Raw genomic sequence first — 56,048 nt, 5'->3', positions numbered from 1 at the left:
CCGCCGAGCACCAGGCGACCCTGGCCCAGGCCCGCCACGCCGTGCAGCCCCTGCGCGAGGCGGCGGCGCGGCAGAGCGGGGGCGTGCCGCACGCCCTCGATTCCGGCCGGCCGCGCCAGGAGCCCCGCAAAGACCTGTCGGCCTGAGCCGATTTGACCCGCTGGCCCGCCGGGACCGGCATGCTAGCCTGCCCTCTTCGCCCGTCCCCGGACGGGACCAGCGGGAGCAGGGCATGAGCAAGGCCGAGCCGGACACCGCGCAGCGCGAAGCCGCCCCGGAAGGCCGGGTCGATCCGGTGCGCGCCGGGCTCGACCGGCTGGTGGTCCGCGCCGGGCGGGTGACGCTGTGGGAGCAGGCCTGGCCGATCCTGTGGCGCGGCCTCGCGGTGGTGCTGATCTTCCTCGCCGCGTCGTGGCTCGGGCTGTGGCTCGATGCCGGGCCTGCCCTCCGCATGGCGGGGGTGGCGGTCTTCGGCCTCGCCCTGGTCGGGGTGCTGCTGCCGCTCCTGCGCCTGCGCCGGATCGCCCGCATCCAGGCGCTGGCGCGGATCGACCGCGATGCCGGCCTGTCCCACCGCCCGGCCCGGACGCTCGAGGACACGCTCGCGCTCGGAGGGGACGATCCCGGCACGCAGGCCCTCTGGGCGCTGCACCGCAGGCGCGCCGCCGCGACCCTCGCCCGCCTGAAGGTCTCCGGCCCGCGGCCGGGAATGACCCGCCGCGATCCCTACGCGTTGCGTGCCGGCGCCATCCTCGCCGCGGTGGCCGGCGCCTTCGTGGCGGGGCCGGAGGCCGGCGACCGCCTGCGCGCCGCCTTCGACTGGCGCGGGCCGGCCGCGGCCGCACCGTCGTTCCGGGTCGACGGCTGGATCGACCCGCCGCTCTACACGCGCACGCCGCCCCTCATCGTCACCCTGGCGGAGGCGGGCCAGCGCCTGCGGGCGCCGGTGAACTCGACGCTCGTCGTGCGCATCGCCGGCACCTCCGACGCGACCGTGACGCCGGGCGCGGGGCTGAAACCCCTGCCCGCCGCCGCGCCGGCGCGGCCCGACCTGCGCGAGGAGCGCTTCACGCTCACCGGCGGCACAGCCGAGGTCGCGGTGCACACCGGATTCGCCAGCACCCACCGGCTCACGATCGAAACCATCCCCGACCGGCCGCCGGAGATCGCCTTCGCGGGCCAGCCGGAGACGAACGGGCGGGGCACCTTCACCCTCGCCTACCGGGCCAAGGACGATTACGGCCTCGCCTCCGCGGAGGGCGTCGTCGAGCCGCAGACGAAGGGGCGCAGCCTGGTGCCCCCGCCGCGCCTGACCTTGAGCCTGCCGGCGGATGCGCAAGGGGCCAGCGACACCCGCACCCTGATCGACCTCACCGACAACCCCTGGGCCGGCGCCAAGGTGCTGCTGACCCTGGTGGCGAAGGACGAGGCGGGCCAGGAGGGGCGGTCCGCCCCCCTCGCCTTCACCCTGCCCGGCCGGTTCTTCACCAAGCCGCTGGCCCGCTCGCTCGCCGAGGAGCGCCGCCGCCTCGTCCTCGATCCGGACGGCAGCCGCGCCCGGGTCGAGACCTCCCTCGACGCGCTGCTGATCGCGCCGGAGCGGTTCACGCCGCAATGGGGCGTCTTCCTCGGCCTCAAGGAGGCGGTGCGGCGCCTGCGGGCGGCGAAGACCGACGAGGCCCTGACCGAGGTCGCCGACCTCCTCTGGACCATGGCTTTGCAGATCGAGGAGGGCGACCTCTCGGATGCCGAGAAGGCGCTCCGGGCCGCCCAGGACCGGCTCAAGGACGCGATGGACCGCGGCGCGTCCGATCAGGAGATCGCCAAGCTCACCGAGGAGCTGCGCCAGGCGATGGACCGCTTCCTGAAGGAATTCGCCCAGCGCCAGCAGCAGAACCCGCAGAATCCCGGGCAGCAGAACCAGCAGGCCGACCGCACGGTGACGCCGGACGACCTCTCGAAGATGCTCGACCAGATGCAGGAGGCGATGAAGCGCGGCGACGTGGCCGAGGCCCAGCGCCTGCTCGACCAGCTCCGCGGCATCCTGGAGAACCTTCAGACGGCGCAGCCCAACTCGCGCATGTCGGATCCCACCGCCCGCGAGATGAACCGCCAGATGCAGGACCTGGAGGCGATGGCGCGCGAGCAGCAGGGCCTGCGCGACGAGACCTTTCGCCAGGGCCAGGAGCGCCGCTTCGGCAACCGCGGCCAGCCGCAGCCGCCGGGCCAGCAGGGACAGCGCCAGCAGGGACAGCGTGGCCAGCAGGGGCAGCGCGGCGGTGAACCCCAGCAGGGCCAGGACGGCCAGCAGCAGGGGCAGCGCGGCCAGCAGCCCGGAGGCGACAAGCAGGGCGGCGTCGGCGAACGCCAGCAGGCCCTTCGCCAGCGCCTGGAGGACCTGCAGCGGCGGATGAAGGAACTCGGGATGCAGGGCGAGCAGGGCCTGTCCGACGCCGAGCAGGCGATGCGCGAGGCCGAGAACGCGCTCGGCCAGGGCCAGGACGGCTCCGCCGTCGACGCGCAAGGCCGCGCCCTCGAAGGCCTGCAGCGCGGCGCGCAGGGCATGGCCCAGCAGATGCAGCAGATGGGCCAGGACGGCGACGGCCAGCAGGCGGCCGACGGGCAGCAGGGCCAGGGCAACCCCAATCAGCCCGGGCGGCAGGGTGCGCGCGACAACGACCCTCTCGGCCGCCCGACCCGCAGCCGCGACTTCTCGGACGGCCGCGTGCGGGTGCCCACCGCCGAGGAATCCGGCGTCGAGCGGGCCCGGCGCATCCTGGAGGAGTTGCGGCGCAAGCTCGGCGATCCGAGCCGCCCGGCGGAGGAACTCGACTACTTCGAGCGTCTGCTGCGGCGGAACTGAGACGCGTCGCGCGCGAAGAAAGACGGCGCGGTCCCGGTCGGGACCGCGCCGTCTCCATTTCTCGCTTTGGGACGCCCGATCGCCGGGCGCCTCCGTCGCTCAGTTGAACAGGTTGAAGTGGTAGTTGATGCCGACCTTGAGCTGATGGGTGTCGAGGCCGGTGCGGACGCCGAACTGCGTGCCCAGGGCACGGAAGCGGACGTCGCGCTCGAAATCGGAGTACAGATACTCGCCCTTCACCGAGAGGTTCGGCATGATCATGTATTCGAGGCCGGCGCCGACGGTGTAGCCGTCGACCGGGATCGAGGCGTTGAACGCGGTCGCGGCGACGAGGCCCGGCGCGGCGATGCTGCCGCGGGCACCGATCTCCGTGAAGGCCCAGCCGCCGGTGACGTAGGCGAGGAGCGGGCCCCAGGCGTAGCCGACGCGACCACGGACGGTGACGAAGTAGGTGTCGGTCTTCAGGCCGCCGCTGGCATTGCCGGTGGCGCCGGCCGCGACGCGGAACTCGTTGTGGATATCCGAGTAGCCGGCATCGGCCTCGACGCCGACGACGAAGCCGTTGTTCGGCGTGAACTGGTAGTTGTAGCCGACGGTACCGCCCGCCACGAAGCCGGCAGCCGAGACCTCGGCCCGGGACGGCGGCAGGGCCGCCGGGCGCGGGGCGGTCGTCGCGGCGCGGAAATCACCGCCGACGGCGCCGCCCGCGTTCACGCCGGCATAGAAGCCCGTCCAGGTGAAAGCCGGCGGCGCGGCGAAGACCGGCGGCGGGGCGGCGCGACGGGGCAGGTCGGCGGCGTGCGCGCCGCCCGCCAGCGCGAGCAGGCTGGCGGCTGCGAGCAGGTAGGACTTCACGAGAGGGACCCCCAACACTGGTTTGCGTGACGTGTTCGTTGGCCCGGCTACATCGCGACCGCGCCCGTCACAAAGGATTCAGTCCGGACTGACCCAGGACCGACGCAGGTGCGCCGGCTCCCGCCACGAGCCGCCCGGCGGCCGCTTACAAGCATGTTGGCCTGCCAGCGTCTATCGCATTTCCGCAACACCGAACCGGCGAGCGGAGACTGACCATGACCTTAATCTTGCCTTGATCCAATCGCGATCGACTTGGAACGACTGGCGCTGGAGGGTGCGCGGCGCTGACGCTGCGGGCAGGGCGCGGGCGAGCGCGCCGCCCGGACGCCCTCCTGCGGCGTGGGGGCCTCTCCCGCCGGGACCGGATCCGCCCTATCAGGCCGTTCCACCTCGCGAGCCCATGGAATGTCCGGCAACACCATCGTCCTCATCGCCTGCCTCGCGGTCGCCGTGGTGCTGCTGTTCGGCCTCGCCAACATGCTGCGCGGCGGCAGCGCCAACGTCTCGCAGCGCCTGATGCGCCTGCGAGTGGTGCTCCAGTTCGTCGCCATCCTGGTCATCATGGGCGTGCTGTGGTGGCGCGGCGGCTGACCCTGCGAGACTGTGGCGGGGTGGACGCACGGGGTGGAAAACCGCGGCGAGACGGATTGTACGGCGAGACGGGACGCCCGCCCTACGGCTAGGGTGACCCTTGCCCCAGCAACGGGGCGGCGGACCTCGTTCGACAGATGCGCGTAACCCTTCCGAGCCTCGCCGCGGCGATCACCACCGCGGTCGTTCTCGCCGCTCCGGCCACACAGGCCGCCGATCCCTCGGCCCTGGTGCCCGACTACCGGCCGCCGGTTCAGCCCCTCAGCATCGTCTCGGAGTTCCGCATCGGCGGCTCCGCCCAGGATCCGGGCAGCAACGAGAAGAACACCAGCAACATTAACGGCGAGTTGCTGTTCGCCAAGCCGGTCACCGGGCTGGACCGGTTCTGGGCCGCCTTCGTGCCGCGCCCGACCGTCGGCGGCAGCTACAACGTCGACGGCCGCACGAGCTACGCCTATCTCGGCGCGACCTGGACCTTCGACATCACCGACCGGATCTTCGTCGAGGGCTTCTTCGGCGCGGGCTTCCACGACGGCTGGACGGGGCCGAAGAACAACGTGCCCAAGACCTTCAATTCGCTCGGCTGCAACCCGCTGTTCCGCGAGGCGGCCGGCGTCGGCTACCGCATCAACGAGCACTGGAGCATCATGGCGACGATCGAGCACATGTCGAACGCCGGCCTGTGCGTCAACAACCGCGGCCTGACCAATTTCGGCGGCAAGATCGCGTACACGTTCTGAGGACCGCCGGCGGCGGAGGGTCTGGCGATCCGGCGACGGACCGCTAGAACATCGGAGCCGGGCACGGCAGGGCCGATCGGCCCGCCTCACGCGAGCCCGGCCCCAGGGAGCGCGTCGTGGTCGTCCTCAACCGCATCTACACCCGCACCGGCGATTCCGGCACCACGGCTCTCGCCAGCGGCGAGCGCCGCTCGAAGGCGGATCTCCGCGTCGAGACCTACGGCACCGTCGACGAGACCAACGCCTGCTTAGGCCTGGCCCGCCTGCACACTACGGGCGACCTCGACGCGATGCTGGGCCGGATGCAGAACGACCTGTTCGATCTCGGCGCCGACCTCGCGACGCCGGAAACGCCCGAGCCCCTGCCCTACGAGCCGCTGCGGATCGTCGCCGCCCAGGTCGAGCGGGTCGAGCGCGAGATCGACGCGCTGAATGCCGGGCTCACCCCCTTGCGCTCGTTCGTGCTGCCCGGCGGCTCGCCGGCGGCGGCTTCGCTCCACCTCGCCCGCACGGTCTGCCGCCGGGCCGAGCGCCTGGCGGTGGCGCTCGCCGGAACCCCGGGCGAGGCCGTCTCGCCGGTGGCGATCCAGTACCTGAACCGCCTCTCGGATTTCCTGTTCGTCGCCGCGCGGGTCGCCAACGAGGGCGGAACCGCCGACGTGCTATGGGTGCCGGGAAAAACGAGGACCTGAAAACGAGGACCTGAAAACGCGAAGCTGAAAACCCGGACCTGAAAACCCGCGCCCGAGACCCGCTTCGGACGGCGGGGCGGCGGGTCTCCGGGGCGCGTTGACAATTCGGAAAATCGGCCGCTACGGTCCGCGCCACCTTGCTCAATCGGGGACGATCGCGGGCCGGCCGTGGGAGGGCCCGACCGCGATCGCCCCCTTCATCCTGAAGGATGCGACGATCATGAAGGTCCTGGTGCCCGTCAAGCGGGTGGTCGACTACAACGTGAAGATCCGGGTCAAGCCGGACGGCTCGGGCGTCGAGCTCGCCAACGTGAAGATGTCGATGAATCCCTTCGACGAGATCGCCGTCGAGGAGGCGATCCGCCTCAAGGAGAAGGGCAAGGCCACGGAGATCGTCGCCGTGTCGATCGGCCCGCAGCAGGCCCAGGAGACGATCCGCACCGCACTCGCCATGGGTGCCGACCGCGGCATCCTGGTCAAGACCGATGCCGCCGTCGAGCCGCTCGCCGTCGCCAAGCTCCTCAAGGCGCTGGTGGAGAAGGAGAGCCCGGACCTCGTCATCCTCGGCAAGCAGGCGATCGACGACGATTCCAACCAGACCGGCCAGATGCTCGCCGCTCTGCTCGGCTGGCCGCAGGGCACCTTCGCGTTCAAGCTCGAGGTGGCCGAGGGCAACCTCGACGTGGTGCGCGAGATCGACGGCGGCCTGCAGACCCTGAACCTGACGCTGCCGGCGATCGTCACCACGGACCTGCGCCTCAACGAGCCGCGCTACGCGTCGCTCCCGAACATCATGAAGGCGAAGAAGAAGCCGCTCGACACCGTGGAGCCGGAGGCGCTCGGCGTCGACGTGAGCCCGCGGCTGAAGGTGCTCAAGACCGTCGAGCCGGGCGGCCGCAAGGCCGGCGTCAAGGTCGCCAGCGCCGCCGAGCTCGTCAACAAGCTGAAGGTCGAGGCCGGCGTCCTCTGACGAGGACGCACAGGCATCCCTCGAAAGGAAGGACACTCACGCCATGACCACCCTCCTGCTGGTCGAGCATGCCGGCGGCGCCGTGAAGGACGCCAGCACCAAGGCCCTGACGGCGGCCAAGCAGCTCGGCGCCCCGGTCCACGCCCTCGTGGTCGGCGCCGACGCGAAAGGAGCGGCCGAGGCCGCCGCCAAGCTCGACGGGGTCGAGAAGGTGCTGGTAGCGGCCGACGCCGCCTTCGACCACCTGCTCGCCGAGCCGACCGCGGCCCTCGTCGCCGAGCTCGCCGCCTCGTACGACACCGTGATCGCCGCCGCCTCGACCGAGGGCAAGAACGTGCTGCCGCGCGTCGCCGCCCTCCTCGACGTCGCCCAGGTCTCCGACATCATCAAGGTGGTCGGCCCCGACACCTTCGAGCGGCCGATCTACGCCGGCAACGCGATCCAGACCGTGCAGGCGACCGACGCCAAGCGGGTGATCACGGTTCGCACCGCCGCCTTCCAGGCGACCCCCGAGGGCGGCTCCGCCGCTCCCGTCGAGGCGGCCGCCGCCGCGGCGGCGCCGGAGGCCAAGTCGTCGTTCAAGGGCGAGGAGATCGCCAAGTCCGACCGTCCGGAGCTCGCCGGTGCCCGCATCATCGTGTCGGGCGGCCGCTCCCTCGGCTCGGCCGACAAGTTCAAGGAGCTGATCGAGCCGCTCGCCGACTCGCTCGGCGCCGCGGTCGGCGCCTCGCGCGCGGCGGTCGATGCCGGCTACGCCCCGAACGACTGGCAGGTCGGCCAGACCGGCAAGGTGGTGGCGCCCGACCTCTACGTCGCGGTCGGCATCTCGGGGGCGATCCAGCACCTCGCCGGCATGAAGGACTCGAAGGTCATCGTCGCCATCAACAAGGACGAGGAGGCGCCGATCTTCCAGGTCGCCGATTACGGCCTGGTCGGCGACCTGTTCCAGGTCGTGCCGGACCTGCAGCAGGAAATCGCCAAGGCCAAAGGCTGAGGATGAATCGCCCCTCGCGCGGGACCGCGCGGGGGGCGGCCGATAAGACCCGTCCGGGCCCCGCTGGAACCCTTCGCATCTGCGAAGGCGCGGTGGTATGAACGCCCGGGACGGCGTGGCGGGAAGGCAGGGGTGTGATGGGCATCGAGATCAAGACGGTCGGGATCATCGGGGCCGGTCAGATGGGCAGCGGCATCGCCCATGTCTGCTCCCTGGCCGGGCTCGACGTGCGGATGAACGACCGCGATCCCGAGCGCCTGAAGAGCGGGTTGGCCAACGTCAACGGCAACCTGCAGCGGCAGGTCTCGAAGGGCGCGATCACCGAGGATCAGCGCCGCTCCGCCATCGAGCGGGTCCTGCCGGTCGATTCCTTCGACGGTTTCGGTCCCTGCGACCTCGTGATCGAGGCCGCGACCGAGGACGAGTCGATCAAGCGCAGCATCTTCAGCGCGCTGTGCCCGTCCCTGCGGCCCGAGACGATGGTGGCGACCAACACCTCGTCGATCTCGATCACGCGGCTCGCCGCCTCGACTGACCGGCCCGAGCGCTTCATCGGCATCCATTTCATGAACCCGGTGCCGGTGATGCAGCTCGTCGAGCTGATCCGCGGCATCGCCACCGAGGACCCGACCTACGAATCGGCCAAGGCCTTCGTGCGGCGGCTCGGCAAGATCGTGTCGGTGTCGGAGGATTTCCCGGCCTTCATCGTCAACCGCATCCTGCTGCCGATGATCAACGAGGCGATCTACACCCTCTACGAAGGCGTCGGCTCGGTCGATTCGATCGACACGGCGATGCGGCTCGGCGCCAACCACCCGATGGGCCCGCTCCAGCTCGCCGATTTCATCGGCCTCGATACCTGCCTGTCGATCATGCAGGTGCTCTACGAGGGCCTGGCCGATTCGAAGTACCGCCCCTGCCCGCTCCTGGTGAAGTACGTCGAGGCCGGCTGGCTCGGCCGCAAGAGCAAGCGCGGCTTCTACGATTACCGCGGCGCGGAGCCGGTGCCGACGCGCTGAAGGCCCCCCGCGGCGGCCGCGGTCAGCGGATCCGGATCAGGATCCGCGGACGCCAGATTCCCAGCACGACGTTCGCGGTCGAGATCGCGAGCAGCACCCACAGGGTGCCCCACTCGGCGCCGAGCGACTCGGCCAGGGTCGCCGGGTCGACGCGACCGACGAGGGCCTGCGCGCTGCGCTCCGCCTCCCGCTGCATCGGCCCCTGGACGCCGACGAAGCCGTACTCGAACATCAGGATCCCGGTCGCGAGCTTCACCCAGGCCCAGCCGGCCTGCTGGAAGGCCCGGTTGAGCGCGACGGCCAGCAAACCAGCCACCAGCATCAGTGCCAGGGAAGGCAGGAAGATCCAGGTCGAGACCGCCGCCATGGCGCCGCGCATCAGCGCGTAACCGGAGAGAGCGGAGGGCGGGGGCGCGAGGCCGAGCAGCACGATCAGGGACGCCATCGCGCCCATCAGGCCGATCGCCCCCATCGTGTGCAGGAACTTCATCAGGCGTCGCATCGCCACGACACGCTTCCCCCGGGCGGCCACGAGCAGCCTACGGGACGGTGCCGGGGCGGCGGGAATCACATTCCCGTGCCGATCGGGGTCTGAACGGCCGAAGGGCCGCCCCCGGTCGGGGCGGCCCTTCGTCGGTACGGCGTCGTGGCCTACTTGGCGTTGGTCGAGCCCGTCGACTTCGGCTCGGCGGGAGCCGGATAGGCGGGGTTGCCGGCCGGTACGCCGGCGCTGTTCGTCGACGACACGCCACCGCTGCCGTTGGGCGAGCCGGTGATCTGCTGGCGCGAGGCGTCCTGGCTCTGGCTCGCGTAGTCCTTCGGGGCGTTCGAGCCGTTCCAGCCGAGCAGTGCCACCATGGCGACCGCCAGGAGAGCGAGGCTGCCGAGCAGCACGTAGAGGACTGGGCGGCCCTTCGCGCCCTGGCGGGCCGAGGTCGGGGTCTCGACGGTGCGGTTGTTGTCCATGGGGGAACCTCGGGGGTGTGGCTCGGCGAGCGACGCTCCGAGCCATGATCGGTGTGAGCAGCCAACGTCACCGATCGGCCGAGGTTCCTGGTGCACCGGGATTCTGCCCGGTGCCGGTGTCGCGCGTTCTACTTGCCCGTGAGCAGCATGATCTTCCCGAGATGCGCGCTCGACTCCATCAGCTCATGCGCCGCCCGCGCCTCTTCCAGCGGGAAGGTGGCGTGGATCACCGGCTTGACGGTGCCGGATTCCAGCAGCGGCCAGACCTCCCGGCGCAGGCCGTCGGCGATGGCGGCCTTCTGGGCGACGGTGCGCGGACGCAGGGTCGAGCCGGTCACGGTGAGGCGGCGGATCATCACCGGAGTGAGATTGACGTTTTCCGCCAGGAAGCCCTGCAGGAAGGCGATGATGACGAGCCGGCCTTCCAGCGCCAGGGACTTCAGGTTGCGCTCCAGATAGGCGGCACCGACCATGTCGAGGATCACGTCGACCCCCTGGCCGTCGGTCAGGCGCTTCACCTCCGCCGCGAAATCGGCGTCGCGGTAGTTGATGGCGTGGTCGGCGCCGAGGGATTCGCAGAAGGTGCATTTCTCGGCCGAGCCCGCGGTGGCGTAGACCGTGGCGCCGAACTGCTTGGCGAGCTGGATCGCCGTCGAGCCGATGCCGCTCGACCCGCCATGGACCAGGAAGCGCTCGCCTTGTCGGAGGCGGCCGCGCTCGAACACGTTGGTCCAGACCGTCCAGTAATTCTCCGGCAGCCCCGCCGCCTCGATGAGCGAGAGCGGACCGGGCTTGGCTAAGCAGAGCGCCGCCTCGGCGACAGAGTACTCGGCGTAGCCACCGCTGATCGTCAGCGCGCAGACCTCCTGGCCCTCGGCGAGACCGGTGACGCCCTCACCGAGGGCGACGATGCGGCCGGCGATCTCCAGGCCCGGAACCTCGGTGGCGCCGGGCGGCGGCGGGTACTTGCCGGCGCGCTGCTGGCAATCGGGGCGGTTCACGCCCGCTGCCACGACCTCGACCAGGACCTGGTTCGGGCCGGGGCGCGGCACCGGCACGGTCTCGATCCCGATCACCTCCGGCCCGCCGGCCCCGTTGAAGCGGACCTGGCGCATGGTGGCGGGGATCGACGGCATGGGGCGGCTCCGATGGTGTGACCCGCCCTTACCTGCCGCGCGAGGGGGCCACCGGCAAGGGCTTACCGCGTGCCGTACATCCGGTCGCCGGCGTCGCCGAGACCCGGCAGGATGTAGCCGTGCTCGTTCAGGTGGCTGTCGATCGAGGCGGTCCAGACCGGCACGTCCGGGTGGGAGCCCTGGAACTTGGCCAGCCCCTCCGGCGCGGCGAGCAGGCAGACGAAGCGCAGGTCGCGGGCGCCGCGCTCCTTCAACCGGTCGACCGCGGCGACGGCCGAGTTCGCCGTCGCCAGCATCGGGTCGAGGACCAGCACGGTGCGGTCGGCGAGGTCGGACGGGGCCTTGAAGTAGTACTCGACGGCCTCAAGCGAGTCGGGATCGCGGTAGAGCCCGATATGGGCGACGCGGGCCGAGGGCAGCAGCGACAGCATGCCGTCGAGGAAGCCGACGCCGGCGCGCAGGATCGGCGCCAGGACGAGCTTCTTGCCGGCGATCTGCGCGCCCTGCATCGTCACCAGCGGAGTCTCGATCTCGACCGGCTCCAGCGGCAGGTCGCGGGTGACCTCGTAGGCGAGCAGCGTCCCGATCTCGTTCAGGAGCTGGCGGAAGCCCTTGGTCGAGCGCGCCTTGTCCCGCAGCAGGGTCAGCTTGTGCTGCACCAGCGGGTGATCGACCACCGTGACCGGCGCCACACCCGTCTCCCCGCGCGCACCCGCACCCTGCATCGCCGTCTCTCCGTTCACGAACATGCTCGCCTTCAAAATACGGTGCCGTCGCTCGCGATGGAAAGCGGCGGCGCGCCCTCCGGCCGCAAGGACTTCGCCAGGCGCCGGCCGGTGGCCCAGGTGCCGCCTTCCAGCACCTTGGCGAGCGGCAGATCGGCGGGATCCTCGATGTCGAGCCGCTCGCGCACCAGCGGCGCCAACCGGTCGAGGAGCGCCACGGTCAGCGCCCGCCACTCGACGACCAGGCGGGAGCCGACCTCGTGCGGCAGCTTGGCCTCCTCGGGCCGGCGCAGGGCCAGCACCCCGGTATCGAGGAAGAGGCCGCCGTTGCGGTACTCGGGCAGCCCGGTCAGGGCGTCGAGGCCGGTGACGGTCAGACCCGCCTCCTCCAGCGGCTCGAGCAGCGAGTAGGCGAGCCACTGCGACAGCTTGTGGAACGGCACCAGCCCCTCCGTCGGCCCGGTGCCGCCGGCGAGCGGATGGCGCCAAGTGTCGCCGAGATCGACCCCGTCGAGCACGATGCGACCGGGCCAGATCGGCCCGAGATGGGTCAGCAGCACCTCCAGCACCGCCTCCGCCGGCACCTCGCCGTCGCGGGCCTTCGCCTTGATGCGGTCGAACAGGAAGCCGGGGCGGGCCTGCGGCCCGAAGCCTTCCGGATCCGCCGCCGCGACCTGGCCGAGGCGATTGAGGAGCGCGGTGCGGCCGGAGAGGCCGACGAGGGGGTTGGTCGGCGAGGCCTGGAAGCCGTCCGCCAGCTCAGCCTCGGTCAGGCTCGCCAACGCGCGGGCGTCGGCGCGGAACGGATCCTCGGGCTCGGAGGAGAACAGCCCGGAGACGAACATGTCGAAGCTCGCCACCGCCAGCCCCTCCGAGCGGGCGTAGGTCTCGCCGGTGCGGCCCTCCTCGTAGCGCCAGGTCGGGCCGGCGCCGGCATCGAGAAGCACGCTCACCACCACGAGGTCGAACGCGGCGCGGGCCTGCTCGGCCGGATCCTCGAAGGGCGCGGCGTGGACGAGCGAGCCCCAGCGCTCGAAGCCGCCGACCGAGAAGTGGCGCCAGCGGGCATGATAGGGGATCGCGAGGTCCGGATAGGCGTCACGGATGGTCTCGACCACGGCGTCGGCGCAAGGCCCGAGGCGGTCGAGATCGACCACGAAATGGTCGAGCCGCCCCTCGAGTCCGGCCTTGAGCAGGGTCTCGGCGCGGGCGCGCACCGCCCGGGCCGAGAGCAGGCTGCGGGCGGTCGAAAACTCAGGCACGGGCATCTCCAGGGACAAGTCGGACGGGCGCCATCGAGGGGATCGGAAGCGCTCGGTTCTCCTAGAACCGCTCGAGGTCGCGGCCCTTCACGGCGTCGAGGGATTCGGTGACGCCGTCGGGCGCGTAGTAGCCCGCCGCCTTCTTGGCTTCCATCTCCACCGAGGCGTCCGGCGGGATCAGCTCCGGCGGGATCGGCACCCGCTCGCCGACCTCGATGCCCGATCCGGTGATCGCGTCGTACTTCATGTTCGACATCGACATCAGCCGGTCGATGCGGCGGATGCCGAGCCAGTGCAGCACGTCCGGCATCAGTTGCTGGAAGCGGGCATCCTGCACGCCGGCGACGCACTCGGTGCGCTCGAAGTAGGTGGCGGCGGAATCGCCCCCCTCCTGGCGCTTGCGGGCGTTGTAGACCAGGAACTTCGTCACCTCGCCGAGCGCCCGCCCCTCCTTGCGGTTGTAGACGATGACCCCGGTGCCGCCGGCCTGCGCCTCGCGCACGCATTCCTCGATGCCGTGGGTGAGGTAGGGCCGGCAGGTGCAGATGTCGGAGCCGAACACGTCCGAGCCGTTGCACTCGTCGTGGACCCGGCAGGCGATGCGCCGGCGCGGGTCGGTCAGGCCCGACACCTCGCCCATCACGTAGACGGTGCAGCCGCCGATCGGCGGCAGGAAGACCTGGAGGTCGGGCCGGGTGACGAGCTCGGGGAACATGCCGCCGGTCTGCTCGAACAGGGTGCGGCGTAAGCTCGTCTCGCTGGTGCCGAAGCGGGCGGCGACGCCCGGCAGGTACCAGACCGGGTCGACCGCGATCTTGGTGACCGAGATGTCGCCGGTGGCGTGCAGCACCGTGCCGTCGGCGGCCAGCCGATGGGCACCCATCGCCGCCAGGATCTCCGGCAGGCTCAAGCGCGCCTTGGTCACCGCGATGGTCGGCCGGATATCGGTGCCGGAGGTGATCGCCTCGCGAAACACCTCGCCGGGCATGTGCCCCCACGGATCGAGCGACACGATTTTCGCCGGGTCCGCCCATTGCGGATGCGGGCCGATCGCGACCACCGGGTGGGTGTTGGTGAGGTCCGGCCGCGCGAGCGGGTTCATCGCCCGGCCCGCGATCGCGAGGGCGCGGTAGAGCGAGTAGGCGCCGCCATTGGCCCCGATCACGTTGCGGTCGGCCGGGTTGGTCACGGTGCCGATGATGGGGCCGCGCTCGCGCGGGTCGGCGGCACCCCAGCGGATCGGCCAGCGGGCGGTGCCGGGCTCCGGGTGCGAGGTGAGCCGGATATGCGTCGAGCGGTTGGAACTGGTCATGCGGCCGCGCCGTCCTTCAACGGAGAAGGCTCCCCGCGGGGGCCGCGAGGAGCCTGTCGTGTGCTTGACCTGATGGAGGGTGGCCCAGCCGATTCGGCGCGTCAAGCTCAAGCCTGAGGCGCCGACCGCCCATTGTCGGGGCAACGGGCCCCCGCTCCGCTCAGTAGTTCGAGCCGGCGCGGCGGCGGGCCATGAAGGCGTCGAACTGCTCGCGGTCGCGGGCGCGCTTCAGCTCGTCCACGAACTCGGTGAAGGCGCGGCTCTCCTCCTCGAGGCGGCGGCGCTCCTCTTCGAGGCGCTCGATCTCCTTGCGGCGATACTCCTCGAAGGCCCAGTTGCCGCTGTCGTGGCGGGCCGCGCCGAAGCCGGAGAACCCCGAGAACCCGTTCCGGAAGGAGCGCTCGGCGAAGGACTTCATCTCGTTCAGAGCCGGGTAACCCATGAGCTTCCACACCACGTAGGCCGCGGCCAACGGCCACGCATAGATGAAACCGATGACGATCGCGCCGATCTCGAGAGAGCGGCGCGGGAACGGGCCGTTGCGGCAGGCGCGGCCGCTCGACCAGGGGGCAGAGGAAAACGACACGTCACGATCTCCCGCAGGATGTGAATGTGAACGACATTTACATGCGGGGTCGCCCGGGCGGTTTCAAGGAGGGTGGGCTCGGGAAAATTCTTGGGGGGGTTGGAAGCGCGACAGCGCCCTCGCGGTGGCGTCGACCAGGACGATCGAACGCTGAGAACATGAAGACGCCGCGTGCTGAACAAGGATTTATTTTATAGTATTGATAATATAATAATTTACAAATATTTTCGAAAGGAAAATGGATTTCTCCCATCCTCAACCGCATCCCGAGGTCTGACCAACGAGAGCCTCGTAATGAGGCCTTCCATTTCCTCTGTGGTCTCTCGAGGCCAGCTTCGAGGTCAGTCGATCTTCAATCGAATGACACCTCAGATGAGGGTGTGAGGAGGATAGATCCCGTCAATCAGCCAAACAGCTCTCATAAAAATCGACGCGAAAAATCCTGATGCACCGACTCATCACATGGATGGAAGTATGTCCGAGCGAAATGACTAACGGCTTGTCGTAGGCAACGCCGCAAAATCGAGGACCGGGAGCGAGGTCCGGTTGCGACGCGATCCGGCAGTGCTCTCGCCCCCGGCCGGCGAGGGTCGGCCGTGACGACCGGCCCTCGTCGATCACCTCCGCGTCAGTAGCGGTAGTACGAGCGCCGCTCCTCGCGGTAGCGCGTGGCGCGGTAGGGCCGGTCGTCGCCCCACCGGTCCATGCGGCGCTCGACGTTGCGGCGCCAGCCATGCGCCGGCGCCCAGGCCGGCGGGCCGCCGCGAACCTCGCCGTAGCCGCCGCGGGCCCAGGGCGGATCGGCCCGCGCCGCGGTCGTGGCGCCGAACAGCCCGGTGGCCGCGACCATGGCAGTGAAGGCGAGGGGAAGGACGGTCCTGCGCATCGGCGCATCTCCATTCGGTTCGATCGGCACCAGCAACGGCGATGTCCCGAAAACCGTTCCACGCTTTCCCGACTGGTGAAGAAGGGAAAATCTTCTTTGCCTCGTCAGCAAAGCAGCGCCGACCCGGCGGGGAACCACTTCTCGGGAGATACCGTTTCTCCGCACTCTCAGACAGGAGACAGCGATGAAGCGGATCACGATCGCCCTGCTGGCCGTCACGACCCTCGCAGGCAGCGCCATGGCGACGGAGCGGCCCGGCGCCTCGGCGCGCACCCCGGGGCACGAGATGCAGGAGAGCGGCAGCCGCAAGGGCAGCCCGGGTGCCTCCGGCTACGCCCCGGGTCACGAGATGAAGTCGGACACGACCGGCACCACCTCGCGCGGCTCGACCTCGCAGACCAACGACGCCAAGGCCGGCACGGCCCCCCGGCGCTGACGCGCCCGGATCCGTCGGGGAGGACCACGCCGCCCCGCGCGGCGGCGTGGTCCTCCACAAGCCGTCACCGCCTCTTCTCATCACTGTCATGGGCCGCTGCTGTAAGGCGGCATCGTCGAGACGGGGATGAGGGACGAGGGCCCATGAGCGAGTTCGAGGCGCCGCAGCAGGCGGCCACGATCGAGGCGTTGCGGCGCGAGATCGCGGAGGCCTACGACGAGGAACTGGAGCTCGAGATCGAGGAGGAGCGCCTCGCCGGGCTGGTGCCGCCGCCCGAGGGCGCCGCCCCGGACCTCGACCGTCGGTTCTACTTCCGCGAACTCCTGCGCCTGCAGCACGAGCTGGTCCGGCTCCAGGACTGGGTCCAGACCGAGAAGCTCAAGGTCGTGGTGCTGTTCGAGGGTCGCGATTCCGCCGGCAAGGGCGGCGTCATCAAGCGCATCACCCAGCGTCTCAACCCGCGGGTCTGCCGTGTCGCCGCCCTCCCCGCTCCGAGCGAGCGCGAGCGCGGCCAGTGGTACTTCCAGCGCTACGTCAGCCACCTGCCGACCGGCGGCGAGATGGTGCTGTTCGACCGCTCCTGGTACAACCGTGCCGGCGTCGAGCGCGTCATGGGCTTCTGCTCGGAGGCCGATGTGGAGGAATTCTTCCGCTCGGTGCCCGAGTTCGAGCGCATGCTGGTCCGGTCGGGCATCGTCCTGGTGAAGTACTGGTTCTCGATCACCGATGCCGAGCAGGCCCACCGCTTCGAGATGCGCATCCGCGATCCGCTCAAGCAGTGGAAGCTCAGCCCGATGGACGTCGAGTCGCGCCGGCGGTGGGAGAGCTATACCCGGGCCAAGGAAGACATGCTGGCCCGCACCCATATCGACGAGGCTCCGTGGTGGGTGGTCGACGCGGTCGACAAGCGGCGCGCCCGCCTCAACTGCATCAGCCACCTCTTGGAGCAGGTGCCCTACGGCACCGTCGAGAGGCCGCCCGTCCACCTGCCCGAGCGGGTGCGCAACCCCGATTACGTCCGCGGCCCGATCCCGGCCGACATGTACGTGCCGGCGCGGTACTGAGCGGGGCATGAGCGGGCTCGCGCGCGGGGCGGCGCTCGCCGTCCTCGTCCTGGCCGCCGCCGGCGCGCGCGCGCAGCCCGCCCCCCGCCTGACCGTGGCCCCGCCGGCCTGGCCCCTCACCGGCGCCGGCGGCGACCCGCAGACCGCCATCGCCCAGTCCCGGACCTCCGACCAGGTCTCGGTGACGATCGGCGGCTCGATCCAGTCGTCGCTCGGCCCCTACGGCGACCCGTTCGGGTTCCGCGCTTTCCTGGCCGAGCGCGGCATCACCTACACCGTCACCTATATCGGCGAGGGGCTGGCCAACCTGCGCGGGGGCTTGCGCCGCGGCGTCACCTATGGCGGGCGGCTCGACACCTCCCTCGACGTCGATCTCGACCGGCTTGCCGGCTGGCGAGGCGCGAAGTTTCACACCGACTTCTTCCAGATCCACGGCCACGGGATGTCGCGCTCCTACGTCAACAACCTGACGACGGTGAGCGGCATCGAGGCCCTGCCGGCGACGCGATTGTTCGAGCTGTGGCTGGAGCAGAGCCTCCTCGACGACACGCTCTCGATCAAGGTGGGCCAGGTCTCGGCCGATACCGAGTTCGCCATCGCCCAGTCGGCGGTGGTGTTCTTCAATGCCGGCTTCGGCTGGCCCAATATCGGCGCCGTCGTGCTGCCGAGCGGAGGGCCGATCTATCCCCTCGCCACGCCGGCCGTCCGGGTGAAGGTCGTCCCCGATCCGCGCCTGTCGTTCCAGGCCGCGGTCTTCAACGGCGATCCGGCCGGGACGCGGCGGGGCGACGACGCCGATCCGCAGCGGATCAACCGCACCGGCACCAGCTTCCGGGTCAGCGACCCGCCCCTCTTCATCGGCGAGGTCGCCTATGCCTACACGCTCGACCTGTGGGGCGAGAACCTGCACGGCACCGCAACGTTGGGCGGCTGGCAGCATCTCGGCGGCTTCGACAGCCCGCGCCTCGACAGCGTCGCCGGCCGGTTCCTCGCCGATCCGGAGGCGAGCGGCATCGCGCGGCGCTTCCGCGGCGACCACGGCGTCTACGGCATCGTCGACCAGACGCTCTACCGCGAGCCCGGTACCGAGGACGAGGGCGCCAGCGCCTTCCTGCGGCTGTCGACGGTGCCGGGCGACCGCAACCTGATCGACCTCTACCTCGACGGCGGCATCGCCTACAAAGGCCTGCTGCCCGGCCGGCCGAACGACACCGCGGCGCTCGGGGTGATCTACTCGCGCATCAGCCCGGCCGCCCGCGCCTTCGACCGCGACAGCATCCGGTTCGGCCGGAGCGCCGGCCCGATCCGCAGCAGCGAGGTGGTGATCGAGGCGACCTACCAGGCCGAGGTGCTGCCCGGCTTCACCCTGCAGCCGGACCTGCAAGTCGTCATGCGCCCCGGCGGCGGGCTCGCCGGCGAGGACGGCCGCCGGCTGAAGACCGCGACCGTGATGGGCTTGCGGGCGACGATCAACTACTAGGCTGCAGGGCCCGGACGGGGCGGTGGCTCCGCGCCCGTTCGAACAGGCCGACGAAGTCCACACGCGCTACGTCATCCCGGGGTCGCCAAAGCGGAACCCGGGATGACGTCGAGGGATGTCATCCAGCCCGTGCGCCCCGTCGATGCCACCCGACTGGACCACCACTCACTGGACGAGGCCGTTCCCGTTCCCGTTGGTGGAGAACCCGTTCCCGAGCCCATTCCCGACATTGCCGTTGCCGTTGTTGTTGCCGGTGTTGTTGTTCCCGTTGCCATTGCCCATGTTGCCGTTGCCATTGCCGTTGCCCGAACCGTTCGCGAGGCCGGGAGGCACGGCGCCCGTCAGGCCGGGGGGCTCCGGCGCTGCGGCATCTCCGGTGGACCCGGTATTGAGATCCATGGAGCGGTATCTCCACCGGTGCGGACGGCCTTGCCAGCCTCCTCCCTGCCAACCGCCACCTTGCCAACCGCCGCCCTGACCGTGCCAGTGCTGGAAGAAGCCGCGGAACTCGGCACGGCTGACGCCGTCGGGCGGCGTCCAGCGATGCGTTTGGGCGACGGCGGGACCGGCGAGGCCGAGTCCGGTCAACGCGAGGGCGATCAGGGTCAAGCGCATTGTCATCTCCTTCCGGTGCCGTCTCACCCAGTCCTGGTAGTGGGGAAACGGCAGTTCCTGCCAAGTGGAGAGGAAGATCTCGTCCGGTCGCCGGCGGGTTCATGCCGAGATGTCGTGTCGACTGGCAAACCGTCTGCCGCGGACCGTCATCTGGACGACACAATCGATCCCCGCAGGTCCAAGCCCGTCCCGAAGCATCCGGCCGGCAGGGAGTTGGGCCCGCAGCCGCTCAGGGCCGGTTGCCGTTTCCGTTCAGGTTCCCGTTGACGGCGCCAGTATTGCCGTTCCCATTGTAAGCGCCGCCGTTCAAGTTGCCGTTGAACGCGCCGGTGTTATTGTTTCCGTTATAGGCCCCGGTGTTGAAATTGCCGTTGAACGCGCCGACGTTGTAATTTCCGCTCGTCGGACTGCTGTTGTTGTTGCCGTTGAACGCGCCGACGTTGCCGGTGCCCGAGTTGAAGGCGCCGACATTTCCGGTCCCGGTGTTGAAGGCACCGATATTGCCGCCGGTCTGCGGCGCGCCGTTGCCGTTTCCATTCCCGTTACCGTTGCCGGATCCGGTATTGTAGTTCCCGTTCGAATTACCGTTGCCGATCCCGACATTGCCGTTGCCGTTGCCGTTGCCGTTGCCGATCGACACCGACATGGTCATCGCGAGACCTCGCGCGGCAGCGGGGTATGCGGTGCCGAGCAGCGCCGCGGCGAGCAGGTAGGGCACTAATTTCATCGGAGCCTCCCTTGCGGCGCGAGGGCCACGTGCGGTCGGGAACCTCGCATCGAGGAACCTTGCATCGAGAGAGCGGAGCGGCCGGGACCGCTCCGCCGATCGTAGTCTGCGGCCGAGGCTGCATTCAGCGGTTGTTGTTGCCGTTGTTGTTGCCGTTGTACTTGCCCCAGTTGAGATTGCCGTTGCCGTTGCCGTTCAGCAGGCCGTAGTTGTAGTTGCCGTTGTTGTTGCCGTTGCCGACGCCCCAGTTGAAATTGCCGTTCAGGTTGCCGTTGCCGACGCCGGTATTGGCGTTGCCGTTGTTGTTGCCGTTACCGTAGCCGATATTGCCGTTGCCGTTCAGGTTGCCGTTGAAGGCGCCGGTATTGCCGTTGCCGTTGCCGTTGCCGTTGCCGACGCCGATGTTGCCGTTGCCGTTGCCGTTGCCGCTGCCGATCGAGAGGGCGTGACCGGTCGAGGGGAGCCCGGCGAGCGAGAGCACGGTCACGGCCGAGAGCAGGATCTTTTTCATCGGGTGCCTCCTTGAGTGAACCAGGCGACGGATGTGCCGCACGAGATGGTGCTTCGGTGTCGGAGCGTTGCTCGTTCCCCAGCGCCGTCGCAATCGTTTCCCAAAAACGGCGCCCGAATAAGCCTGATATATGTTTTAGTCTCTTGGGACTATTGACACTGCGTCAATCAAGTGGCGCTTATGCTGCCGGTAAATACATGCATGGCTTGTTAAACAGTAAATCAGCTCCTACCCCCAAAGGGGTACGCATCTTCAGGCCTACGGGTGATAACACACCGCTTTCCGGATCTCGAAATGCCGCTACCTTCGCGGCCAAGAAACGGTTGCTGCCGACAACAGTTGACGGAGGAAAGCGCCCGGGCGGTGGACGGCCGTCCCGACGCAAGCGTGCTTTCGGGGGGTGACCTCATGGAAACGGGACAGCTCGTGCATCTCGTCGACGACAGCGCCGCGATGCGCTCGCTCGCGGCGGATATTCTCAGCGGCGCCGGCTTCACTGTCCGAGAGCATCCTGCGGCCGACAGCCTGCTCGGCGATCCCGCACTGGCGGAGGCGGGCTGCGTCGTCACCGACTTCCGCATGCCGCGGATCGACGGCCTGGATCTCCTGTCGCGGCTGCGCGCCGGCGGGTCGCTGGTGCCGGTGATCCTGCTCACCGCCCATGCCGACGTCTCGACCGCGGTCCGGGCGATGAAGCTCGGAGCCTTCGACTTCATCGAGAAGCCGTTCGCCCCCAGGGCCTTGGTCCAGGCGGTGCGCTCCGCCGTGCGCGGGTCCCGTTCCGCCTCGCCCGACGTCCGGCACGCGCTGGCGAGCGAGCGCCTGTCCCGGCTGACCGAGCGCGAGCGGCAGGTCCTCGCCCGCATCCTGCTGGGGTTGACCCACCGGGAGATCGGCGACGACCTCGCGATCAGCCACCGGACGGTCGAGGTGTTCCGGGCGCGGATCATGGCGAAGACGGAATGCGCCAGCGTGCAGGACCTCGTCCGCATCGCCCTGGAGGCCGGATTCGACTGACGGGGACGATCGCACGGGCCTGTCCGTACGGGCTCGACCGTACGGAGTCGTGCGGATTTCGGTCAGGGTTGCGATCTGTCAGAACATTACTGCGCTGGACGATGAACTAACAAATACATCGACAGTTCGCGCCCTGTCGGGTTCTGTCGACCGCAGGTGAGGGAGGCTGGTGGTGGGACGCTGGATTGTCAGCACCCTGTGCGCATCCGTGGCCGCGGGCGGCTTCGCCGCCGCGGCGGTGGTCCAGGCCCATCCCCTGGCCCTGCGCCCGATCCTGGACGACCTGGCCGCCCGGCAGGAGCGGGCCTACGCGCGGATCACCCGCCTCGTCTCGGCGCCCGCGCCGGAGCCGGCCCCGTTCATCACGACCGCGATCCAGCGCGGGCCGCTGGAGCAGATCGTCACCGCCACCGGCGCGCTGCAGCCGGTCGACACGGTGGAGGTCGGCTCGCAGCTGGCGGGCCAGATCGCCGACCTCTTCGTCGACTTCAACGACCGCGTCCACAAGGGCGATCCCCTGGCGCGGATCGACCAGCGCAGCTTCATCTCCCGCGTCGAGCAGGCCCGCGCCTCGCTCGAAATGGCCGCCGCCAGCGTCCGGGTCCAGCAGGCGCGACTGGAGCGCGCCCGCATCGACCTCGACAACGCCAAGGGCAACCGTGCGGTGCTGGCCGCGCGACTGGAGAACGCGCAAGTCATGCTCGAGGCGGCCAAGCGGAACGTCGACCGCAAGACCATGCTGCGCTCGCGCGAGGCGACCTCGGTGGCGACGCTGGAGGAGGCGCAGACCGACCTCGCCTCGCGCAAAGCGCAGCTGCGTGAGACCGTCTCGCTCCTCGAGCTCAACGCCTTCGCGGTCGATGCCGCGGCGGCCGACCTGCGCCGGCTCGAAGCCGAGCTGATCCAGGCCAAGGCTGCCGTGCCGCTGCAGGAGGCGAGCCTCAGGGCGGCGCAGATCGAGCTCGACCGCACCACCATCCGCTCGCCCATCGACGGCGTGATCGTCGGCCGCTTCGTCAGCGCCGGCCAGACCCTCGCCGCCGGGCTCGAGGCGCGCACCGCCTTCAACGTCGCCCGCAACCTCGGCGAGATGGAGATCCACGCCCGGGTCGACGAGACCGACATCGGCCGGGTCGCCCCGAGGCAGCGCGCCAGCTTCACGGTCGACGCCTATCCGGGGCGACGCTTCGAGGCCTCGGTGCGCCAGGTGCGCAAGGCGCCCCAGAGCAACCAGGGCGTCGTGACCTACACGGTGGTGCTGACGACCGACAACCGCGAGGGCCTGCTCCTGCCCGGCATGACCGCGCTCGCCCGCCTGACGGTGCACCGGGAGGACGACGTGCTGAAGCTGCCGCTGGCCGCCCTGCGCTTCCGGCCGGCCCGGGCGGTGCCCGAGGGGCGGACCGAGCCGGGCACGCGCGAGCAGGCGGTCTGGGTGCAGGACCCGGCCGGGGCGCTCCGCCCGGTGGCCGTGACGACGGGCGCATCGAGCGCCGACCAGGTCGTGCTGCGCGGCGGCGCGCTCCAGGAGGGCGACCGGGTCGTCGTCGGGCAGGCCGACGCGAGCGAACCGGCGCGCTTCCTCGGGATCAGGCTCGGCCTATGAGCGACGGCATCGTCAGGCTGGCGGGCGTCAGCCGCACCTTCCGGATGGGCGACGTCGCCGTCCCCGTCCTCCACGACGTCACCTTCGCGGTCGGCGAGGGCGAGTCGGTCGCGGTCGTCGGCCCGTCCGGCTCGGGCAAGAGCAGCCTGATGAACCTCGTCGGCCTGCTCGACCGGCCGAGCTCCGGACGGATCTTCCTCGAAGGCGTCGAGACCGGGCGGCTCTCGGCCGATCGCTGCGCGCGCTTGCGCAACCACCGCATCGGCTTCGTCTTCCAGGCCTACAACCTGCTCCCCCGCCACTCCGCCCTCGACAACGTGCAGCTGCCGCTGATCTATGCCGGGGTGGGTCGGGCGGAGCGGCGGCGGCGGGCCGAGCGCGCCCTCGACTCCGTCGGCCTCGCCCACCGGGCCGAGCACCTGCCCACCCGCCTCTCCGGCGGCGAGCAGCAGCGCGTCGCCATCGCCCGCGCCCTCGTCACCGATCCGGGCATCCTGCTCGCCGACGAGCCCACCGGCGCCCTCGACAGCCGCACCGGCAGCGACATCCTGGGGCTGTTCCAGGCCCTGAACGCCACGGGACGGACGATCCTGATCATCACCCACGACATGAATGTGGCGGCGGGCTGCGGCCGCATCGTCCGCCTGCAGGACGGGCGCGTCGTGTCCGAGGACGGAACCGACCCGAGGGCGATGGCGGAGGCCTCCGCGTGATGCTCGGGCAAGCCCTCCTGATGGCCCTGCGGGCCTTACGCCTCAACCTGCTGCGCAGCCTGCTCACTATGCTGGGCATCGTGATCGGCGTCGCCTCGGTGGTCACGGTGCTGGCGATCGGCAGCGGCGCGCAGAGCCAGGTCACCCGGCAGATCCGGGCGATCGGCGCCAACGTCCTGATGATCAATCCCGGCGCGGCCCGCCAGGGGGGGCTACGCCTCAAGGCCGGGACGCGGGCCACGCTCACGGAGGGCGACGTCGACGCCATCCTGGAGCAGGTGCCGCAGGTGCGCGCAGCCGCCGGCTCGATCGCCGGCAGCGCGCAAGCCGTGCGCGAGAACCGCAACTGGAACACCACCGTCAACGGCACCACCACGAACCACTTCGTGGTCCGGGACTGGACGCTGTCCTCCGGCCGCACCTTCAACGCCACCGAGGAGGCGATGGCCGGCAAGGTCGCGGTGCTCGGCAGCGTCGTCGCCCGCGAGCTGTTCGGCACGGACGATCCGGTCGGCGCCGAGATCCGCGTCATGAACGTGCCGTTCGAGGTCGTCGGCGTGCTGAGCCCGAAGGGACCGGACCAGGACGACGTCGCCTTCGTGCCGCTCTCGACCGCCAAGCTCCGCTTCCTCGGCAGCGCCGGCGGCACCGCGCGGGACGCGGTCGCCTACATCCTCGCCAAGGCCGTCTCCGACGAGGCGATGGCGCGGGCCAAGGCCAGCATCGAGGACCTGCTGCGCCAGCGCCACCGGATCCAGGACGACCAAGAGGACGACTTCAAGGTGCAGGACCCCTCGGCCGCCGCCGAGGCGCAGCGCGGCGCCACCCGCACCGTCGCGATCCTGCTTACCTCGATCGCCGGCGTCTCGCTGCTCGTCGGCGGCATCAGCATCATGAACATCATGATCGTCTCGGTGACGGAGCGCACCCGGGAGATCGGCATCCGCCGGGCACTCGGCGCCCGCGGCCGCGACATCCGACTTCAATTCCTGTGCGAATCGCTCGTGCTGTGCCTCGCGGGAGGCCTCGTCGGGGTCGTGCTCGGGGCGACGATCTCGCTCACGGTCGCCCGCTCGGCCGGCTGGACGACCGTCATCGACCCGAGCGCCGTCGCGGTCGCCGTCGGTTTCTCGGCGATCACGGGACTGTTCTTCGGGCTCTATCCGGCCCACCGCGCGGCCAGGCTCGATCCGGTGGAGGCGCTGAAGGCCGAGTGATCATCGAAAGGCGGCCCGCCCGGGCCGATGGGGGAGGCACACATGGTCGTACTGAAAGGGTCCCATCCGCTGTCGCGAACCAAGGCTCCGATCCGGTTCCGGCCGGCGAAGCCGGCGGCGCCGGAGGACGAGGCCGCAGCCCCGACCGCGCGCGAGTGCGAGCTGATCGCGCTCATCGCCCGGGGCCTGCCGAACAAGCTGATCGCCCACGAGATGGGGATCTCGCCCAACACCGTCCGGGCGCATATCGGCAACATCATGCGCAAGTACCAGCTCAGCAACCGGACGCAGATCGCCATGCTGCTGACGCCGCTCCTGCCCGAGGCGGTCGCGCAGCCGCTGCGGCGGCGATAGCGGTACCCCAGCCGGCGCGGAGCGGACTCCGTGCCTGCTGGGTCCTCGGCATCATTCCAACGGCCTGAACCGTCGGCTGCTGACGTATCCGACGAGCAAAGGTCCCAGTTCTTGCCCCGCCCCTTTTCCCGGATCTCCTTCCACTTCGTTTCAGTTGTCCGGGAAAGGGGTGGACAGGGAGCCGGAACACGGGTCCTTATCCTGTTGTGATGGCACACGAGCGGTCTCTGCGACCCGACACCCTCACTGCCGTGAGGCGGCCGTGCCGCCGCGCTCGAACGCGCTCAGCCGAACACCCGGCCCAGCGCCCCGTCGATCGCCTCGACGATCCGGTCGATGTCGGCCGGGGTGGCGATGAGCGCCGGGCTGAGGCAGAGCGTGTTGTTGAGCCCCGCGAGCGAGCGGTTGGTGGCGCCGATGATGACGCCGTTCGCCATGCAATCGGCCACCACGGCCTGGACGCGCTTCTCCTCCGCCGGCTCCCTCGTGGCGCGGTCGGCGACGAGCTCGGCCCCGCAGAACAGGCCCTTGCCGCGCACCTCGCCGATGACCGCGTGGCGCTCGGAGAGGGCGTGCAGGCCGGCCATGAGCCGCTCGCCCATGGCGATCGTGTTGTCGATCAGGCCCTCGTCCTCGATGATCCGCATGTTCTCGAGCGCCGCCGCCGGACCGGCGGTGCAGCCGCCGAAGGTCGAGATATCGCGAAAGTACGACATCGGGTCGGAGGCGTCGTCCTTGAACAGCGAGAACACCGCCTCGGTCGTCGTGGTGCAGGCGATCGCCGCGTAGCCCGAGGCGACGCCCTTGGCCATGGTGACGAAATCCGGCTGCACGCCGTAATGCTGGTAGCCGAACCACGCGCCGGTGCGGCCCATGCCGCAGACCACCTCGTCGATGTGGATCAGGATCTCGTGCCGGCGGCAGATGTCCTGCACCTTCTCCCAGTAGCCCTTCGGCGGGGTGATCACGCCGCCGCCGGCGGTGACCGGCTCGAGGCAGATCGCCCCGATCGTGTCGGGCCCCTCGCGCAGGATCACCGCCTCGATCGCGTCGGCGGCCATCTCGCCGTAATTCTCGACCTCACCCCACTGGCTGCGGTATTCCAGGCAGTGCGGCACCATCACGAAGCCGTCCGGAAACGGCCCGTACTGGTCGCGGCGCTGATCCTGGCCACCGGCGGCGAGCGCGCCGATCGTGGTGCCGTGATAGTCGCGCTCGCGGTAGAGGATCTTGGACTTGCGCCCGCCATGGTGCCGGTGCGCGATCTGACGCACCATCTTGAACACCTTCTCGTTCGCCTCCGACCCGGAATTCGAGTAGTAGACCCGGGTCATGCCGGGCATCTTGGCGATCAGCCGCTCGGAGAACAGGGCCGCCGGCACCGAGCCGGCCGCGCCGGCGAAGTAGTTGAGCTTCACCAGCTGGTCGCGTACGGCGTCGGCGATGCTGGTGCGGCCGTAGCCGACATTGACCGTCCAGACCCCGCCCGAGACCGCGTCGAGGTATTCGCGGCCGGTCGCGTCCCAGATCCGCATCCCCTTGCCCTCGACCATCACCCGCGGGTCGGTGGTCTCGTAGGCCTTGTGCTGCGAGAGGTGGTGCCAGACATGGGCGCGGTCGGCCTCGATGACGTGGCGCAGGTCGTTGGTGCGGAGCATGTCGTTCATCGGGCGTCTCGCGAATCGATGGGCGTCGGGCCGGCTGTCACGCCCTACCCTTCCACGGAGTGAGGCGACGTTCCAGCCGGCGCATGCCGAACTCGAACATCGCCGCCAGGGCGCCGATCACCAGGATGCCCATCACCACGATGTCGGTGCGCAGGAAGTTCGAGGCGTTGAGCACCATCTGGCCGATGCCGGTGGAGGCCGCCACCATCTCGGCGGCCACCAGCGTCGTCCAGCCGACGCCCATGCCGATGCGCAACCCCACCAGGATGTCCGGCAGGGCCGCCGGCAGGACGACGTAGCGCACCACCTGGGCGCGGCTGGCGCCGAGCGCCCGGGCGGCGTTGACCTGATCGACGCTCGCCGCCGAGACGCCGGCCCGGGCGGCGAGCGCGACGGGGGCGAAACAGGCGAGGAAGATCAGCAGGATCTTCGAGGTCTCGCCGATGCCGAACCAGATGATCACGAGCGGCAGGTAGGCGAGCGGCGGCAGCGGCCGGTAGAACTCGATGACCGGGTCGAGCGCCGCTCGCAAGGTGGGGTTGAGGCCGGTGGCGAGGCCGACCGGGATCCCGACGAGCGCCGCCAGCACGAAGGCGCTCACCACCCGCATCAGGCTCGCGGCGACGTGCTCCAGGAGCGGCGCGCCGTCGATGCGCCCGTCGAGCGCCTCGGAGAAGGCCCCGAGCACGCTGCCGGGCCGGGGCAGGAACAGCGGCCTGACGAGGCCTGCTTGCGTTGCGGCGATCCAGGCGAGGAGGGCGAGCGCGACGGTCGCAAGGCTGATCAGCCAGGCGGGCGGGACGCGCCGGCGCATCCCCGCGCGGCGGGGAACCGGTGGCGGGACGGTCATCACCGCGTCGGGCATGTCGGTGGCGGCCTCGCTCATGCGGCGGCTCCTCGCTCGGGATCGATGCTGGCCCCGCCATGGTCGTGCGCGGCGGGGCCAGCCCCGCCATGGTCATGGACCACGCGCAGCACCCGCTCGCGCATGGCGATGAAATCGGGACTGGACTTCACCGCCCGCGCGGTCTCCCCGGCAATGAGGCGCCGGGAGAAATCGAGCGGCATGATCTCGGCGATGTGGCCCGGACGGGGCGTCATGATGACGAGCTTGGTCGCGAGAAAGATCGCCTCCTCGACCTCATGGGTGATGAAGAACGCCATCTTCCGCGTCCGCGCCCAGAGGGTCAGGATCAGCTCCTGGACCTGCTCGCGGGTGAAGGCGTCGAGCGCGCCCAGGGGCTCGTCCATCAGCAGCATGCGCGGATCGGCGGTGAGCGCCCGGGCGATGCCGACGCGCTGCTGCATGCCGCCGGAGAGCTCGTAGATCTTCTTGTCCGCGGCATCGCCGAGGCCCACGAGGTCGAGCATGGCGCGGGCCCGCGCGTCGCGTTCCGCCCGCGGAACGCCCTGCATCTTCAGGCCGAAGGCGACGTTGTCGCGCACGTCGAGCCAGGGCATCAGGGCGTGGCGCTGGAACACCACGCCGCGATCGGCCCCCGGCCCGGTGACCGGGCGACCGTCGAGGACGATCTGCCCCTCGCTCGCCGGCAGGAAGCCGGCGATGCAGTTGAGGAGCGTCGTCTTCCCGCAGCCCGAGGCGCCGAGCGCGACCACGAACTCCCCCGGCTCGATCGTCAGGTCGACCCGGGACAGGGCGAGGGTCGCCGCCTCGCCCTCGCCGTAGCGGACGGTGAGCTTGCGGATCTCCAGCATCGCACGATTCCCGACGGTCAGGGCTTGAGGGCGGCGTCGACGAGCTCGGTGGTGACGAAGGCGCCGTAATCCGGCGCGAGATCGGGCACGCGGCCCTGCGCCTTCAGGAACTCCGCCGTCGATTTGAGCGCGTCCGCCGCGCCGCCGCCGAGCCAGCGCGGCGAGGCCTGCTCGGCCAGCGTCGGGAAGCGGTAGGCGCCGAGCGACGCCGGCACCTCGGCGGGGGCGGCTCCGGTCCATTTCGCGATCGCCGCGACCTGCGGCGACGACGCGGTCCAGGCGGCGCCGTCCTTGGCGTAGTCGGCGTCGGCAGCGGCGAGCAGCCGCACGAAGGTCGTCAGGAACTCGCGATGGGCCGAGAGCGCCGCGTTCGTCGCCACGATGCCGTCGAAGGTCGCCTTGCCCTTGCGGGCGAAGTCGCCGGCCGAGGCGATGACGGTGCCGCTCTTCTTCGCCACGGTCAGCACCGGCGCCCAGATGAAGGCGGCGTCGATGTCCCCCCGCTCCCAGGCCGCCGCGATCTCCGGCGGGCGCATGTTGAGGACCTTCACGTCCTTCGGCCCTAAGCCCGCCTCCTGGAGGGCGAACATCAGCTGGTAATGGGCGGTGGAGACGAACGGCACACCGACCGTCTTCCCCTTCAGGTCCTTGACGGAGGCAATCCCGGTCCCGGTGCGGGCGACGAGCTGTTCGGCGTCGCCGATATCGTCGAGGATCCAGAACAGCTTGAGCGGCAGCCCCTGCGAGGCCGCCGCGGCGATCGGCGACGAGCCGGCCTCGCCGATGTCGACGTTGCCCGACGCCATGGCACGGATCACGTCGCCGCCGCCGCCGAACTTCACCCACTTCACCGCGTAGCCGGTGCGCTTCTCCAGCTCGCCGCTCTCCATCAGCACGCGGATCGGCGTCGTCATGTCCTGGTAGGCGAAGGTGACGCTCTTCCCGGCCGCCCGGGCGGGGTCGGGGCCGGTCCCCGCTGCGAGCGCCGCGGCGACGAGCGCGGAGAGGAAGGTCTTCCTGGTGATCATGCGCGGTCCTCGTGCGAGCCCGGCTTCGCGAGCGCCTGCCGTCCGGCGAACCGAGAAGCAGATCTCGGGCCGGATCGCGGGAGGCCGGCGCGATCCGGCCGGCTATCGGGACGATCGGCGCGGCGGCAGGCGCTCGCTGCGGGTCTCCGGTGCCGGTTTCCGGTTCGGGTGATGAATGGTCAAGTTCTGGATCGGACCGGTTGTGATCGCGTCAAGAATACGTTTCCTCAATCTATGACAAGGAAAGCGGAAACCTTCTACCTTTCGCTGGAACTCTATCTTGAACGATCTCTGCGAAATCTCAGGCGCGAAAGAAAAATTTTTACTACCGTGATAGCTCCGACGTGATCAGGGCGGTCCGGGAAAGGAAGAGGCGGGGGCTTTCTTTCGCAGGACGCCCCCGCGCCCCCGAGATCACCCCGCCACCTCCCGCCGCGCCCCGCGTCGCGTGACCTTGCGCAGGATGCGCGAGACCTGCTCGGCCGAGTAGGGCTTGTGCAGCAGGTCGAAGCCGTGGGCGCCATCCTGGGCCAGGACGTGGCTGTAGCCGGAGGCGAGCACGACCGGAAGGCGCGGCAGGCGCCGGGCGAGGAGGCGGGCGAGCTCGATGCCGCCCATCCCCGGCATGACCACGTCGGAAAAAACGACGTCGAAGCCGGCGCCGTCGGGCCCGAGCTTCTCCAGGGCGTCCTCGGCATTCACCGCCCAGGTCGTGGCGTAGCCGAGATCCTCCAGGATCTGGGTCGCGAAGCGCCCGACTTCGAGGTTGTCCTCGACCACCAGCACCCGCTGGCCGATGCCGCCGGGATCGACCGGGGCGGTCTCGCCCGCCTCCTCCCCCGCCGCGAACTCGGCCTCGACCTCGGGCAGGTAGAGCGTGAAGACGGTGCCCCGTCCCGGCTCGCTCTCGACCGAGACGTCGCCGCCCGACTGCTTGGCGAAGCCGAAGACCTGGCTGAGCCCCAAGCCGGTGCCCCGCCCGACCTCCTTGGTGGTGAAGAACGGCTCGAACACCCGCGGCAGCAGCTCGGGCGCGATGCCGGAGCCGGTATCGCGCAGCGAGACCGCGGCGAACGGCCCCTGCGCGCCGGCATGGCCGCGGATCGGCGGCAGGTCGACGCCGCAGGCGAGCGTCAGGGTCAGGGTGCCGGCGCCCTCCATGGCGTCGCGGGCGTTGACCGCCATGTTGACGAGCGCCGTCTCGAACTGGCTCGCATCCACCCTCACGAAGCAGGGATGGTCCGGCACCTGCGTGACCACCGTGATCCGGGCGCCCGTCACGGTGTCGATGAGATCCGCCACGAGGCGCAGCCGGGCGCCGACATTGAGGGTCTCGGGCTTCAGCGCCTGGCGGCGGGCGAAGGCGAGGAGCTGCGAGGTCAGCTTGGCGGCGCGGTCCACCGTTTCCGAGACCGCCGTGAGGTAGCGGCTGCGCCGCGCCTCGGGCAGGTCCGGCCGGCGCAGGAAATCGACCGACGAGCGGATGATGGTGAGCAGGTTGTTGAAGTCGTGCGCGACGCCGCCGGTGAGCTGGCCGACGGCCTCCAGCTTCTGCGACTGGCGCAGGGCCTCCTCGGCCTGGGCCAGGGCCGAGGCCTGGGCCTTCTCGGCGGTGACGTCGCGGCCGCTGGCGAAGACGAGGCCGCCCTCGACCGAGGTGTGCCAGGACAGCCAGCGCGGGGTGCCGTCCCGGTGCCGGAAGCGGTTCTCGAAATTGGTGAGGTGGCGGGCCGCGACCGCCGATTCGAGCGCCGCACTCGTCGCCGCGGCATCCTCCGGCACGAGGAAGTCGAGGAAGCTGCGCCCCACCACCTCGGCGGGCTTGTGGCCGAGGATCGCCTCCCAGGCCGGGTTGACCGAGCGGAAGATGCCGTCGGCCCCAATCACCACCAGGAGATCGCGGGAGTTGCGCCAGACGCGGTCGTGCTCGGCGGTGCGCTCCGCGACCCGCTGCTCCAGGGTCTCGTTGAACCGCACCAGCTCGGCCATCATCCGCTTCTGGTCGTCGATGTCCGTGCTGGTGCCGACCCAGCGGGCGACCGCGCCGTCGGCCGACAGGACCGGCTGCGCCCGGGCCAGGAACCAGCGATAGGTCCCGTCGCCGCGGCGCAGGCGGTACTCGCACTGGTAGGCACCGCTTCCCTCGACCGCCGCGCGCCAGTCCGCCGCGACGCGGGCGAGATCGTCGGGGTGGATGATCGCCTGCCAGCCGGCGGCATCGAGGGTGCCCGGGGCGAGACCCGCATAGGCGTAGACCCGCTCGTTGAACCAGGTGGCGCGGCCTTGCGCGTCGGTGGACCAGACGAAGTTCGGCAGCACCTGCGAGAGGACGCGGAACTGCTCCTCGCTGTCGCGGAGCGCCGCCTCGGCCTGCTTGCGGGCGGTGATGTCCATGGCCGTTCCGACGACGCGGATGCAGGCCCCGTCGGCGAACAGGCCGCGGCCCTTGGCGGCGACCCAGCGGACGAGCCCGTCCTCCTTGCCGACCGTGCGGTACTCCACGTCGTAGACGGCGCGCCGGGCGGGATCCGCCGCGGCGGCGTAGGCCGCGAGCGTGGCGTCGCGGTCGTCCGGGTGGACGCCGGCGTAGTAATCGTCCATCGTGACCGGCACCTTGGGCGAGATGCCGAACATCGCCTTCACCCGGGCCGGCCAGTACAGCGTGTCGCCGACGACGTCGACGTCCCACAGCCCGATCTCGGCGGCCTCGGTGGCGAGCCGCAGCCGGGCCTCGCTCTCGCGCAAGCGCTCCTCGGCCCGCCTTCGCGCGGTGTCGTCGAGGTGCAGCCCGTCCCAGATCACCTGGTCGTCGAGGAGCCGCGGCGCCGAGATGATGCGGGTATGGACGAGGCGGCCGTCGGGGCGGCGCATCGGCGCCTCGACGTCGAAATGGGTCAGGTCGCGGACGGCCTCCGCCTCGGCCTCGGCGATCCGCACCCGGTGCTCGGGCAGGATCAGGTCGTAGGCAGCTTTGGGATCGGCCAGCACGGCGTCGGCCGGCACCCCGGTCATCCGCTCGAAGCCCTGCGAGACCGTGACGAAGCGCCGTCCGGCCCCGTCGCGGGGCGTGGCGATCTGGAACACGTAGCCGCCCGGCAGGTGATCGGTGAGCGCCCGCAGGCGCGCCTCCGCCTCGCGCAGGCCCGTCTCGGCGACGACGCGCCCGGTCGTCTCGGTGCAAGCGCAGAACATGCCGACGACCCGGGCCGCCTCGTCCCGGAGCGGCGAGTAGGAGAAGGTGAACCAGGTCCGCTCGTCGTAGCCGTGCCGGTTCATCACCAGCGGCAGGTCCTCCGAGAAGGTCGGCTCCCCGGACAGGGCCCGGTCGATCAGCGGCGCGATGTCGGACCAGATCTCCGACCAGATGTCGTGGAAGCGCCGGCCGAGCGCCGCCGGATGCTTGTCGCCGAGGATCTCCGCATAGGCGTCGTTGTAGAGGAAGCCGAGCGCGGGCCCGAACGCCACGAACATCGGGAAGCGCGAGCCGAGCATCAGGCTGAGCGTCGCGCCGAGGCAGGGCGGCCAGGTCTCCGGCCGCCCCAGCGGCGAATCCGACCAGTCGTGGGCGCGCATCATCGCGCCCATGCGACCGCCGCCGGAGAGGAAGGGGGGATGCCCGGGGGCGGCGCGCTCAGGCATGCCGTGAGGACAGGTTCGGTCGCAGGGTCATCGGGCCGGCCAGGATGAGGTTCGTCCGGGTGAGGCCCGTGCAGGTAAGGCTCGCGCGACCACCGTCGAGACCCTACCGCCGATGGCGGAGCCGGCGGAAGGGCGGTCGGGTCCGGAGCACACAGTTCACATGTGAACTCGGTGACCCGCGCGGGTCGACGGCAGCAGGCCTCCCCCTTCGCCCGCGCCCCCGGCGAGCCCATATGGGGCTCTCGCGACCAAGGACGATCGGAGACCGCCCGCATGCCGACCTACCAGAAGGACGAAGCCGCCATCGCCCGGCTCACCCCCGAGCAGTACCGCGTCACGCAGCAGAACGGCACCGAGCGGCCAGGCACCGGCGAGTACCTCGACAACAAGGCACCGGGGATCTACGTCGACATCGTGTCCGGCGAGCCGCTCTTCGCTTCCTCCGACAAGTACGAGTCGGGCTGCGGCTGGCCGAGCTTCACCAAGCCGATCGAGCCCGCCCACGTCGCGGAGCTGCGCGACACCACGCACGGCATGGTCCGCACCGAGGTCCGCTCGACGCACGGCGACAGCCATCTCGGCCACGTCTTCCCGGACGGGCCGCGGGACCGGGGCGGCCTGCGCTACTGCATCAATTCCGCCTCGCTGCGCTTCGTCCCCCGCGACCGGATGGCGGCCGAGGGATACGGCGAGTATCTCGACCAGGTCGAGGGGTGAAGGTCGAGGGCTGAAGTAAGAACAATCTGATCTGTGCTCGAAAAATAAGGCGCTGGATCCCCTCTCCAGGCGATGCCGGGCTTGCCAGAGATCCTTGCCCGGCATCGCCTGGAGAGGGGAGATGTGCTTTACGTTTATTCGAGAGGCGAAGCTGAATCGTATGCACCGCGCCCAGAGAGGCCAGCAGCCCCTATAACCGCGCCCGCACCTCCTCCACCACCCGCTCCGGCGTGAAGCCGAAATGCCGGGCGAGGTCCGCCTCCGCTCCGGAAGCCCCGTAGCCGCTCATGCCGACGAAGCCGCCCTCCTCGCCGACATAGCGGTCCCAGCCGAGGCGCACCGCCGCCTCGATCCCGACCCGGACCGTGCCCGGCCCGAGCGTCTCGCGGCGGTAGGCGGCGCCCTGGCGCTCGAACAGCTCCCAGGACGGCATCGAGACGACGGCGGCCGGGACGCCCTCCGCCTCCAGGCAGCGGCGGGCCTCGACGGCGAGCGCCACTTCCGAGCCGGTGGCGAGCAGGGTGACGCGGCGGGGGCCCGAGGCCTCCTCCAGCACGTAGGCGCCGCGGGCGGACCGGTTCCCGGCCCCCGCGTCGCGGCGCAGAGCCGGCAGGGCCTGGCGGGCGAAGATCAGCGAGGATGGGCCGGTACGGTTCTGGAGCGCGATCTCCCAGCATTCCGCTGCCTCGACGGCGTCGGCCGGGCGCAGCACCAGCATGTTGGGAATGGCCCTCAAGGACGCCAGGTATTCGACCGGCTGGTGGGTCGGCCCGTTGCGGCCGATGCCGATCGAATCGTGGCTGAACACGAAGGGCACCGGCAGACCCATCATGGCGGCGAGCCGCAGGGTCGGGCGCAGGTAGTCGGAGAAGACCAGGTAGGTGACGCCGACCGGCACGACGCCGCCATGGGCGGCCATGCCGTTCATCATCGCCCCCATGGCGTGCTCGCGGATGCCGTAATGGACGTAGCGCCCGCCCTGGTCCTCGGCCGTGAAGGGCTTCAGGCGGCGCTTGTGCTGGGTCGCGCCCTCGAGGTCCGGCGCGCCGGAGAGGAGCTCGGGGATGGCCTCCGCCAGCCGGTCGACCAGCTCGCCCGAGAGGGCGATGCCGGACTGCGCCTGCCCCGATCGGGCGGCCTCGTCACGCAAGGCGCGCAAGGAGGCGTCCCAGCCCTGCGGCAGCTTGCCGTCGCGCAGGCGGTCGAGGAGGAGGCGGCGCTCCGGCGGCAAAGCGGCGACGCGGCGGGTCCAGGAGTCGAAGTCCGGCGCGTTGCGCTCGCCGGCCGCGCGCCAGGCGGCGCGGATCTCGTCGGGAATCTCGAAGGCGGGGTGGGGCCAGTTCAGGGCCTTGCGGGCGGCGGCGCTCAAGGAGGCTGGGATGCGGGCGGAATGCGCCGCCCGCGTGCCCTCGACGCCGGGCAGGCCGCGGCCGATCACGGTGGTGCAGCGGATCATCGACGGGCGCGGGTCGGCCTTGGCGAGCAGCAGGGCCGCCGAGACCGCCTCGCTGTCGTGGCCGTCGACCTCCTGGACGTGCCAGTGGCTGAGGCGGAAGCGGGCCGCCATGTCGTCGCTCAGCGCGAGGTCGATCGCGCCGTCGTCGGTCATCCGGTTGTCGTCCCAGAGGAACGTCAGCTTGCCCAAGCGCAGGTGGCCGGCGAGCGAGATCACCTCCTGGCCGACGCCCTCCTGCAGGCAGCCGTCGCCGACGAGGGCGTAGGTGCGGTGGTCGATCAGGTCGGGTCCGAGCCAGCGGTTGAGGTAGGCCTCCGCCAGCGCCATGCCGGCGGCGTTGGCGATGCCCTGGCCGAGGGGGCCGGTGGTGGTCTCGATGCCGTGGGCGGGGGCGTATTCCGGGTGGCCCTCGCAGGGCGAGCCGAGCTCGCGGAAGCGCTTGATGTCGTCGAGCGCGATCCCCTCGTAGCCGGAGAGATGCAGCAAGGAGTACAGCAACATCGAGCCGTGGCCGTTCGACAGGACGAAGCGGTCGCGGTCGAACCAGAGCGGCTCGCGGGCCAGGAACTTGAGGTGGCGGGTGAAGAGCGCCGTCACCGTGTCGGCGGCGCCGAGGGGCGTGCCCGGATGTCCCTCGCCCACCCGCTCGATCGCGTCGATGGACAGGAAGCGGATCGCGTCCGCGAGCGCGCGCGGCTCGGTGCCGGTCATCGGGGTCCCTCCCGGGGATTGTCGGGTGCTCTTGAGGCGGGATCACCCAACCGCCCCCGGGAACGGAACTCAAACGAGGTTTTCTCGCGTGGACATGAGCACGATTCACCTCATACGATTTCCGATCGATCGCCCGGCGATTGCTGCGCAATCGCTTTCGCGATGTGGAAATCGGCCTCGCTCAAGCGCCGCGCGGGCTGGCGATACGCTTTCCGGAAGGAATCTCCCGGAAAGCGTATCACGCGTCAGGCGGCGATCAGGCCGCCCATCCGGGCGACCCGGCCGAGATGGTGGTCGGCATCGCCGAACAGCTGGTCGATCATCGTGACCCGCTTGAAGTAGTGGCCGACGCTGTACTCCATCGTCACGCCGACACCGCCATGGAGCTGCACCGCGCCCTGGCCGACGATGCGGCCGGAACGGCCGATCTGCACCTTGGCGCCGGCGATGGCCCGGGTGCGCTCGTCGGCGTCGTCCTCGCCCGCCATCATGGTGGCGAGGAAGGCCATCGAGCGGGCCTGTTCGAGGGCGATGAACATCTCGGCAGCGCGGTGCTGGAGCACCTGGAACGAGCCGATCGTCACCCCGAACTGCTTGCGGGTCTTCAGGTACTCGACCGTCAACCTGTGCATGCGGTCCATGGCGCCGACCGCCTCGGCGCAGAGCGCCGCGATGGCCTCGTCGGTGACCCGCTCGATCACCGGAAGCGCCCCGGCCGGATCGCCGATCACCGCATCGACCCCGACCCGGACCGAGGACAGCGAGATTTCCGCCGCCCGCATCCCGTCCTGGGTCGGGTAACCGCGGCGCGACACGCCCTCGGCATTGGCCTCGACCAGGAACAGGCCAATCCCGTCCCGATCGCGCCGCGAGCCGGCGGTGCGGGCCGAGACGATCAGCCGGTCGGCGCTGTCGCCGTGCAGGACGAGCGACTTCTCCCCCTCCAGCACCCAAGCATCGCCGTCGCGGCGCGCGGTGACGCCGACGTCGTGGAGGTCGTAGCGGGCCTGGCGCTCGGCATGGGCGAGGGCGTAGCGGGTCTCGCCGGCGATGAGGCCCGGCAGCCATTCGGCGCGCTGCTCAGGCGTCGCGGCGTGGCGCAGCACGCCGCCGGCGAGCACGACGGTCGCGAGGTAGGGTTCGAGGGCGAGCGCGCCGCCGAAGGCCTCCATGACGATCATCGTCTCGACCGGCCCGCCGCCGATGCCGCCATCCTCCTCCGAGAACGGCACCGCGAGCAGGCCCTGCTCGGCGTAAGCCGCCCACATCGCCTTGGCGAAACCCTCGGGCTCCTTGCCGTAGCGCTTGCGGGATTCGAAGTCGTAGCGGTCGGCGAGGAGCCGCTCGACGCTGTCCTTGAGGAGGCGCTGCTCCTCGCTCAGATCGAAATCCATCGACGTCTGTTCCTGGTCGTCGGGTGCCGCCGCCATACGGCTGAGTTATCTGACGACCGCCCTTTCCCGGACGACTGAAGCGTCAGCGGAAGGAGATCCGGGATCCAGCACAGGACGTGCCGCGAAGCGGCTCTGCATGCTGCACCGCTGCAGAGAGGCAGACGCTTCGCGAATTCTTGTGCTGGTTCCCGGGTCGCATTCCGCTGACGCTGCATGCGCCCGGGAAAGGGCGGAGTGATTATCGAAGAATCCCGGGGCTACAGCCCCAGGATTGCCTTCGCGATGATGTTCTTCTGGATCTCGTTCGAGCCCCCGTAGATCGAGATCTTGCGCCAGTTGAAGTAGGTCGGCGCGGCGGGCCCCGCCCAGTCGGGCCCGACCGGCGGCTCGTTGCTCAAGGACTCGTCGCCCTCGTCCTCCGGCACGAAGGGCAGGGCGTAGGGGCCGACGACTTCGAGCAGCAGCTCGGTCGTCGCCTGCTGGATCTCCGAGCCCTTGATCTTGAGGATCGAGGAGGCCGGATCCGGCTTGCCCTTCTCACGGGTGCGCTCGGCGGCCACCACGCGCAGCTGCGTCATCTCAAGCGCCTTCAGCTCGATCTCGAGCGCCGCCAGCTTCTCGCGGAAGCGCGGATTCTCCAGAATCGGCGTGTCGCCGACCCGCTCCAAAGCCGCCAGCTCCTTCAGGCGCCGGATGCGCTGCTTGGAGACGCCGACGCGGGCGATGTTGGTGCGCTCGTTGCCGAGCAGGAACTTGGCGTAGTCCCAGCCCTTGTTCTCCTGGCCGACCAGGTTCTCGACCGGCACCTTGACGTCGTCGAAGAAGACCTCGTTGACCTCGTGCCCGCCGTCGATGGTCTGGATCGGCCGCACGGTGATGCCCGGCGTCTTCATGTCGATGAGGAGGAAGCTGATACCCTCCTGCTTCTTCACGGTCGCGTCGGTGCGCACGAGGCAGAAGATCCAGTCGGCGTGCTGGCCGAGCGTGGTCCAGGTCTTCTGGCCGTTGACGATATAGTGGTCGCCCTTCCGGACCGCCTTGGTCTTGAGCGAGGCGAGGTCGGAGCCCGAGCCCGGCTCGGAGAAGCCCTGGCACCACCAGTCGTCGATGTTGGCGATGCGGGGCAGGAAGTGCTTCTTCTGCGCCTCGTTGCCGAACTGAGCGATCACCGGCCCGACCATGTAGACGCCGAATTGCAGCGGCGACGGGGCGGGGAAGCTCTGGAGCTCGTCGAGGAAGATGTACTGGCGCACCGGATCCCAGCCGGTGCCGCCCCACTCGACGGGCCAGTTCGGCACCGCCCAGCCCTTCTTGTTGAGGATCTTCTGCCAAGTGACGATGTCGTCCTTCGACGGGTGGCGCCCGTCGATCAGCTTCTGGCGGATCTCCTGCGGCAGGTTCTCCTGGAAGAAGGTGCGGACTTCCTGGCGGAAGGCGCGCTCCTCGGGGGTGAAGCGAAGGTCCATGGGGTGCCTCCTGATCTGGTTATTGTTTCAAATACCGGCTCGACGCCCGACCCCTCCCCCCTCTGCGGGGGAGGGTGCCCCGCTGCGAGTGCGAAGCACTCGTGCGCGGGGCGGGAGAGGGGACGCCGTTTCCGGAGAGGTCGCGCGCTCGATGAAGGGCGAACCCTGGATCGGCGTCGCGGTCCCCTCTCCCAGCCTGCTCCGCAGAGGGGGAGGGTTCAAAGCAGAGCCGTCGCTACAAGTCCTTGAAGCTCTTGCCTTCCGCCGCCAACCGCTCCAGCAGCGCCGACGGCTTGAACGCCTCGCCGTACTCGGCCTCGTAGACCCGCAGGCGCTCCAGCACCTTCGGCAGCCCGATCGTGTCGGCCCAGAACATCGGCCCGCCGCGGTAGACCGGCCAGCCGTAGCCGTTGATCCACACGATATCGATGTCCGAGGCCCGGATCGCCTTGCCCTCTTCGAGGATCTTCGCGCCCTCGTTGACCATCGGGTAGAGGGTGCGCTCCAAGATCTCCTGGTCGCCGGCGTCGCGGCGCTTGACGCCCTGGCGCTCGGCGACCTTCGCGATGATCTCCTCGGTGACCCGGGAGGGCGTCGCCTTGCGCTTGGCGTCGTAGTCGTAGAAGCCGGCCCCGGTCTTCTGGCCGCGGCGGTCCTGCTCGCAGAGGAGGTCGCGCACGGTCTCGGACTTGTTGGTCTCCCGGCTCCAGCCGATGTCGAGGCCGGCGAGGTCGCTCATCGTGAACGGGCCCATCGGCAGGCCGAACTCGTAGATCACCCGGTCGACGTCCCAGGGGGTGACGCCCTCCAGGATCAGGCGGTTGGCCTCGCGCTGGCGCTGGGCCAGCATCCGGTTGCCGACGAAGCCGTGGCAGACGCCGACCAGCACCGGGATCTTGCCGATCTTCCGGCCGATCTGCATCGCGGTGGCGATGACGTCCTTGGCGGTCTTCTCGCCGCGCACCACCTCCAGGAGGCGCATGACGTTGGCCGGCGAGAAGAAGTGCATGCCGATCACGTCGGCCGGCCGGCTCGTCATCGCCGCGATGGCGTCGACGTCGAGGTAGGAGGTGTTCGAGGCCAGGATCGCGCCGGGCTTGGCGATCTTGTCCAGCTTGGAAAAGATCTCCTTCTTGATGCCCATATCCTCGAACACGGCCTCGATGATGAGGTCGCACTCGGCGAGCTGTTCGAGGTCCAGGGTATCGGACAGGAGGCCCATCCGGGTCTCGACGTCCTCGGGCTTCAACCGGCCCTTCTTGGCGGTGTTCTCGTAGTTGGTGCGGATGGTCTTGAGGCCGCGATCCAGCGCCTCGCGCTTGGTCTCGACGATCGTCACCGGGATGCCGGCGTTCAGAAAGTTCATCGAGATGCCGCCGCCCATCGTGCCGGCGCCGATGACGCCGACGCGGGCGATGGGGCGGGCGGGCGTGTCGTCCGGCACGTCCGGGATCTTCGCCGCCTGGCGCTCGGCGAAGAACACGTAGCGCTGCGCCGCCGACTGGGTGCCGGAGACGAGCTTCTGGAATTCGGCCCGCTCGAAGGCCAGCCCCTCGTCGAAAGGCAGCCGGCAGGCGGCCTCGACGCAGGCGATGCAGGCTTCGGGCGCCTCGAAGCCGCGGGTCTTGCGGGCATTCTCCTCGCGGAACGTCGCGAACAGGCCCGGATCGTCGCGTCCCTCGGCGATCTTGTCGTCACGGTCGCGGATCTTGGTGAGCGGCCGGCCTTCCGCCACCACCCGCTCGGCGAAGGCGACGGCGTGGGCGCGAAGCGAATCCTCCGGCGCCAGCTCGTCGACCAGCCCCATGCCGGCGGCCGCCTTGGCGCCGATCGGCGAGCCGCCGACGATCACCTCCAGCGCCTTGCGGGGTCCCACCACCCGCGGCAGCCGCTGGGTGCCGCCGGCGCCGGGCAGGATGCCGAGCTTGACCTCCGGCAACCCGACCTTGGCCGAGGGCACCGCCACCCGATAGTGGCAGGCGAGCGCGGTCTCGAGCCCGCCGCCGAGCGCGTTGCCGTGGATCGCCGCGACGACGGGCTTCGAGGAGGCCTCGATCCGGTTGAGCAGGTCGGGCAGGCTGATGCCGCTCTGCGGCTTGCCGAACTCGGTGATGTCGGCCCCGGCCGAGAACATCCGGCCGCCGCCGATCAGCACGATCGCCTTCACGGCGGGATCGGCCTCCGCGGCCTCGACCGCCGCCAGGATCCCCTGGCGCAGGGCGGTGCCGAGCGCGTTCACCGGGCCCGATTGCAGCGTCAGCACCGCGACCGCGCCCTCGCGGGCGGTCGAGACGACGGTGTCGTTGGTGGGGCTACCTTGGGCGTTGGAATCTTGCGCCATATCCCGAAAAATCCCTCTGCCGGCGTCCTCCGGGCGCCTCTTGCCGGGCGCCGTCGCGTGAGCCGGATGATGTGGCAGGTTCAGTAGATCTCGAACAGGCCCGCGGCGCCCATGCCGCCGCCGACGCACATCGTCACGACGCCGTACTTGGCGCCGCGGCGGCGGCCTTCCAGCAGGATGTGCCCGGTCATCCGCGCCCCCGACATGCCGTAGGGATGCCCGATCGAGATCGCGCCGCCATTGACGTTCAGGCGCTCGTCCGGGATGCCGAGCGTGTCGCGACAGTAGAGCACCTGGCTGGCGAAGGCCTCGTTCAGCTCCCAGAGGTCGATGTCCTCGACCTTCAACCCGTGCTGCTTCAGGAGCTTCGGCACCGCGAAGACCGGGCCGATGCCCATCTCGTCCGGGTTGCAGCCGGCGACCGCCATGCCGCGATAGGCGCCGAGCGGCTTGAGGCCCCGGCGCTCTGCCTCGCGTGCCTCCATCAGCACCACCGCCGCCGCCCCGTCCGAGAGCTGGCTGGCATTCCCGGCGGTGATGAACTGCCCTTCCTTGAGGCGCTGGCCGTCCTTGAACACGGGCTTGAGGCCCTGGAGATCCTCCAGCTTGGTCTGGGGCCGGTTGCCCTCGTCCTGCGCAAGCGTGACCTCCTTGTGCGAGACCGCGCCGGTCGCCTTGTCGACCACCGCCATGCGGGCAGCCATCGGTACGATCTCGTCGGCGAAGAGATTCTCGGCTTGCGCCTGCGCGGTCTTCCGCTGCGAGCGCAGGGCGTAGGCGTCCTGCGCCTCGCGGCTGATGCCGTACCGAGTGGCGACGTTCTCGGCGGTCTCGATCATCGTCATGTAGATCGCCGGCACGTGCTCGACGAGCCACGGATCCTGGCCGCGGAAGCGGTTGGCCTTGTCGTTCTGCACGAGCGAGATCGACTCGAGGCCGCCGCCGACCGCGACGTCGAGCCCGTCGGTGATGATCTCCTTCGCGGCGGTCGCGATCGCCATCAGGCCGGAGGCGCATTGCCGGTCGAGGCTCATGCCCGCCACCGTCTCGGGCAGCCCGGCGCGGAGCGCCGCCTGGCGCGCGACGTTGCCGCCGGTCGAGCCCTGCTGGAGCGCCGCCCCCATCACGACGTCTCCGATCTCGGCCGGGTCGATGCCGGCGCGGGAGACGGCGTGCGCGATGGCGTGGGCGCCGAGCGCCTGGCCTTGCGTGTCGTTGAATGCGCCCCGGTAGGCCTTGCCGATGGGGGTGCGCGCGGTGGCGACGATGACGGCTTCGCGCATCTCAGGAATCCTCCCACGATCCCGGCCGCCGCTCTTTCCGGCGGGGCGGGCCTCCGACCTATTATCGGGGATTGGGTATGGAGCCGCAAGGGCCCCGGAAACCGCGGTTCGAACAGGGGGTATCCCCTCGTTCCACCCTCCCCACGGCCGCGTTTTCGAAAACACGGCTTGCTTAATCGCCATACGGGGCTAAGGTCGCCCCAAAAGCAAGGCCTGTTTTGCCAGAGGCCCCGCGGGAGGACGCCCATGCAGACGCCGCTCTTCGACCTCACCGGCCGCGTCGCCATCGTCACCGGCTCGTCCCGCGGCATCGGGCGGGCCATCGCCGAGCGCCTGGCCGAGCACGGGGCGAAGGTCGTCATCTCGTCCCGCAAGGCGGAGGCCTGCGCCCCCGTCGCCGAGGCGATCAACGCCCGCCACGGCGAGGAGCGGGCGATCGTGATCCCGGCCAGCATCTCGCAGAAATCCGACCTTGAGCGACTCGCGAACGGCACGCTGGACCGGTTCGGCCGCATCGACACGGTCGTCTGCAACGCCGCCTCGAACCCGTATTACGGTCCGATGAGCGGGATCTCGGACGACCAGTTCCGCAAGATCCTCGACAACAACGTGATCGCCAGCCACTGGCTGATCGGCTTCTGTGCACCGGGCATGATCGAGCGCCGGGACGGGTCGATCATCCTGGTCTCGTCCGTCGGCGGCCTGAAGGGCTCGGGCGTCATCGGCGCCTACAACGTCTCGAAGGCAGCGGACTTCCAGCTCGCCCGCAACCTCGCGGTCGAGCTCGGGCCACACAACGTGCGGGTCAACTGCATCGCGCCCGGCCTGATCCAGACCGACTTCGCCCGCGCCCTGTGGGAGGACCCGAAGTCGCGCGCCGCCTACACGGCGCGCACGCCGCTCGCCCGCATCGGCCAGCCCGACGAGATCGCCGGCGCCGCGGTCTTCCTGGCGAGCCCGGCCGGCGCCTTCATGACCGGCCAGAGCATCGTGATCGACGGCGGGCAGACCATCACCTGATCGTCCCCCCTGCCCGTCCGCGAAGAAAGCCACACCAGTCACGAGCCCGCCGATGACCGAGCCGTCCGCCGCGACGACCCCGAAAGCCTGGCCTGCGATCTCCCTCGCCGAGGCGACCGCGCGGCTGACCGCGCCCGGTTCTCCCTTCGCGGTCGGCGAGATCTCGATCCGCGGCGTGCCGACCCGGATCTGGGCCAACGCTCCGCTCACCCTGCGCGACATCTTCGTCGCCGGGCGGGCGCACGGGGACAAGACCTTCCTGGTCTACGAGGACGAGCGGGCGAGCTTCGAGGCGTTCGGCCGGGCCACCCTGGCGCTCGCCGCGGACCTGATCCGCGGCGGCGTGCAGCCCGGGGACCGGGTGGCGATCGCGATGCGCAACCTGCCGGAATGGCCGGTGGCGTTCTTCGCCGCGACCCTGGCCGGTGCGATCGTCACGCCCCTCAACGCCTGGTGGACCGGCCCCGAACTCGACCACGGCTTCACCGATTCCGGCGCCTCCGTCGCCATCGTCGACGAGGAGCGCTGGGCTCGCATCAGCGAGCGGCGTGCCGGCTATCCGGCGCTCAGGCGCGTGCTGATCGCCCGTGCCCCGGCCGCCCCCGGTACCGAGAGCCTGACCGACATCATCGGCGCGGTGCCGGACTGGGGCGCCCTGCCGGAGGGAACGCTGCCGGACGTCGCGATCGGGCCGGAGGACATCGCCACCCTGTTCTACACCTCCGGCACCACCGGCCGCTCGAAAGGGGCGATCGGCACCCAGCGGGCCGGCGCCAGCGGGGTGATGGCCCACCCGTTCTCCGCCGCCCGCGCCTTCCTGCGCCGGGGCGAGCCGGTGCCGGTGCCGGACCCGAACGCGCCGCAGAAGGCGGCCCTGCTGTCGATCCCGCTGTTCCACGTCACCGGCTGCTTCGCGACCCTGGTGCCCAACCTCTACCGGGGCGGACGGCTGGTGATGATGCGGCGCTGGGACCTCGCCCGCGCGATGGTGCTGATCGAGCGCGAGCGCTGCACCAGCGCCGGCGGCGTGCCGACGATCGCGTTCCAGCTCCTCGACGGGATGGCGGCCGGCACGCACGACCTCTCCTCGCTCGAAACCATCAGCTACGGCGGCGCCCCGGCCCCGGCCGACCTGGTGCGCCGCCTGCGCGCCGCCTTCCCGAAGGCGCAGCCGGCGACCGGCTGGGGCATGACCGAGACCACCGCCACCTTCACCCACCACCAGGGCGAGGATTACGTCCACCGCCCCGACAGCTGCGGCCCGGCGCTGCCGGTCTGCGACGCGAAGGTGATGGATCCGGAGGAGCATCCCTTGCCCCCGGGCGAGGTCGGCGAGCTGTGGGTCAAGGGCCCGATCGTGGTCGCGGGCTACTGGAACCGGCCCGACGCCGATGCCGAGGTGCTGCGCGAGGGCTGGCTGCGCACCGGCGACCTCGCGCGGATCGACGAGGAAGGCTTCATCACCATCGTCGACCGGGCCAAGGACATGCTGATCCGCGGCGGCGAGAACATCTATTGCGGCGAGGTCGAGAGCGTCCTCTACGAGCACCCGGCGGTGGTCGACGCCGCCGTCGTCGGCCTCCCTCACCCGACTCTGGGCGAGGAGCCCGGTGCCGTGGTGGCGATCGCGCGCGGCGCGGAAGCCGGCGAGGACGAGTTGCGCGCCTTCGTGGCCGCGCGGCTCGCCGCCTTCAAGGTGCCGGTGCGGATCCTGCTCCACGACGAGATCCTGCCGCGCAACCCGAACGGCAAGATCCTGAAGGGCGAGCTGAAGAAGTTGTTCAAATAACCGCTCGAACCCCCTGACGGCGCTATACACCGCGCTGGATCGACAAGTTCAAACTCCCCTTTCCCGGACGACTGAAGCGTCAGCGGAAGGAGATCCGGGATCCAGCACGAAAAGTCGCGAAGCGTCCGCCTCTCTGCGACGTCGCAAAGGCAGAGCCGCTTCGCGGCACTTCCTGTGCTGGATCCCGGACCTCCTTCCACTTCGTTCCAGTCGTCCGGGAAAGGGGGCGGAGAAATCAGGATCGAACCGTCCCCGGGACGCCGAAGAGAAGCCCGCCCCGCCTTCACTCGACGTAGAACCCCCCACCCTCGAACGTCACCCCGGCATAATCTCCCCGGCGCCAGCGCAGGCGCACCGTCACGGTGCGCAGGTCGTGGGCGGCGATGACGAGGGGAAAGGTGTCGGGCAGGGCGACGCGGGCGGGGACGCGCAGGCGAGCGCCCTCGTTCGAGACGTCGGCGATCGCACAGGCGACGGAGTGGTCGGGGCCGAGCACGATCCGCCCCTGCTGGATCAGGCGCCGCCGCCGGCCCGCCCGGGGGATCGGTGCGGAACCCTGGCCGCCATCGTCCGCGACGCCGTCTGTCTCCCGCAGATCGGTCATGGAGTCCCCTTGCGTCGGGCCTTCGCGCCCGCGCGGGAACGCTTACGGCTTTCTCGACGCCGCGAAAACCCGGCGCGCCGTCTGTCAGCTCGTTGACCTTGGCGATGGCGTTAACCAAGCGTCAAGCCTGTTCCTTCATCTCTCGTTAGCCATCAACCGTCGAACCACTCCCGGCCATGCCCGCAGCTCCGCCAAAAGTGAAGCACCGCTCCCATCCTCCCGAGAGCCCGGTCGCGGGCCTGATCGCCCGCCGTCGGGCCCGGGAGGCCGCGGCGGAGCGGGGCGTGTTCGGCGCCGCGATCCTGCTCGCGCTCACCGCCACGGGCTTTGCCGGCTACACCCTGTCCCAGCCGGCCCGGCCCTACGACGTGCGGGAGGTGCTGCCGGCGCTGACCGCGCCGTTCTCCTGGAAGCGCACCGTCGCGGAAGCCCGCGCGCCCGAGCCCGACCTCGATCCCCTGGTCACCGGCTCGTTGGCGGACGTCCCGGCGGCGCCCGCGGCAGGACCGGTCGCGGCCCTGCCGGAGCGGACGGCGCCTCCACCTTCCGGCTTCGCCCTTCGGCGCGCCGCCGCGGGCCAGGCCGTGGTGGAGGGACGCGACGGCCTGCACGAGGTCGCCGTCGGCTCCACCCTGCCCGGGGCCGGACGGGTCCTGTCGATCCGCAGCACCAGCGCCGGCTGGATCGTCATCACCACCGAGACGATCATCGGACCGACCCCGCTGTGAGTGCGCTGCGGCAAGCTGCGGGGCTGCGGCAAGCCACGCGCAAGCCGCGGCAAGCCACGAGCAAGCGTGGCCCCCTAGAGCGGAGGCTCCCGCCGGGTGCCGTGCCGCCGCGGCAGGCTTTCCCCTCCCACCGTGCCGACGGGCCGGAGACGAATCCGTGACCAGCACCCTGACGAGCTACATGCTCCTGTCGCGGAACCTCGCGACCTCGCTGCAGCGCAAGGGCAACGAGCCGATCGTCGCCCGCGAGACCGCCTACTACCAGGCCAATATCGGCAAGGTGAAGTCGATCGACGACTTCATGGGCGACCAACGGCTCTACAGCTACGCGATGAAGGCCTTCGGCCTCGAGGACATGACCTACGCCAAGGCGTTCATGCGCAAGGTCCTGACCGAGGGCGCGAGCGATTCGACGGCCTTCGCCAACCGCCTGGCCGACGACCGCTACGTCGCCTTCGCGAAGGCCTTCGACTTCGCGGCCGGCGCCACCGCGCAGGGCACCGACCCGACGATGGTCACGGAGGACTACGTGCTGCCGGCCGCCAGCGCGAAGCTCACCCTCTCGACCGCGCTCGCCGCGTCCTACGACTTCTCCGGCACCAACGAGGCGAGCTTCACCGTCTCCTCGCAGCTCGACGCCACCACGACGAAGAGCGCCGCGATCGTCCTCAACAAGGCGACCTTCTCCGGCAAGGTCGTCGACCTGACCAAGGTCAGCCAAGCCGACATCGCCGCGGCGATCAACGCCCAGATCGACGCCTCCGGCGCCGACGGACTCGCGGGCAAGGTGCAGGTCGGCCTCACGGCGAATGGCAGCCTGGGCTTCGAGACCACCGACTACGCCGATCTCGGCCTCGACGGGGAGCAGGGCGGCACCGGCGTGAACGCCGACACGATCTACTTCGCCGGCGGGACGAACCGCACCGTCACGGTGAACAACGCCGCCCTGTCGGCTCCGGGCCAGACCGCGGTCGACATCGGCAACGGCACGGACCCCTCGCCGAGCGCCAACGTCAAGGGCGTGGTCGACGCCTACCTGCAGCAGAGCCTCGAAGGCGATGCCGGCGCCGAGGATACCGGGGTACGCCTCGCCCTCTACTTCGCCCGCAAGGCGCCGACGCTGAGGAGCGGCTACGACATCCTGGGCGACCCCGCCCTGACCCAGGTCATCAACACGGTCATCGGCCTGCCGGCGACGAGCAGCGCCACCACCAGCGACGCCCTGGCGGTGCGCGCCAGCCTCATCGCCTCCAAAGTCGACTTCGCGAGCTTCAACGACCCGGCCAAGGTCGAGGCCTTCGCCCGGCGCTTCGCGGCGATCTGGGACGCGCAGAACAACACCGCCACGGATCCGATCCTGGCCCTGTTCAGCAACGATCAGGCGTGAGGCGGCGATGCAGAACAGCCTCTACGTCAACCTCTCGACCCAGGTCGCCCTCGACAAGCGCCTGAACACCACCGCCAACAACGTCGCCAACATGGCGACCGTGGGCTTCCGCGCCGAGGAGATGAAGTTCTCGGCCCTGCTCGCCCAGGCGACCAAGGGCGCGGTGGCCTTCGTGAGCTCGAACGACACCTACCTGTCGCGGGCCTCCGGGCAGATCACCAAGACCGAGGCGCCCCTCGACGTCGCGATCCAGGGCGATGCGTGGTTCGGCATCGGCGGGACGTCCGGTCCGGCCTACACCCGTGACGGGCGCCTCACGATGGATGCCACCGGGCAGCTGCGCACCCTCACCGGGCAGCCGGTGCTCGATCCCGGCGGCTCGCCCCTCCTCCTCGATCCGCAGCAGGGCCCGCCGACCATCGGGCGCGACGGCAGCATCTATCAGGGCACCAACCAGGTCGGGTCGCTCGGCCTGTTCACCCTCGACAAGAAGGGCACGCTCGCCCGCGCGCCCGGCAACGCCGTGACCTCCAGCCTGCCGGCGCGGCCGGTGCAGGACTTCACCGGCATCGGGGTGGTCCAGGGCTACGTCGAGGGCTCGAACGTCAACCCGATCATGGAGATGACGAAGCTCATCACCATCCAGCGCGCCTTCGAGAGCGCCGCCACCGCGACCGCGGAGGCCGAATCCTCGCTCCAGAGCGCCGTGAAGTCGCTCTCGCCGCAGGGGAGCTGAGATCATGGTCGCGGACCCTCGCGCGGCGGATCCGATCGCGCGCCTCGCCGAGGCGATGGCGGCGGCCCGGCAGGACGGGGCCCTGGTGCGGATCGGCGGGCCGATCCGCGAGGTGACGGCGAGCGCCTGCCGCATCGGCGGCGTCGCGCCCTTCGTGCGCCTCGGCGACCGGATGAGCTTCTCCGCCAACGGCCGCGCGCAGATCGGCGAGATCGTCCGGGTCGATGCCGAGGGCGCGACGCTCAAGGGCTACGAGAGCCGGATCGAGGCCGGAATCGGCACCATCGCCCACCGCCTCGGACCGGCCGAGCTGCGGCCCGATCCGAGCTGGAAGGGCCGGGTCATCGACGCCCTCGGGCGCCCGGTGGACGGCGCCGGACCGCTCAGCGCCGGCGCCCTCGCCGTCCCCCTCGACGCCGACCCGCCGGCGGCGCTCGGCCGGGCCCGGGTGCGGGCCCCGTTGCGCACCGGGGTCCGGGCGCTCGACCTGTTCACCCCGCTCTGCGCCGGCCAGCGCATCGGCATCTTCGCCGGCTCCGGCGTCGGCAAGTCGACCCTGCTCGCCATGCTGGCCGGCGCCGACGGCTTCGACAGCGTCGTGGTCGCCCTGGTGGGCGAGCGCGGTCGCGAGGTGCGCGAGTTCCTCGAAGGCGCCCTGGCGCCGAGCCGCGACCGCGCCGTGGTGGTGGTCTCGACCGGCGACGAGAGCCCGATGATGCGCCGCCAGGCGCCGAAGGTGGCCCTGGCCGTCGCCGAGGCCTTTCGCGATCGCGGCGAATCGGTGCTGCTGATCGTCGATTCGGTGACGCGCTACGCCCATGCCGCCCGCGACGTGGCGCTGGCGGCCGGCGAGCCGGCGGTGGCCCGCGGCTACCCGCCGAGCGTCTTCTCCGACCTGCCGCGCCTGCTGGAGCGGGCCGGCCCGGGCCTGGAGGGCCGCGGCACCATCACGGGCGTGTTCTCGGTCCTGGTCGATGGCGACGACCACAACGATCCGGTCGCCGACAGCATCCGGGGCACGCTGGACGGCCACGTCGTCCTCGACCGGGCCATCGCCGAGCAGGGGCGCTATCCCGCGGTCGACCTCCTCGGCTCGATCTCCCGGCTCGCCACCGAGGTCTGGACGCCCGAGCAGCGCGACCTGATCCGCAAGCTCCGGGCGATGATGGCGCGCTTCGAGGAGACCCGGGACCTGCGCCTGATGGGCGGCTACCGGGCCGGGACCGATGCCGAGCTCGACCAGGCCATCGGCCTGGTGCCGCGGATCTACGAGGCGCTGCGCCAGGATCCGGGCCAGCCGCCGAGCCGGGACGCGTTCCTGGAGCTCGCCCAGAGCCTGCGGGGCTGATTGCGCGATGCCAGCGAGCCCGCCCCCGACCGCGCCGTTCAAGCCCCGCGCAAGCCTGTGCGGGTCTATTCCAGCCCGAGTTCCGGCTTCGCGAATCGCATTCTCGCAAGCCTCACGCTGCCTGCGTCCCATCCGAAGCATTTTGACGAACGAGGTCCCGCAATGAGTCTCATCGGCGTGCTCCGCTCCGGTGTCTCGGGCATGAATGCCCAGTCCAACCGCATCTCGACCGTGGCGGAGAACATCCAGAATTCCGGCACGACGGGCTACAAGCGCAGCTCGACGGAGTTCTCCTCGCTGCTGATCGCCGATACCGGGACGGGCAACTACAATTCCGGCTCGGTCGAGACGACCGTGCGGCGCACGGTGAGCGAGGGCGGCACCATCAACGCCACGACATCGAAGTCCGACCTCGCGATCGACGGCAACGGCTTCTTCGTCGTCAACGACCCGTCCGGTGCGCCGCTCCTGACCCGGGCCGGCAACTTCAAGATCGACGCGTCGAGCGGCAACTTCACCAACGCCGCCGGCATGACCCTGATGGGCTACAGCCTGCTGAACGGCGAGCCCTCGACGACCCTCAACGGCGTTGCCGACATGGTTCCGATCAGCCTCGAATCGGTCAGCAGCCGGGCGACGCCGACCACCGAGGGCACCCTGTCGGGCAAGCTTCCGGTCGACGCGAACACCGCCGCCGCCGGCCAGTACTCGAAGAAGTACTCGCTCGTGACCTACGACAACGTCGGCAAGGCGCGGACCCTCGACGTCTACCTGGCGAAGAACGCGAACAACACCTGGACGGCCTCGGTCTACGACGCCGCCAACCCGACGCCCGCGGGCAGCACCCCGGCCCTGCCGACCGGCACGCCGCTGGCGACCACCACGCTCGGCTTCGACGCCCAGGGCAAGATCACCGGCACCGGTGCCGCGGCAGGTCCCTATACGGGCCCGAAATCCATGACCCTGACCGTCCCGGGCGGCCAGGGCATGACCCTCGACCTCTCTTCCATGACCCAGCTCGCCGGCGACTACGCCGTGGATGGCAAGGCCAACGGCCAGGCGCCAGCCGCGGTGACCGGCACCTCGTTCGACGCGGACGGCACCGTCTACGCCACCTTCGACGACGGCACGCGCCTCGCGGCCTTCAAGATCCCGGTCGCCACCGTGCCGAGCGCCGACAACCTCGAGCCGCGCTCCGGCAACGTCTACCGGCCGACGGTCGATTCCGGCGCGATCCAGGTCGGCTTCGCCAGCCAGGGCGGCCGCGGCAAGATCCTGTCGGGCTCTCTCGAGCAGTCGAACGTCGACGTCAGCACCGAGCTCACCGCGATGATCGAAGCGCAGTCGACCTACACCGCCAACTCGAAGGTGTTCACGACCGGCAACGAGATGCTGGACACCCTGATGAGCCTGAAGCGGTAACGGCAGACAAGCCAACCGGAGCTGACAGATGGGCCTCTCGCTCGCGCTCAATTCGGCACGCACGGCGCTCCTCGCGACGTCGAGCCAGATCGCCACCACCGCCCGCAACACCGCGGGGGCGAACGACCCCGGCTACTCGCGCAAGGTCGTCAGCCTGGTGAGCGGCGCCGGCGGGACCAGCGTCGTGGTGACCCGCGCGAGCGACGCGGCCCTGTTCACCCGCAAGCTCTCGGCGGCTTCGGCCGCCGCCGAGGGCCAGGCCCTGCTCGACGGCCTCACCGCCCTGTCGAAGACGGTCGGCGACACCAGCGAGGCGGGTTCGCCGGCCGCACGGCTCGGCGCCTTCAACGCGGCGCTCCAGGCCGCCGGCAACCGCCCGGACGATGCCGTCCTCGCCAGGAACGCGATCGAGAGCGCCCGCGACCTCGCCACGAGCCTCAACAGCGCGGCGGAGGCGGTGCACGACGCCCGCCTCCAGGCCGACCAGGGCATGGCGGACTCGGTCGCGCGGATCAACGAGCTGCTCGGCCAGTTCGACCTGGCCAACAAGGCGGTGATGCGCGGCACGGCGAGCGGCCAGGACGTCAGCGACAGCCTCGACGACCGCGACCGCATCCTGTCGCAGCTCTCCGCCGAGATCGGCATCTCGGTCTCCGACCGGCCGGGCGGCGACATGGCGATCACCACCGACAGCGGCGTGGCGCTGTTCGACCGGGGTGCCCGGACCGTGAGCTTCACCCCGACGGCGGCGTTCTCGGCCGGCACGGTCGGTGCGGCCGTGACGATCGACGGGGTGCCGGTCACCGGGGCCAGTTCCCCGATGCGCCTCGCGAGCGGGCGGCTCGCCGGCCTCGTCTCCTTGCGCGACGACGCGGCCGTCACCTACGAGAACCAGCTCGACGCCATCGCCGGCGCCCTGGTCGACACCTTCCAGGAGGCCGATACCCGCAGCGCCCCGGCCTATGTCGGGCCGATGGCCGGCCTGTTCACCGCGGGCTCCGGCGGCACCCTGCCGACCTCGAGCCTCGGGCTCGCCGGACGCATCGCGCTCAACGCCGCCGCCGATCCGCAGGCCGGCGGCACCGTCACCGCCTTGCGCGACGGCGGCATGAACGGCAGCGCCTACCGGTCGAATCCGGGCAGCGACGCGGCCTATGCCGGGCGCCTGCGCGCCCTGACCGACGGGCTCGCGACGGCGCGCAGCTTCACCCCGGGCCCGCCGCTGAACGAGACCGCGACGCTTGCGGGCTTCGCGGCGGATTCCGCCGGCTGGCTCGAAGCGACCCGCAAGGCCGCGTCCGGCGAGGCCGACTACCAGAAGACCCTGCTCAGCCGGGCGACCGACGCCCTGTCGAACGCCGTCGGCGTCAACGGCGACGACGAGACCGCCCAGATGCTGCAGCTGCAGCGCTCCTACACCGCCTCGGCCAAGATCCTGACCATGGTGGATACCCTGCTCCAGACCCTCCTGACCGCGATCCGGTGAGTCGTCCCGGCCCCCGCAAGACAGAGCCCTGCCCGCCATGATGACCACGAGCTACATCTCCAGCCTCAGCCTGTGGAACGCGCCGCGGAGCGCCTCGGCCCGGCTCCAGGCCGAGATGGCCAACGCGACCCAGGAAATCGCCACGGGACGCTACACGGATGTCGGCCTCGCCCTCGGCGGCCAGGTCAGCCGCAGCCTGTCCCTGCGCCAGAGCGCGGCGGAGATCACCGCCCTCAAGGACAGCAACGGCCTCGCCGCGCTCCGCCTCGGCGCGAGCCAGACCGTCCTGCAGCAGCTGCAGAAATCCGCCGACGCGCAATTCGCCAGCCTGACCGGCCTGCCGGCGGACAAGCGCGTCGCCGCGATGGCGGCCTCGGCCGGCGACACCCTCGCGTCGCTGACGGGCCTCCTCAATTCCTCGGCGAGCGGGCAGGCCTTGTTCTCCGGCATCAACACCAGCGCCAATCCGATCCGCGACGGGGCCGTGGCGGATGCCAAGACCGCCGCGACGACGGCGTTCCAGGCCGCCTTCGGCTTCCCGCCGGACGATGCCCGGGCCGCCACCCTGACGGCGCCGCAGATCAAGAGCTTCCTCGAGGGGACGCTCGCGGCCCAGTTCGCCGACCCGAGCTGGGGCACCACCTGGTCGCAGGCCTCGGACACGGCCGTGACCAGCCGGATTTCCCTCGGCGAGACCGTCACCACGTCGGTCAGCGCCAACGGGACGGCGTTCCGCCAGCTCGCGCAAGCCGCGATCGTGTCGGGGCTCGGCCTCACCGGCCTCTCGGCCGACGCCCAGGCCGTCGTCTCCGACCGGGCGATGGGCTTGCTGAGCCAGGCCAGCGCCGGGCTGGTCTCGCTCCAGGCCGATCTCGGCCGCAGCCAGTCGCGGATCACCGACGCCAATACCCGACTCGACGCCCAATCCGCCCGCATCAAGACGGAGATCGCCGGCCTCGAAGAGGTCGACCCGACCGAGGCCCAGACCCGGTTCACCGCCGCCAAGACCCAGCTCCAGATGTCCTACTCGCTGACCGCGCAGATCCAGGAGCTGTCGCTCCTGAAATACGTCGCGTAAGCGCCCGGCGACCCGCCGTCCACTCCCGCGCCGCGCGCCGACGCGCAAGACACCAGACCGACGAGGCATCGGCCCGATGTATCGCTTTTCCTATTCCGAGATCCTGGAGGACGCGCCCGAGGTCGGCCGCGAGCGCGAGCGCGCCGCCTTCGATCGGGCCCTCACCCTCCTGCGCGACGTCGAGGCCCGCGGCCTCGCCGGGCCGGAGCGGACCGCCGCGGTCGGCTACGTCCAGGATCTGTGGAACGTCCTGATCGCCGACCTCCTGGGTCCCGACAACGCCCTGCCCCCGGCCCTGCGCGACGACCTCGTGTCGATCGGCGCCTGGACCATGCAGGAGGCGGGTGCCGTGCTGAGCTCGCCCGAGCGCAGCCTCGCCGCGCTGATCGAGGTGAACACCTCGATCCGCGACGGGCTCCGGTGAGCCGCGCCATGCGCCTGTCGCTGCGCGCCGGAGAGCGGATCTACATCAACGGCGCCGTGCTGCGGGTCGACCGGAAGGTCGCGGTCGAGCTCCTGAACGACGCGACCTTCCTGCTCGAGAGCCACGTGCTGCAGGCCGAGGACGCGACGACGCCCCTGCGCCAGCTCTACTTCGCCGCCCAGACCATGCTGATCGATCCCGGCCAGGCCGAGGCGGCGCGGGCCCTCTACGACGGCCTCCGCGACGGCCTGCTGGCGGCGACCGGCGAGGCGGCCCTGCGCGACGGCCTCGCCGCCGCCCACGCGCTGATCGAGGGCGGCCGCCTGTTCGAGGCGCTGAAGCTGATCCGCGGGCTCTACCCCCTCGAAGCCGCGCTGATGAGCGCCGGGGAGGCGCCCGCCGCCCCGGTGCCCGGCCCGGGCCTGACCGCGCTGGCCCGCCGCACCCGCGTGGCCGACCGGCCCCGCGAGCGCGCCACCGTGCGGCCCCCGGCGGTGAGCCGCCGCGCCGCCCCCTCCGCCCTGCCCGCCCGAGAGCCCGAGGCCTGAATGACCGTCGACACCACCACCAGCGCCACCTCGAGCGCGGGCACCACTGCGACCGCGGCCGCCGCCAAGGCCGGCAGCTCGTTCGCCGCCAAGATGAACTCGGACACCTTCCTGACGCTGCTGATGGCGCAGCTCAAGAACCAGGATCCGACGAAGCCGATGGATTCGACCGAGTATGTCGGCCAGCTCGCCACCTTCTCGCAGGTCGAGCAGGCGACGAAGACCAACACGAAGCTCGATTCGCTGCTCGCCTCGAGCTTCCTCGACCAGGCCGATACGGTGATCGGCCGCACCCTCACCTCGGCCGACGGCACCCAGACCGGCACCGTCCAGTCCGTGCGGGTGACGGCCGACGGGGCGCTGGCGCGGCTGACCAGCGGCCAGGACGTGCTGCTGACCTCCGGCGTCGTGATACAATAGGCCGGCAGCCCTGGAGCATTTTCCGACCAAGCGGCCGCCGGTTGGACGAAGAAAATGCGCTAAAATCAAACACCTGGAGCACTTCGCGATGGCAACGCGATCGTGCAGTGCTCTAGAGGGCACCGAAGGAGTCCCGTCATGAGCGAGGTCGACGCCCTCGAGCTCGTCCGCGCCGCGATCTGGACGGTGATCGTCGCCGCGGGTCCGGCGGTCGGCGCCGCGATGCTGGTCGGCATCGCGGTGGCGCTGCTGCAGGCGCTCACCCAGGTCCAGGAGGTCACCCTGACCTTCGTGCCGAAGATC

53 protein-coding genes (2 of these 53 running past the window's edge) are annotated in these 56,048 nt (G+C 70.5%); 30 read left to right on the top strand and 23 right to left on the bottom strand.

Translation table 11 applies throughout. The features are described 5' to 3' along the window. On the top strand, positions 1-146 hold the 3' portion of the coding sequence (locus DK412_RS17740; RefSeq protein WP_109973027.1) for a hypothetical protein. The gene continues 91 nt to the left of window position 1, outside the view; the window shows 146 of its 237 coding nt (coding positions 92-237); its start codon lies beyond the left edge, outside the window; the stop codon is at positions 144-146. Positions 147-232: 86 nt separating this feature from the next. After that, on the top strand, positions 233-2,863 hold the full coding sequence (locus DK412_RS17735) for a TIGR02302 family protein (protein WP_109973026.1): 2,631 nt from the start codon (positions 233-235) through the stop codon (positions 2,861-2,863). Between the two features lie 99 nt (positions 2,864-2,962). On the opposite strand, the gene DK412_RS17730 is transcribed toward DK412_RS17735, so the two are convergent. Continuing rightward, positions 2,963-3,718 carry an outer membrane beta-barrel protein gene (locus DK412_RS17730; protein WP_109973025.1) on the bottom strand — a complete coding sequence of 252 codons (756 nt, stop codon included), beginning with the start codon at positions 3,716-3,718 and terminating at the stop codon, positions 2,963-2,965. A gap of 405 nt (positions 3,719-4,123) precedes the next feature. Between DK412_RS17730 and DK412_RS17725 the strand changes: the two genes are divergently transcribed. The 6 genes from DK412_RS17725 to DK412_RS17700 all read left to right on the top strand — a co-directional run bounded on the left by DK412_RS17725 (position 4,124) and on the right by DK412_RS17700 (position 8,724). Then, positions 4,124-4,309: a twin transmembrane helix small protein gene (locus DK412_RS17725; protein WP_048433402.1), complete on the top strand. Its 186-nt coding sequence runs from the start codon at positions 4,124-4,126 to the stop codon at positions 4,307-4,309. Between the two features lie 137 nt (positions 4,310-4,446). After that, positions 4,447-5,049, top strand: coding sequence for an acyloxyacyl hydrolase (locus tag DK412_RS17720; RefSeq protein ID WP_109973024.1), 603 nt, complete (start codon positions 4,447-4,449; stop codon positions 5,047-5,049). A 116-nt stretch (positions 5,050-5,165) separates the two neighbouring features. Beyond that, a complete protein-coding gene (locus DK412_RS17715) occupies positions 5,166-5,741 on the top strand; it encodes a cob(I)yrinic acid a,c-diamide adenosyltransferase (RefSeq protein WP_109973023.1) in 576 nt (191 codons plus the stop codon). 220 nt (positions 5,742-5,961) lie between these two features. Continuing rightward, positions 5,962-6,711: an electron transfer flavoprotein subunit beta/FixA family protein gene (locus DK412_RS17710; RefSeq protein WP_109973022.1), complete on the top strand. Its 750-nt coding sequence runs from the start codon at positions 5,962-5,964 to the stop codon at positions 6,709-6,711. Positions 6,712-6,754: 43 nt separating this feature from the next. Next, positions 6,755-7,705 (top strand): FAD-binding protein, encoded by a 951-nt coding sequence (locus tag DK412_RS17705; protein ID WP_109973021.1) that lies wholly within the window; start codon positions 6,755-6,757, stop codon positions 7,703-7,705. A gap of 137 nt (positions 7,706-7,842) precedes the next feature. Further along, entirely contained in the window at positions 7,843-8,724 is an 882-nt protein-coding gene (locus tag DK412_RS17700; protein WP_109973020.1) for a 3-hydroxybutyryl-CoA dehydrogenase, read from the top strand. A gap of 22 nt (positions 8,725-8,746) precedes the next feature. Here the strand turns inward: DK412_RS17700 and DK412_RS17695 are convergent, their stop codons facing one another. The 8 genes from DK412_RS17695 to DK412_RS17660 form a co-directional block, all read right to left on the bottom strand. Then, positions 8,747-9,226, bottom strand: coding sequence for a hypothetical protein (locus DK412_RS17695; RefSeq protein ID WP_109975339.1), 480 nt, complete (start codon positions 9,224-9,226; stop codon positions 8,747-8,749). A 149-nt stretch (positions 9,227-9,375) separates the two neighbouring features. Further along, on the bottom strand, positions 9,376-9,690 hold the full coding sequence (locus DK412_RS17690) for a hypothetical protein (RefSeq protein ID WP_109973019.1): 315 nt from the start codon (positions 9,688-9,690) through the stop codon (positions 9,376-9,378). Positions 9,691-9,818: 128 nt separating this feature from the next. Then, positions 9,819-10,826 (bottom strand): NAD(P)H-quinone oxidoreductase, encoded by a 1,008-nt coding sequence (locus tag DK412_RS17685; RefSeq protein ID WP_109973018.1) that lies wholly within the window; start codon positions 10,824-10,826, stop codon positions 9,819-9,821. Positions 10,827-10,888: 62 nt separating this feature from the next. Next, complete coding sequence (upp, locus tag DK412_RS17680) at positions 10,889-11,551, bottom strand: uracil phosphoribosyltransferase (RefSeq protein WP_093568789.1); 663 nt, start codon at positions 11,549-11,551, stop codon at positions 10,889-10,891. 32 nt (positions 11,552-11,583) lie between these two features. After that, the gene (locus DK412_RS17675) at positions 11,584-12,819 is read right to left on the bottom strand and encodes a URC4/urg3 family protein (RefSeq protein ID WP_109973017.1); all 1,236 of its coding nucleotides are present in this window, start codon (positions 12,817-12,819) and stop codon (positions 11,584-11,586) included. A 55-nt stretch (positions 12,820-12,874) separates the two neighbouring features. Then, complete coding sequence (locus DK412_RS17670; RefSeq protein ID WP_109973016.1) at positions 12,875-14,125, bottom strand: GTP cyclohydrolase II; 1,251 nt, start codon at positions 14,123-14,125, stop codon at positions 12,875-12,877. A gap of 160 nt (positions 14,126-14,285) precedes the next feature. Further along, the gene (locus DK412_RS17665) at positions 14,286-14,711 is read right to left on the bottom strand and encodes a DUF2852 domain-containing protein (protein ID WP_093568791.1); all 426 of its coding nucleotides are present in this window, start codon (positions 14,709-14,711) and stop codon (positions 14,286-14,288) included. A 628-nt stretch (positions 14,712-15,339) separates the two neighbouring features. Further along, positions 15,340-15,597, bottom strand: a complete 258-nt coding sequence (locus tag DK412_RS17660; RefSeq protein WP_109973015.1) for a hypothetical protein — start codon at positions 15,595-15,597, stop codon at positions 15,340-15,342. Positions 15,598-15,781: 184 nt separating this feature from the next. Here DK412_RS17660 and DK412_RS17655 point away from each other — a divergent pair, with 184 nt between their 5' ends. From DK412_RS17655 to DK412_RS17645, 3 genes are all read left to right on the top strand, one after another. Next, positions 15,782-16,033 (top strand): hypothetical protein, encoded by a 252-nt coding sequence (locus DK412_RS17655; protein WP_109973014.1) that lies wholly within the window; start codon positions 15,782-15,784, stop codon positions 16,031-16,033. A 143-nt stretch (positions 16,034-16,176) separates the two neighbouring features. Beyond that, positions 16,177-17,097, top strand: coding sequence for a polyphosphate kinase 2 (gene ppk2, locus DK412_RS17650; RefSeq protein ID WP_109973013.1), 921 nt, complete (start codon positions 16,177-16,179; stop codon positions 17,095-17,097). Positions 17,098-17,104: 7 nt separating this feature from the next. Continuing rightward, on the top strand, positions 17,105-18,577 hold the full coding sequence (locus DK412_RS17645) for a carbohydrate porin (RefSeq protein ID WP_109973012.1): 1,473 nt from the start codon (positions 17,105-17,107) through the stop codon (positions 18,575-18,577). A gap of 165 nt (positions 18,578-18,742) precedes the next feature. Here DK412_RS17645 and DK412_RS30260 read toward each other — a convergent pair whose 3' ends face one another. The 3 genes from DK412_RS30260 to DK412_RS30670 form a co-directional block, all read right to left on the bottom strand. Beyond that, positions 18,743-19,186, bottom strand: coding sequence for a hypothetical protein (locus tag DK412_RS30260; protein ID WP_162596054.1), 444 nt, complete (start codon positions 19,184-19,186; stop codon positions 18,743-18,745). A gap of 235 nt (positions 19,187-19,421) precedes the next feature. Further along, on the bottom strand, positions 19,422-19,919 hold the full coding sequence (locus tag DK412_RS30675) for a hypothetical protein (protein WP_204165394.1): 498 nt from the start codon (positions 19,917-19,919) through the stop codon (positions 19,422-19,424). Between the two features lie 124 nt (positions 19,920-20,043). Further along, a complete protein-coding gene (locus tag DK412_RS30670) occupies positions 20,044-20,430 on the bottom strand; it encodes a hypothetical protein (protein WP_204165393.1) in 387 nt (128 codons plus the stop codon). A 408-nt stretch (positions 20,431-20,838) separates the two neighbouring features. Between DK412_RS30670 and DK412_RS17630 the strand changes: the two genes are divergently transcribed. The 5 genes from DK412_RS17630 (at position 20,839) to DK412_RS17610 (ending at position 25,337) form a co-directional block, all read left to right on the top strand. Further along, positions 20,839-21,447 (top strand): response regulator, encoded by a 609-nt coding sequence (locus DK412_RS17630; RefSeq protein WP_109973010.1) that lies wholly within the window; start codon positions 20,839-20,841, stop codon positions 21,445-21,447. 172 nt (positions 21,448-21,619) lie between these two features. Further along, positions 21,620-23,053 (top strand): efflux RND transporter periplasmic adaptor subunit, encoded by a 1,434-nt coding sequence (locus tag DK412_RS17625; protein WP_245447029.1) that lies wholly within the window; start codon positions 21,620-21,622, stop codon positions 23,051-23,053. Beyond that, on the top strand, positions 23,050-23,766 hold the full coding sequence (locus DK412_RS17620) for an ABC transporter ATP-binding protein (protein ID WP_280953953.1): 717 nt from the start codon (positions 23,050-23,052) through the stop codon (positions 23,764-23,766). The genes DK412_RS17625 and DK412_RS17620 overlap by 4 nt, the downstream gene beginning before the upstream one ends. Further along, complete coding sequence (locus DK412_RS17615) at positions 23,766-24,983, top strand: ABC transporter permease (protein WP_109973008.1); 1,218 nt, start codon at positions 23,766-23,768, stop codon at positions 24,981-24,983. Before DK412_RS17620 ends, DK412_RS17615 begins: the two co-directional genes overlap by 1 nt. A 42-nt stretch (positions 24,984-25,025) precedes the next feature. Continuing rightward, positions 25,026-25,337, top strand: coding sequence for a LuxR C-terminal-related transcriptional regulator (locus DK412_RS17610; protein ID WP_109973007.1), 312 nt, complete (start codon positions 25,026-25,028; stop codon positions 25,335-25,337). Between the two features lie 284 nt (positions 25,338-25,621). Here the strand turns inward: DK412_RS17610 and DK412_RS17605 are convergent, their stop codons facing one another. From DK412_RS17605 to DK412_RS17585, 5 genes are all read right to left on the bottom strand, one after another. Then, a complete protein-coding gene (locus DK412_RS17605; protein ID WP_109973006.1) occupies positions 25,622-27,004 on the bottom strand; it encodes an aminotransferase class III-fold pyridoxal phosphate-dependent enzyme in 1,383 nt (460 codons plus the stop codon). 37 nt (positions 27,005-27,041) lie between these two features. Next, entirely contained in the window at positions 27,042-27,890 is an 849-nt protein-coding gene (locus DK412_RS17600) for an ABC transporter permease subunit (protein ID WP_109973005.1), read from the bottom strand. Further along, the gene (locus DK412_RS17595; RefSeq protein WP_109973004.1) at positions 27,887-28,720 is read right to left on the bottom strand and encodes an ATP-binding cassette domain-containing protein; all 834 of its coding nucleotides are present in this window, start codon (positions 28,718-28,720) and stop codon (positions 27,887-27,889) included. Before DK412_RS17595 ends, DK412_RS17600 begins: the two co-directional genes overlap by 4 nt. A gap of 17 nt (positions 28,721-28,737) precedes the next feature. Continuing rightward, on the bottom strand, positions 28,738-29,748 hold the full coding sequence (tauA, locus tag DK412_RS17590; RefSeq protein WP_109973003.1) for a taurine ABC transporter substrate-binding protein: 1,011 nt from the start codon (positions 29,746-29,748) through the stop codon (positions 28,738-28,740). A 414-nt stretch (positions 29,749-30,162) separates the two neighbouring features. Then, entirely contained in the window at positions 30,163-33,333 is a 3,171-nt protein-coding gene (locus tag DK412_RS17585) for a PAS domain-containing protein (protein WP_204165392.1), read from the bottom strand. A gap of 327 nt (positions 33,334-33,660) precedes the next feature. On the opposite strand from DK412_RS17585, the gene msrB reads away from it, so the two are divergent. After that, positions 33,661-34,104 carry a peptide-methionine (R)-S-oxide reductase MsrB gene (gene msrB / locus DK412_RS17580; RefSeq protein WP_109973002.1) on the top strand — a complete coding sequence of 148 codons (444 nt, stop codon included), beginning with the start codon at positions 33,661-33,663 and terminating at the stop codon, positions 34,102-34,104. 190 nt (positions 34,105-34,294) lie between these two features. On the opposite strand, the gene DK412_RS17575 is transcribed toward msrB, so the two are convergent. The 5 genes from DK412_RS17575 to DK412_RS17555 all read right to left on the bottom strand — a co-directional run bounded on the left by DK412_RS17575 (position 34,295) and on the right by DK412_RS17555 (position 42,755). Then, positions 34,295-36,271: a transketolase gene (locus DK412_RS17575; RefSeq protein WP_109973001.1), complete on the bottom strand. Its 1,977-nt coding sequence runs from the start codon at positions 36,269-36,271 to the stop codon at positions 34,295-34,297. Positions 36,272-36,516: 245 nt separating this feature from the next. Beyond that, complete coding sequence (locus DK412_RS17570; protein ID WP_109975336.1) at positions 36,517-37,665, bottom strand: acyl-CoA dehydrogenase family protein; 1,149 nt, start codon at positions 37,663-37,665, stop codon at positions 36,517-36,519. Positions 37,666-37,922: 257 nt separating this feature from the next. Further along, positions 37,923-39,131 carry a pimeloyl-CoA dehydrogenase large subunit gene (gene pimC, locus DK412_RS17565; RefSeq protein WP_109973000.1) on the bottom strand — a complete coding sequence of 403 codons (1,209 nt, stop codon included), beginning with the start codon at positions 39,129-39,131 and terminating at the stop codon, positions 37,923-37,925. A gap of 235 nt (positions 39,132-39,366) precedes the next feature. Continuing rightward, entirely contained in the window at positions 39,367-41,472 is a 2,106-nt protein-coding gene (locus DK412_RS17560) for a 3-hydroxyacyl-CoA dehydrogenase NAD-binding domain-containing protein (protein ID WP_109972999.1), read from the bottom strand. Between the two features lie 80 nt (positions 41,473-41,552). Further along, positions 41,553-42,755, bottom strand: coding sequence for an acetyl-CoA C-acyltransferase (locus tag DK412_RS17555; RefSeq protein WP_109972998.1), 1,203 nt, complete (start codon positions 42,753-42,755; stop codon positions 41,553-41,555). Positions 42,756-43,001: 246 nt separating this feature from the next. Between DK412_RS17555 and DK412_RS17550 the strand changes: the two genes are divergently transcribed. Continuing rightward, positions 43,002-43,775 (top strand): SDR family oxidoreductase, encoded by a 774-nt coding sequence (locus DK412_RS17550; protein ID WP_109972997.1) that lies wholly within the window; start codon positions 43,002-43,004, stop codon positions 43,773-43,775. Positions 43,776-43,827: 52 nt separating this feature from the next. Further along, entirely contained in the window at positions 43,828-45,564 is a 1,737-nt protein-coding gene (locus DK412_RS17545; RefSeq protein ID WP_109972996.1) for a class I adenylate-forming enzyme family protein, read from the top strand. 283 nt (positions 45,565-45,847) lie between these two features. Here DK412_RS17545 and DK412_RS17540 read toward each other — a convergent pair whose 3' ends face one another. Next, on the bottom strand, positions 45,848-46,168 hold the full coding sequence (locus DK412_RS17540; protein ID WP_109972995.1) for a PilZ domain-containing protein: 321 nt from the start codon (positions 46,166-46,168) through the stop codon (positions 45,848-45,850). A gap of 197 nt (positions 46,169-46,365) precedes the next feature. Between DK412_RS17540 and DK412_RS17535 the strand changes: the two genes are divergently transcribed. The 11 genes from DK412_RS17535 to DK412_RS17485 all read left to right on the top strand — a co-directional run. After that, complete coding sequence (locus tag DK412_RS17535; protein ID WP_245447027.1) at positions 46,366-46,896, top strand: hypothetical protein; 531 nt, start codon at positions 46,366-46,368, stop codon at positions 46,894-46,896. A gap of 157 nt (positions 46,897-47,053) precedes the next feature. Next, positions 47,054-48,283, top strand: coding sequence for a DUF1217 domain-containing protein (locus DK412_RS17530; RefSeq protein WP_109972993.1), 1,230 nt, complete (start codon positions 47,054-47,056; stop codon positions 48,281-48,283). 7 nt (positions 48,284-48,290) lie between these two features. Next, positions 48,291-49,019 (top strand): flagellar basal-body rod protein FlgF, encoded by a 729-nt coding sequence (gene flgF, locus DK412_RS17525; protein WP_109972992.1) that lies wholly within the window; start codon positions 48,291-48,293, stop codon positions 49,017-49,019. Positions 49,020-49,023: 4 nt separating this feature from the next. Further along, complete coding sequence (gene fliI / locus DK412_RS17520) at positions 49,024-50,367, top strand: flagellar protein export ATPase FliI (protein WP_109972991.1); 1,344 nt, start codon at positions 49,024-49,026, stop codon at positions 50,365-50,367. 162 nt (positions 50,368-50,529) lie between these two features. Continuing rightward, on the top strand, positions 50,530-51,789 hold the full coding sequence (locus DK412_RS17515; RefSeq protein WP_109972990.1) for a flagellar hook protein FlgE: 1,260 nt from the start codon (positions 50,530-50,532) through the stop codon (positions 51,787-51,789). A gap of 28 nt (positions 51,790-51,817) precedes the next feature. Further along, a complete protein-coding gene (flgK, locus tag DK412_RS17510) occupies positions 51,818-53,275 on the top strand; it encodes a flagellar hook-associated protein FlgK (protein WP_109972989.1) in 1,458 nt (485 codons plus the stop codon). A 37-nt stretch (positions 53,276-53,312) separates the two neighbouring features. Next, positions 53,313-54,353 carry a flagellar hook-associated family protein gene (locus DK412_RS17505; protein WP_245447026.1) on the top strand — a complete coding sequence of 347 codons (1,041 nt, stop codon included), beginning with the start codon at positions 53,313-53,315 and terminating at the stop codon, positions 54,351-54,353. 76 nt (positions 54,354-54,429) lie between these two features. Beyond that, positions 54,430-54,777, top strand: coding sequence for a flagellar biosynthesis regulator FlaF (gene flaF / locus DK412_RS17500; RefSeq protein WP_109972988.1), 348 nt, complete (start codon positions 54,430-54,432; stop codon positions 54,775-54,777). Between the two features lie 8 nt (positions 54,778-54,785). Beyond that, the gene (gene flbT / locus DK412_RS17495) at positions 54,786-55,325 is read left to right on the top strand and encodes a flagellar biosynthesis repressor FlbT (protein ID WP_109972987.1); all 540 of its coding nucleotides are present in this window, start codon (positions 54,786-54,788) and stop codon (positions 55,323-55,325) included. Continuing rightward, entirely contained in the window at positions 55,326-55,745 is a 420-nt protein-coding gene (gene flgD, locus DK412_RS17490; protein ID WP_109972986.1) for a flagellar hook assembly protein FlgD, read from the top strand. A 138-nt stretch (positions 55,746-55,883) separates the two neighbouring features. Continuing rightward, positions 55,884-56,048 carry the 5' portion of a flagellar biosynthetic protein FliQ gene (locus DK412_RS17485; RefSeq protein WP_109972985.1) on the top strand. The gene runs 102 nt beyond the window's last position, so 165 of the gene's 267 nt are visible here — the first part of the coding sequence; its start codon is at positions 55,884-55,886; the stop codon falls past the right edge of the window.

It is taken from the genome of Methylobacterium sp. 17Sr1-1 (assembly GCF_003173775.1).
Taxonomy (GTDB): domain Bacteria; phylum Pseudomonadota; class Alphaproteobacteria; order Rhizobiales; family Beijerinckiaceae; genus Methylobacterium.
The sequence above is the reverse complement of the archived record's forward strand: the minus strand, read 5'-3'. Positions and strand labels throughout refer to the sequence as shown.

What these genes read in the sequence shown, in the direction of transcription:
- DK412_RS17695 (WP_109975339.1), bottom strand. Translation starts at nt 9,226, where the DNA reads ATGCGACGCCTGATGAAGTTCCTGCACACGATGGGGGCGATCGGCCTG.
- flaF (WP_109972988.1), top strand. Translation starts at nt 54,430, where the DNA reads ATGTATCGCTTTTCCTATTCCGAGATCCTGGAGGACGCGCCCGAGGTC.
- fliI (WP_109972991.1), top strand. Translation starts at nt 49,024, where the DNA reads ATGGTCGCGGACCCTCGCGCGGCGGATCCGATCGCGCGCCTCGCCGAG.
- msrB (WP_109973002.1), top strand. Translation starts at nt 33,661, where the DNA reads ATGCCGACCTACCAGAAGGACGAAGCCGCCATCGCCCGGCTCACCCCC.
- DK412_RS30675 (WP_204165394.1), bottom strand. Translation starts at nt 19,919, where the DNA reads ATGAAATTAGTGCCCTACCTGCTCGCCGCGGCGCTGCTCGGCACCGCA.
- DK412_RS17670 (WP_109973016.1), bottom strand. Translation starts at nt 14,125, where the DNA reads ATGACCAGTTCCAACCGCTCGACGCATATCCGGCTCACCTCGCACCCG.
- DK412_RS17550 (WP_109972997.1), top strand. Translation starts at nt 43,002, where the DNA reads ATGCAGACGCCGCTCTTCGACCTCACCGGCCGCGTCGCCATCGTCACC.
- DK412_RS17600 (WP_109973005.1), bottom strand. Translation starts at nt 27,890, where the DNA reads ATGAGCGAGGCCGCCACCGACATGCCCGACGCGGTGATGACCGTCCCG.
- DK412_RS17560 (WP_109972999.1), bottom strand. Translation starts at nt 41,472, where the DNA reads ATGGCGCAAGATTCCAACGCCCAAGGTAGCCCCACCAACGACACCGTC.
- DK412_RS17710 (WP_109973022.1), top strand. Translation starts at nt 5,962, where the DNA reads ATGAAGGTCCTGGTGCCCGTCAAGCGGGTGGTCGACTACAACGTGAAG.
- DK412_RS17595 (WP_109973004.1), bottom strand. Translation starts at nt 28,720, where the DNA reads ATGCTGGAGATCCGCAAGCTCACCGTCCGCTACGGCGAGGGCGAGGCG.
- DK412_RS17630 (WP_109973010.1), top strand. Translation starts at nt 20,839, where the DNA reads ATGGAAACGGGACAGCTCGTGCATCTCGTCGACGACAGCGCCGCGATG.
- flgF (WP_109972992.1), top strand. Translation starts at nt 48,291, where the DNA reads ATGCAGAACAGCCTCTACGTCAACCTCTCGACCCAGGTCGCCCTCGAC.
- DK412_RS17545 (WP_109972996.1), top strand. Translation starts at nt 43,828, where the DNA reads ATGACCGAGCCGTCCGCCGCGACGACCCCGAAAGCCTGGCCTGCGATC.
- DK412_RS17675 (WP_109973017.1), bottom strand. Translation starts at nt 12,819, where the DNA reads ATGCCCGTGCCTGAGTTTTCGACCGCCCGCAGCCTGCTCTCGGCCCGG.
- DK412_RS17605 (WP_109973006.1), bottom strand. Translation starts at nt 27,004, where the DNA reads ATGAACGACATGCTCCGCACCAACGACCTGCGCCACGTCATCGAGGCC.
- DK412_RS17725 (WP_048433402.1), top strand. Translation starts at nt 4,124, where the DNA reads ATGTCCGGCAACACCATCGTCCTCATCGCCTGCCTCGCGGTCGCCGTG.
- flgK (WP_109972989.1), top strand. Translation starts at nt 51,818, where the DNA reads ATGGGCCTCTCGCTCGCGCTCAATTCGGCACGCACGGCGCTCCTCGCG.
- DK412_RS17570 (WP_109975336.1), bottom strand. Translation starts at nt 37,665, where the DNA reads ATGGATTTCGATCTGAGCGAGGAGCAGCGCCTCCTCAAGGACAGCGTC.
- flbT (WP_109972987.1), top strand. Translation starts at nt 54,786, where the DNA reads ATGCGCCTGTCGCTGCGCGCCGGAGAGCGGATCTACATCAACGGCGCC.
- DK412_RS17690 (WP_109973019.1), bottom strand. Translation starts at nt 9,690, where the DNA reads ATGGACAACAACCGCACCGTCGAGACCCCGACCTCGGCCCGCCAGGGC.
- DK412_RS17700 (WP_109973020.1), top strand. Translation starts at nt 7,843, where the DNA reads ATGGGCATCGAGATCAAGACGGTCGGGATCATCGGGGCCGGTCAGATG.
- DK412_RS17575 (WP_109973001.1), bottom strand. Translation starts at nt 36,271, where the DNA reads ATGACCGGCACCGAGCCGCGCGCGCTCGCGGACGCGATCCGCTTCCTG.
- DK412_RS17655 (WP_109973014.1), top strand. Translation starts at nt 15,782, where the DNA reads ATGAAGCGGATCACGATCGCCCTGCTGGCCGTCACGACCCTCGCAGGC.
- DK412_RS17620 (WP_280953953.1), top strand. Translation starts at nt 23,050, where the DNA reads ATGAGCGACGGCATCGTCAGGCTGGCGGGCGTCAGCCGCACCTTCCGG.
- DK412_RS17610 (WP_109973007.1), top strand. Translation starts at nt 25,026, where the DNA reads ATGGTCGTACTGAAAGGGTCCCATCCGCTGTCGCGAACCAAGGCTCCG.
- DK412_RS17540 (WP_109972995.1), bottom strand. Translation starts at nt 46,168, where the DNA reads ATGACCGATCTGCGGGAGACAGACGGCGTCGCGGACGATGGCGGCCAG.
- DK412_RS17660 (WP_109973015.1), bottom strand. Translation starts at nt 15,597, where the DNA reads ATGCGCAGGACCGTCCTTCCCCTCGCCTTCACTGCCATGGTCGCGGCC.
- DK412_RS17685 (WP_109973018.1), bottom strand. Translation starts at nt 10,826, where the DNA reads ATGCCGTCGATCCCCGCCACCATGCGCCAGGTCCGCTTCAACGGGGCC.
- DK412_RS17645 (WP_109973012.1), top strand. Translation starts at nt 17,105, where the DNA reads ATGAGCGGGCTCGCGCGCGGGGCGGCGCTCGCCGTCCTCGTCCTGGCC.
- flgD (WP_109972986.1), top strand. Translation starts at nt 55,326, where the DNA reads ATGACCGTCGACACCACCACCAGCGCCACCTCGAGCGCGGGCACCACT.
- DK412_RS17585 (WP_204165392.1), bottom strand. Translation starts at nt 33,333, where the DNA reads ATGGGCGCGATGATGCGCGCCCACGACTGGTCGGATTCGCCGCTGGGG.
- DK412_RS30670 (WP_204165393.1), bottom strand. Translation starts at nt 20,430, where the DNA reads ATGAAAAAGATCCTGCTCTCGGCCGTGACCGTGCTCTCGCTCGCCGGG.
- tauA (WP_109973003.1), bottom strand. Translation starts at nt 29,748, where the DNA reads ATGATCACCAGGAAGACCTTCCTCTCCGCGCTCGTCGCCGCGGCGCTC.
- DK412_RS17615 (WP_109973008.1), top strand. Translation starts at nt 23,766, where the DNA reads ATGCTCGGGCAAGCCCTCCTGATGGCCCTGCGGGCCTTACGCCTCAAC.
- DK412_RS17515 (WP_109972990.1), top strand. Translation starts at nt 50,530, where the DNA reads ATGAGTCTCATCGGCGTGCTCCGCTCCGGTGTCTCGGGCATGAATGCC.
- DK412_RS17735 (WP_109973026.1), top strand. Translation starts at nt 233, where the DNA reads ATGAGCAAGGCCGAGCCGGACACCGCGCAGCGCGAAGCCGCCCCGGAA.
- upp (WP_093568789.1), bottom strand. Translation starts at nt 11,551, where the DNA reads ATGCAGGGTGCGGGTGCGCGCGGGGAGACGGGTGTGGCGCCGGTCACG.
- DK412_RS17555 (WP_109972998.1), bottom strand. Translation starts at nt 42,755, where the DNA reads ATGCGCGAAGCCGTCATCGTCGCCACCGCGCGCACCCCCATCGGCAAG.
- ppk2 (WP_109973013.1), top strand. Translation starts at nt 16,177, where the DNA reads ATGAGCGAGTTCGAGGCGCCGCAGCAGGCGGCCACGATCGAGGCGTTG.
- pimC (WP_109973000.1), bottom strand. Translation starts at nt 39,131, where the DNA reads ATGGACCTTCGCTTCACCCCCGAGGAGCGCGCCTTCCGCCAGGAAGTC.
- DK412_RS17705 (WP_109973021.1), top strand. Translation starts at nt 6,755, where the DNA reads ATGACCACCCTCCTGCTGGTCGAGCATGCCGGCGGCGCCGTGAAGGAC.
- DK412_RS17720 (WP_109973024.1), top strand. Translation starts at nt 4,447, where the DNA reads ATGCGCGTAACCCTTCCGAGCCTCGCCGCGGCGATCACCACCGCGGTC.
- DK412_RS17505 (WP_245447026.1), top strand. Translation starts at nt 53,313, where the DNA reads ATGATGACCACGAGCTACATCTCCAGCCTCAGCCTGTGGAACGCGCCG.